47 protein-coding genes (2 of these 47 only partly in view) are annotated in these 57671 nt (G+C 69.9%); 34 read left to right on the top strand and 13 right to left on the bottom strand.

The features are described 5' to 3' along the window. A protein-coding gene (locus QU603_RS11030; RefSeq protein WP_370655300.1) for a lysophospholipid acyltransferase family protein crosses the window boundary here: on the bottom strand, positions 1-604 show its 5' portion. It extends 146 nt beyond the left edge of the window; the window shows 604 of its 750 coding nt (coding positions 1-604); it begins with the start codon at positions 602-604; its stop codon lies beyond the left edge, outside the window. Between the two features lie 148 nt (positions 605-752). Here QU603_RS11030 and QU603_RS11025 point away from each other — a divergent pair, with 148 nt between their 5' ends. Beyond that, positions 753-1697 (top strand): FKBP-type peptidyl-prolyl cis-trans isomerase, encoded by a 945-nt coding sequence (locus QU603_RS11025; protein ID WP_308491438.1) that lies wholly within the window; start codon positions 753-755, stop codon positions 1695-1697. Positions 1698-1774: 77 nt separating this feature from the next. On the opposite strand, the gene QU603_RS11020 is transcribed toward QU603_RS11025, so the two are convergent. Next, positions 1775-3433, bottom strand: coding sequence for a glycosyltransferase family 2 protein (locus QU603_RS11020; RefSeq protein ID WP_308491437.1), 1659 nt, complete (start codon positions 3431-3433; stop codon positions 1775-1777). A gap of 75 nt (positions 3434-3508) precedes the next feature. Between QU603_RS11020 and dxr the strand changes: the two genes are divergently transcribed. The 3 genes from dxr (at position 3509) to QU603_RS11005 (ending at position 7413) form a co-directional block, all read left to right on the top strand. Further along, positions 3509-4591: a 1-deoxy-D-xylulose-5-phosphate reductoisomerase gene (dxr, locus tag QU603_RS11015; protein ID WP_308491436.1), complete on the top strand. Its 1083-nt coding sequence runs from the start codon at positions 3509-3511 to the stop codon at positions 4589-4591. 90 nt (positions 4592-4681) lie between these two features. Further along, on the top strand, positions 4682-6130 hold the full coding sequence (locus tag QU603_RS11010) for a basic amino acid/polyamine antiporter (protein ID WP_308491435.1): 1449 nt from the start codon (positions 4682-4684) through the stop codon (positions 6128-6130). A gap of 35 nt (positions 6131-6165) precedes the next feature. Continuing rightward, the gene (locus tag QU603_RS11005; protein ID WP_308491434.1) at positions 6166-7413 is read left to right on the top strand and encodes an arginine deiminase; all 1248 of its coding nucleotides are present in this window, start codon (positions 6166-6168) and stop codon (positions 7411-7413) included. Positions 7414-7417: 4 nt separating this feature from the next. Here QU603_RS11005 and QU603_RS11000 read toward each other — a convergent pair whose 3' ends face one another. The 3 genes from QU603_RS11000 to QU603_RS10990 form a co-directional block, all read right to left on the bottom strand. After that, a complete protein-coding gene (locus QU603_RS11000; protein ID WP_308491433.1) occupies positions 7418-9070 on the bottom strand; it encodes a Mur ligase family protein in 1653 nt (550 codons plus the stop codon). Between the two features lie 121 nt (positions 9071-9191). Continuing rightward, the gene (locus QU603_RS10995) at positions 9192-9905 is read right to left on the bottom strand and encodes a DUF1775 domain-containing protein (RefSeq protein ID WP_308491432.1); all 714 of its coding nucleotides are present in this window, start codon (positions 9903-9905) and stop codon (positions 9192-9194) included. A gap of 108 nt (positions 9906-10013) precedes the next feature. Continuing rightward, complete coding sequence (locus QU603_RS10990; RefSeq protein ID WP_308491431.1) at positions 10014-10598, bottom strand: hypothetical protein; 585 nt, start codon at positions 10596-10598, stop codon at positions 10014-10016. Positions 10599-10664: 66 nt separating this feature from the next. Here QU603_RS10990 and QU603_RS10985 point away from each other — a divergent pair, with 66 nt between their 5' ends. Next, positions 10665-11942: a M50 family metallopeptidase gene (locus QU603_RS10985; RefSeq protein WP_308491430.1), complete on the top strand. Its 1278-nt coding sequence runs from the start codon at positions 10665-10667 to the stop codon at positions 11940-11942. Between the two features lie 17 nt (positions 11943-11959). Here QU603_RS10985 and QU603_RS10980 read toward each other — a convergent pair whose 3' ends face one another. Further along, positions 11960-13909 carry an anthranilate synthase family protein gene (locus QU603_RS10980; protein ID WP_308491429.1) on the bottom strand — a complete coding sequence of 650 codons (1950 nt, stop codon included), beginning with the start codon at positions 13907-13909 and terminating at the stop codon, positions 11960-11962. A gap of 250 nt (positions 13910-14159) precedes the next feature. Here QU603_RS10980 and ispG point away from each other — a divergent pair, with 250 nt between their 5' ends. Next, positions 14160-15290: a flavodoxin-dependent (E)-4-hydroxy-3-methylbut-2-enyl-diphosphate synthase gene (gene ispG, locus QU603_RS10975; RefSeq protein WP_308494001.1), complete on the top strand. Its 1131-nt coding sequence runs from the start codon at positions 14160-14162 to the stop codon at positions 15288-15290. A gap of 12 nt (positions 15291-15302) precedes the next feature. On the opposite strand, the gene QU603_RS10970 is transcribed toward ispG, so the two are convergent. Further along, a complete protein-coding gene (locus QU603_RS10970) occupies positions 15303-15731 on the bottom strand; it encodes a VOC family protein (protein ID WP_308491428.1) in 429 nt (142 codons plus the stop codon). 102 nt (positions 15732-15833) lie between these two features. Between QU603_RS10970 and QU603_RS10965 the strand changes: the two genes are divergently transcribed. Continuing rightward, a complete protein-coding gene (locus tag QU603_RS10965) occupies positions 15834-16703 on the top strand; it encodes an alanyl-tRNA editing protein (RefSeq protein WP_308491427.1) in 870 nt (289 codons plus the stop codon). A gap of 270 nt (positions 16704-16973) precedes the next feature. On the opposite strand, the gene QU603_RS10960 is transcribed toward QU603_RS10965, so the two are convergent. Then, positions 16974-17867 carry an aminoglycoside phosphotransferase family protein gene (locus tag QU603_RS10960; RefSeq protein ID WP_308491426.1) on the bottom strand — a complete coding sequence of 298 codons (894 nt, stop codon included), beginning with the start codon at positions 17865-17867 and terminating at the stop codon, positions 16974-16976. Between the two features lie 90 nt (positions 17868-17957). Next, positions 17958-19406, bottom strand: a complete 1449-nt coding sequence (locus QU603_RS10955; protein ID WP_308491425.1) for an RNB domain-containing ribonuclease — start codon at positions 19404-19406, stop codon at positions 17958-17960. 69 nt (positions 19407-19475) lie between these two features. Between QU603_RS10955 and QU603_RS10950 the strand changes: the two genes are divergently transcribed. From QU603_RS10950 to QU603_RS10915, 8 genes are all read left to right on the top strand, one after another. Next, positions 19476-21236, top strand: coding sequence for a proline--tRNA ligase (locus tag QU603_RS10950; protein WP_308491424.1), 1761 nt, complete (start codon positions 19476-19478; stop codon positions 21234-21236). A gap of 58 nt (positions 21237-21294) precedes the next feature. Continuing rightward, positions 21295-22311: an LOG family protein gene (locus QU603_RS10945; protein WP_308491423.1), complete on the top strand. Its 1017-nt coding sequence runs from the start codon at positions 21295-21297 to the stop codon at positions 22309-22311. Positions 22312-22369: 58 nt separating this feature from the next. Beyond that, positions 22370-24208 (top strand): lipase family protein, encoded by a 1839-nt coding sequence (locus tag QU603_RS10940; protein WP_308491422.1) that lies wholly within the window; start codon positions 22370-22372, stop codon positions 24206-24208. Between the two features lie 127 nt (positions 24209-24335). Then, entirely contained in the window at positions 24336-25331 is a 996-nt protein-coding gene (gene nusA / locus QU603_RS10935; RefSeq protein WP_308491421.1) for a transcription termination factor NusA, read from the top strand. Between the two features lie 35 nt (positions 25332-25366). Then, positions 25367-25621 carry a YlxR family protein gene (locus tag QU603_RS10930; protein WP_308491420.1) on the top strand — a complete coding sequence of 85 codons (255 nt, stop codon included), beginning with the start codon at positions 25367-25369 and terminating at the stop codon, positions 25619-25621. Positions 25622-25712: 91 nt separating this feature from the next. Continuing rightward, positions 25713-28508, top strand: a complete 2796-nt coding sequence (gene infB, locus QU603_RS10925; protein WP_308491419.1) for a translation initiation factor IF-2 — start codon at positions 25713-25715, stop codon at positions 28506-28508. 58 nt (positions 28509-28566) lie between these two features. Beyond that, a complete protein-coding gene (gene rbfA, locus QU603_RS10920; protein ID WP_308491418.1) occupies positions 28567-29001 on the top strand; it encodes a 30S ribosome-binding factor RbfA in 435 nt (144 codons plus the stop codon). 157 nt (positions 29002-29158) lie between these two features. Beyond that, a complete protein-coding gene (locus QU603_RS10915) occupies positions 29159-32506 on the top strand; it encodes a S8 family peptidase (RefSeq protein ID WP_308491417.1) in 3348 nt (1115 codons plus the stop codon). Positions 32507-32558: 52 nt separating this feature from the next. Here the strand turns inward: QU603_RS10915 and QU603_RS10910 are convergent, their stop codons facing one another. Next, positions 32559-33449, bottom strand: a complete 891-nt coding sequence (locus QU603_RS10910) for an iron-sulfur binding domain-containing protein (protein WP_308491416.1) — start codon at positions 33447-33449, stop codon at positions 32559-32561. A 184-nt stretch (positions 33450-33633) separates the two neighbouring features. On the opposite strand from QU603_RS10910, the gene QU603_RS10905 reads away from it, so the two are divergent. From QU603_RS10905 to QU603_RS10895, 3 genes are read left to right on the top strand one after another with little or no spacing between them, the layout of a single operon-like run. Then, entirely contained in the window at positions 33634-34269 is a 636-nt protein-coding gene (locus tag QU603_RS10905; protein WP_308491415.1) for a nucleoside/nucleotide kinase family protein, read from the top strand. Continuing rightward, on the top strand, positions 34269-35198 hold the full coding sequence (truB, locus tag QU603_RS10900) for a tRNA pseudouridine(55) synthase TruB (protein ID WP_308491414.1): 930 nt from the start codon (positions 34269-34271) through the stop codon (positions 35196-35198). Before QU603_RS10905 ends, truB begins: the two co-directional genes overlap by 1 nt. Next, positions 35195-35563, top strand: coding sequence for a hypothetical protein (locus QU603_RS10895; RefSeq protein WP_308491413.1), 369 nt, complete (start codon positions 35195-35197; stop codon positions 35561-35563). The genes truB and QU603_RS10895 overlap by 4 nt, the downstream gene beginning before the upstream one ends. Before the next feature lie 24 nt (positions 35564-35587). Here the strand turns inward: QU603_RS10895 and QU603_RS10890 are convergent, their stop codons facing one another. Continuing rightward, complete coding sequence (locus QU603_RS10890) at positions 35588-36730, bottom strand: peptidoglycan DD-metalloendopeptidase family protein (RefSeq protein WP_308491412.1); 1143 nt, start codon at positions 36728-36730, stop codon at positions 35588-35590. Between the two features lie 167 nt (positions 36731-36897). Between QU603_RS10890 and QU603_RS10885 the strand changes: the two genes are divergently transcribed. The 8 genes from QU603_RS10885 to QU603_RS10850 all read left to right on the top strand — a co-directional run bounded on the left by QU603_RS10885 (position 36898) and on the right by QU603_RS10850 (position 44592). Continuing rightward, positions 36898-37335 (top strand): hypothetical protein, encoded by a 438-nt coding sequence (locus QU603_RS10885; RefSeq protein ID WP_308491411.1) that lies wholly within the window; start codon positions 36898-36900, stop codon positions 37333-37335. After that, entirely contained in the window at positions 37332-38321 is a 990-nt protein-coding gene (locus tag QU603_RS10880) for a bifunctional riboflavin kinase/FAD synthetase (protein WP_308491410.1), read from the top strand. The genes QU603_RS10885 and QU603_RS10880 overlap by 4 nt, the downstream gene beginning before the upstream one ends. Before the next feature lie 82 nt (positions 38322-38403). Beyond that, the gene (locus tag QU603_RS10875; protein ID WP_308491409.1) at positions 38404-39354 is read left to right on the top strand and encodes a sugar-binding transcriptional regulator; all 951 of its coding nucleotides are present in this window, start codon (positions 38404-38406) and stop codon (positions 39352-39354) included. Continuing rightward, on the top strand, positions 39351-40130 hold the full coding sequence (locus QU603_RS10870) for a hypothetical protein (RefSeq protein WP_308491408.1): 780 nt from the start codon (positions 39351-39353) through the stop codon (positions 40128-40130). Before QU603_RS10875 ends, QU603_RS10870 begins: the two co-directional genes overlap by 4 nt. Then, a complete protein-coding gene (deoC, locus tag QU603_RS10865; protein WP_308491407.1) occupies positions 40127-41128 on the top strand; it encodes a deoxyribose-phosphate aldolase in 1002 nt (333 codons plus the stop codon). Before QU603_RS10870 ends, deoC begins: the two co-directional genes overlap by 4 nt. A 13-nt stretch (positions 41129-41141) precedes the next feature. Then, complete coding sequence (locus QU603_RS10860) at positions 41142-42704, top strand: aldehyde dehydrogenase family protein (RefSeq protein ID WP_308491406.1); 1563 nt, start codon at positions 41142-41144, stop codon at positions 42702-42704. After that, positions 42701-43552, top strand: a complete 852-nt coding sequence (locus tag QU603_RS10855) for an aldehyde dehydrogenase family protein (protein ID WP_308491405.1) — start codon at positions 42701-42703, stop codon at positions 43550-43552. The genes QU603_RS10860 and QU603_RS10855 overlap by 4 nt, the downstream gene beginning before the upstream one ends. 53 nt (positions 43553-43605) lie before the next feature. After that, positions 43606-44592 (top strand): SLAC1 family transporter, encoded by a 987-nt coding sequence (locus tag QU603_RS10850; RefSeq protein WP_308491404.1) that lies wholly within the window; start codon positions 43606-43608, stop codon positions 44590-44592. Here QU603_RS10850 and QU603_RS10845 read toward each other — a convergent pair. Continuing rightward, positions 44578-45996 carry an MFS transporter gene (locus QU603_RS10845; protein ID WP_308491403.1) on the bottom strand — a complete coding sequence of 473 codons (1419 nt, stop codon included), beginning with the start codon at positions 45994-45996 and terminating at the stop codon, positions 44578-44580. The genes QU603_RS10850 and QU603_RS10845 overlap by 15 nt on opposite strands. Before the next feature lie 229 nt (positions 45997-46225). Here QU603_RS10845 and QU603_RS10840 point away from each other — a divergent pair, with 229 nt between their 5' ends. Both QU603_RS10840 and QU603_RS10835 read left to right on the top strand, forming a co-directional pair. Next, positions 46226-48376, top strand: coding sequence for a DEAD/DEAH box helicase (locus QU603_RS10840; RefSeq protein WP_308491402.1), 2151 nt, complete (start codon positions 46226-46228; stop codon positions 48374-48376). Between the two features lie 115 nt (positions 48377-48491). Further along, complete coding sequence (locus QU603_RS10835) at positions 48492-49520, top strand: 6-phosphofructokinase (RefSeq protein WP_308491401.1); 1029 nt, start codon at positions 48492-48494, stop codon at positions 49518-49520. A gap of 15 nt (positions 49521-49535) precedes the next feature. Here the strand turns inward: QU603_RS10835 and QU603_RS10830 are convergent, their stop codons facing one another. Beyond that, positions 49536-51668 carry a S9 family peptidase gene (locus tag QU603_RS10830; RefSeq protein ID WP_308491400.1) on the bottom strand — a complete coding sequence of 711 codons (2133 nt, stop codon included), beginning with the start codon at positions 51666-51668 and terminating at the stop codon, positions 49536-49538. A gap of 154 nt (positions 51669-51822) precedes the next feature. Between QU603_RS10830 and QU603_RS10825 the strand changes: the two genes are divergently transcribed. The 6 genes from QU603_RS10825 to QU603_RS10800 form a co-directional block, all read left to right on the top strand. Continuing rightward, positions 51823-53289: an inorganic phosphate transporter gene (locus QU603_RS10825; protein ID WP_308491399.1), complete on the top strand. Its 1467-nt coding sequence runs from the start codon at positions 51823-51825 to the stop codon at positions 53287-53289. Then, positions 53286-53621 (top strand): peptidase, encoded by a 336-nt coding sequence (locus tag QU603_RS10820; protein WP_308491398.1) that lies wholly within the window; start codon positions 53286-53288, stop codon positions 53619-53621. The genes QU603_RS10825 and QU603_RS10820 overlap by 4 nt, the downstream gene beginning before the upstream one ends. A gap of 41 nt (positions 53622-53662) precedes the next feature. Next, positions 53663-54583, top strand: a complete 921-nt coding sequence (locus QU603_RS10815) for a phosphodiesterase (protein WP_308491397.1) — start codon at positions 53663-53665, stop codon at positions 54581-54583. Between the two features lie 120 nt (positions 54584-54703). Beyond that, positions 54704-56173: an aspartate ammonia-lyase gene (locus tag QU603_RS10810; RefSeq protein WP_308491396.1), complete on the top strand. Its 1470-nt coding sequence runs from the start codon at positions 54704-54706 to the stop codon at positions 56171-56173. Between the two features lie 90 nt (positions 56174-56263). Continuing rightward, positions 56264-56845 carry a DUF4190 domain-containing protein gene (locus tag QU603_RS10805; protein WP_308491395.1) on the top strand — a complete coding sequence of 194 codons (582 nt, stop codon included), beginning with the start codon at positions 56264-56266 and terminating at the stop codon, positions 56843-56845. 84 nt (positions 56846-56929) lie between these two features. Continuing rightward, positions 56930-57671, top strand: the 5' portion of a protein-coding gene (locus QU603_RS10800; RefSeq protein ID WP_308491394.1) for a PrsW family intramembrane metalloprotease. 425 nt of this gene lie beyond the right edge of the window; 742 of the gene's 1167 nt are visible here — the first part of the coding sequence; the start codon lies at positions 56930-56932; its stop codon lies beyond the right edge, outside the window.

Raw genomic sequence — 57671 nt, 5'->3', positions numbered from 1 at the left:
CCGAGGTGGCCGGTCCGTGGGGGCTCACATCGATGGGCTTGCCGAAGGTCACCGTCGCGCGTGGGCGCAGTCGCGGAAACTTCGCTCCGACCGGCATGATGACATCCGTGCCGATCAGGCCCACCGGGATGACGGGTGCGCCGGTCTGCAGGGCGAGGAAGGCGACGCCCGTCCGACCCTTGTAGAGACGTCCGTCCAAGGATCTCGTGCCCTCGGGGTACAGGGCGATCGCCTCGCCTGCCTCGAGCAGATGCTTCTGCTGGTCGAGCGCGTCCAAGGCCGCCTGCCCCGCTCCTCGGCGGACGGGGCTTGCCCCGACGGCGGTGAACAGGGTCTTCGACAGCCAGGAGTCGAAGTAGGTGGCCTTTGCGAGAAAGCGGACAGTGCGCGGCGCAGAGATCGGGATGGCGATCGAGTCGATGAAGGACAGATGATTGCTCGCGAAGATCACCGGGCCGGTGCGCGGCACGTTCTCACGGCCGAGGATGCGCGGCCGGTACAGGACACGCGCCAGGGGCACCAGCAGAAAACGGGCGGCTCGGTAGGCGAACCCCACCGATGTGTTGTGCGCCTCGTCAGCGGCTGCCGGTTCCGAATCTGTCACCCAACGAGAGTACTGCCGCAACCATGCCGTCGGCGGAATGCCGTTCTCAGGCGCTGTGCCCGACTCTTTCAGGTAGGACATGAGAATGTGCGCAAAGATGGGAAGTCCGCGCCTTCGCGGCATCCGACTTCACACACTGAGGAACTCTGTGCGTACCCGCCCCGTCATTGCCCTGTCCATCGCTGCCTTCGCGGCGCTGTCGCTCGCCGGCTGCGCGGCGTCCACGCCCACCGCCTCGCCGTCGCCGTCCACATCGGCCGCCGCCGACCTGTGCACCGCCCAGGTCTCCTCCGGCACCGCCTCCGATGCGGTGAAGGTGTCGGGCGCGGTCGGAAAAGAGGCGAAGGTCGAGTTCACCAAGCCGCTCGCGGTGACCGCCCTGCAGAGCAGCGTGGTCACCGAGGGCAAAGGCGAGAAGCTGAAGACCGGCGATCTGGTGCAGTTCGCCCTGACCGAGTTCAACGCCAAGACCGGCGCCAAGAACGGTTCGGTCGGCCAGGACGAGGGCGGCCTGCTGCCGCAGGCGGTCTCAGCCGACAGCATCCTCGGGAAGGTGCTCGGCTGCGCCCCGGTGGGCACCCGCGTCGTGGCCACGATCCCCGGTGACGAGACGAGCCCGGCCAGCGTCGACGTCGTGGATGTGCTCAAGATCATCCCCGACGCCGCGTGGGGCGCCGCTCAGACCCCGAAGGACGGCTTCCCGACCGTGAAGCTCGCCTCGGACGGCGCGCCCACCGTCACGATCCCCAAGACCGACGCCCCGACCGCGTTCGAGAAGGAGACGCTGAAGAAGGGCGACGGGACGAAGATCGCCAAGGGCGATGCCGTGCTCGTGCAGTACTCGGGCGTCTCCTGGACCACCGGCAAGAACTTCGACAAGAGCTGGGGCCGCCAGCCGTTCCCGTTCCAGGTCGGCCAGGGCGTCGTGCAGGGATTCAGCGATGCGGTGATCGGTGAGACCGTGGGCTCGCAGGTCCTCGCCGTGCTGCCGCCGTCGGCCGCCTACGGTGCGGGCAAGGTCAACGACAAGGACCTCAAGGGCCAGACCCTGGTCTTCGTCATCGACATCCTCGGCGTGCAGCACGGGCAGTGACACCGGGGCGGCGCGCCCAGCCCGCTGACGGCTGACGCGGCCGACGCGCTCAGTGCGACGTGCTCAGTGCGACGTGCTCAGTGCGCGAGGGTCGCGAACACCGCGGCGGTGACGCACGCGGCGGTCACCACGGTCGCGGTGACCGCGATGGCACCCGGGCGGCGCCACGCTCGCGCGCCCGCGTGAGCGCGCGGGCAGCGCCGGCGCAGGATGCCGTCGGCGACATACCCGGCGCCGGCGAGCACGGCACCGGTGGCGAGCACGGCCCCGGCAGCCGGAACCGACGCGCCCGCGGTCGCAGCACCCGGGACGCACGCGGCCAGCAGCAGCAGCTGACGCACCGCCGTGCCCGTCCCGCCCGTGGAGCGCACGGCGAGCGCGGTCGTGATGACCGCCGCGACGATGACCAGGGCGATCGTCGCCGGAGCCGCTGCGACCAGCGAGCACAGGAACGCCAGAGCCGCGATCACCGGCACCGCGGCGGCGCCGGCCTGCCGCCAGAACCGCATCGGAGTGCGGCCCCAGGACACCAGTTGCGCGTGAGTGCGTCCTGTGCCGGATGAGGCATGCGCGACCGCCGCCTGTCGCAGCCGGCGCAGCAGCGCGGCGTGAGGTGACGATGCCGCGCGCCCCGTCGGCAGCGGCTCGTCGGTGCCCACAAGCGCCACGGCACGGCGCAGTGTGTCCGGCGACACGTCATCGGCGAGGGCGATCGAGCCGGGCACGTCCTTCAGCACTGCCACCCGTGACAGGGTCATGCGGTCTTCGGCGTGCAGGAACTCGTCCGGCATGGCCACCAGGGCCAGTGCCGTCGGCCAGCGCCACGCCGCCGGGATGCGCTGGATCATGTCGGACGGCATCGCGTTCTGGATCGTCGCGCGAACGGCGGTGAAGAACGCGTCGCGGCGGGGCTGCGGCATCCATCGCACCGCCTCCGAGCGCAGGCGGCCGACGAGCTCGATCCGCATCCACCGGTTGAGGTACGCGTCGCGCTCGGCCCCCGCCGGAAGGGCCTCGGTGACGATCGCGATCGCACGCGAGAGGTCCCGGTAGTACGCACCGGGGTCGTACGCCGTGAAGCCGGCCCCTGCACCGTCGCTGCGTGCGACGTGCACATAGACCGGCGCATCGGCGAACACCGAGACGTGCCGCGCACGGGTGTAGGCGACGGAGAGGAACAGGTGATCCTCGAGCCGACGTGCGGTCTCGTCGAAGCGCAGCCCGTTGGCGTTCAAGAACTCGCGACGGAACATCGCGTGCGCAGACATGCTGGAAGGCAGTGGCACCTCGGGCGCGCGCGCGTCGCGGACGGTGCGGGCGAACAGGGCGACGGGCACCTTGCGTCCCTCGCCGCGCATGCGGCCGATCACGACATCCGAGTCGGCCGCCCGCGCGAAGTCCACCAGCGTGGACAGGGCGTGCGGGGTAAGGCGGTCGTCCTGGTCGACGAACTGCACGAACTCGGCGTCGGATGCCGCGATGCCGACATTGCGCGGACTGCTCGGCCAGCCCGAGTTCGGCTGATGGATCACCCGGGCCCAGGGGCGGCGTGCACACCACCGCTCCAGGGCCTGTTCGGTGCCGTCGGAGCTTCCGTCGTCGACGAAGATCGCATCGAACCCACCGTCGACAGGTGCCTGGTCGTCGAGGGCATCCAGCAGCGGCCGCAGGAAAGGCCCGGGGTTGAAGACGGGAACGATCACGCTCACCGCCAGGGGTTGCCCGCGCAAGGTCATTTCGCCGAGTGTAGACGCCGTCGGCGACCCCGAGGCAACGGACGCGGTCACACGGGCGGTGACTAGGCTGACGGCATGCGGCGCGTCGTGATCCTCGGGTCCACAGGTTCGATCGGCACTCAGGCGCTGGACGTGATCCGCGCCAACCCCGGGCGCTTCGAGGTCGTGGGCCTGGCCGCCGGGCGCGATCGGGATGCGGTGGCAGCTCAGGCTGCGGAGTTCGGCGTGGAGCACACCGCCCTGGGTGCGACCGAGGCCGAGCAGCTGGTGCGCGATGTCGAGGCCGATGTCGTGCTCAACGGCATCACCGGCTCGGTGGGACTGGGCCCGACGCTGGCCGCGCTCGAAGCGGGCCGGACGCTGGCCCTGGCCAATAAGGAGTCCCTGATCGTCGGCGGCGAGCTCGTCTCGCGGGCGGCTGCGCCGGGGCAGATCGTCCCGGTGGACTCCGAGCACTCGGCCATAGCGCAGGCGCTGCGGGCCGGGGAGCGGGGGGAGGTGCGCAGGATCGTCCTGACGGCTTCGGGCGGGCCGTTCCGCGGCAGAGACGCCGGATCTTTGCACGATGTCACGCCGGAGGATGCGCTGGCGCACCCCACATGGAAGATGGGACGCGTGGTCACGACGAATTCGGCCACGCTCGTGAACAAGGGACTCGAGGTGATCGAGGCGCACCTGCTCTTCGACGTGCCGTACGACCGGATCGACGTCGTCGTTCACCCGCAGTCGATCGTGCACTCGATGGTCGAGTTCGTCGACGGGTCCACGATCGCCCAGGCTTCGCCCCCCGACATGCGCCTGCCGATCTCGCTGGGGCTGGAGTGGCCGCGCCGGGTGGCCGGCGTCGGGCGACCCCTGGACTGGACCACCGCGACGGCGTGGACCTTCGAGCCGCTCGACGGCGACGCCTTTCCCGCCGTGGCGCTGGCCAAGCGGGTGGGGCAGGCCGGGGGCACCTACCCGGCGGTGTACAACGCGGCCAATGAGCAGGCCGTCGACGCGTTCCACGACTCTCGCCTGCCGTTCCCCGGCATCGTCGAGACGATCCGCAGCGTGGTCGATGCGCACGAGGCTCCCCACGGGCTGACGCTGCCGGCTCTGGCAGAGGCCGAACGCTGGGCCCGTGCCGAAGCAGACCGCGTGATCGCAGCACGGTGACGCCGCGATCCGCCGCCCTTGTGCGCGGATGGACGCGACGATAGCCTCGAGCATCGGTTGTCGCGAGCGCGGCACGGGAAGGGTCAGTCGATGACTCAGACGACGTCCGACACGACCGCAGCGCACAAGCTCAGCCTCCCGGCGCTGATCGCCATGGTGATCGGCTCGATGGTCGGCGCCGGCGTGTTCACGCTGCCGCAGCGCTTCGCGGTGCAGACCGGCGTCTGGGGCGCGGTGATCGCGTGGGCCATCGCCGGTACCGGCATGCTGATGCTGGCCTTCGTGTTCCAGAGCCTGGCGGTGCGCAAGCCGCAGCTGGACAACGGGGTCTACGTCTACGCGAAGACCGGGTTCGGCGTCTATCCCGGGTTTCTGTCGGCGATCGGATTCTGGGCCAGCGCCTGCGCCGGCAACACGTTCTACTGGGTGCTGATCACCTCCACGCTCGGACCGGTGGTCCCCGCATTCGGAGACGGCGACACGATCTGGGCGATCCTCGTCTCGTCGGCGGGCATCTGGGCGTTCTATCTGCTGATCATGCGCGGAGTGAAAGAGGCGGCGGCGATCAACACGATCGTCACGATCGCCAAGCTCGTGCCGCTGCTGCTGTTCCTGGTCGTGGTGATCGTGGTGTTCAAGCCCGACGTCTTCGTGGCGAACCTCACCGGCGGCTACGACACGGGTGGCGACAGCCTCTTCTCACAGGTCAGCGGCACGATGCTGGTCACGGTGTTCGTCTTCCTCGGCATCGAGGGGGCGAGCGTGTACTCCCGCTACGCGAAGAAGCGCACCGACGTCGGCCGGGCCACCGTCCTCGGATTCGTATCGGTGCTGGCGCTGTTCGCCCTGATCACGATCATCTCGTACGGCATCCTCCCCAAGGACGAGATCGCGAAGCTCCGTCAGCCGTCGGTCGGCAGCGTCTTGGAGGCGGCCGTCGGCCCCTGGGGTGCCTGGTTCATCAGCGCGGGTCTGATCATCTCGGTGCTCGGGGCGTACCTGGCCTGGTCGCTGATGGCCGCGGAAGTGCTGTTCGCCGCGGCGTCCGACAAGGACCTGCCGCGGTTCCTGGCGAAGACGACGGCCAAGAAGGTGCCGGGCAACGCGCTGCTGCTGACCACGCTGATGATCCAGGCGCTGCTGGTGATCGTCTACTTCGCCAGCGGTGCACTGGACTTCATGCTGGACCTCACGGCAGCCCTGGCCCTCGCGCCGTTCGCACTGGTGGGCATGTATGCCCTGAAGATCGCGACCACCCGCGACGGCTACGACGGTGTCAGCGAGGAGGTCCGGCGTCGTGAGATCGTCGTGGCGGTCCTGACCGTGGTCTACACGCTCTTCCTCGTCTACGCCGCCGGCCTCGGATTCTCGCTGCTGGCCTGCATCCTGCTGGCCCCGGCGACGATCCTGTATGGCGTGGCCCGCCGCGAGCAGAGGGGCCGCCTGTTCACGGTGCCCGGGTGGATCGTGTTCGCGCTCCTCATCATCGGCGCGATCGCCGGCATCGTCGGCCTCGCCGACGGCTGGATCTCGATCTGAGGCCGGCCCCCGCCGACCACAACGAAGGGAACAACATGACCAGCGTCGCCGATTACGGTGTGCACTCTGAGGTCGGACAGCTGCGCAAAGTGCTCGTGTGCCGTCCGGGACTCGCACACCACCGGCTGACCCCGACGAACGCCGATTCGCTGCTGTTCGACGATGTGCTGTGGGTCGAGAACGCCCAGCGCGACCACGACGCATTCGTGGCGAGCCTGCGCGGCAACGGCGTCGAGGTCGTCGAACTGCACGAGCTGCTGGCCGAGACGATGGCACTCGCCGAGGCGCGCGCCTGGCTGCTGGACCGCAAGATCACCTCGAACGAGGTGGGTCTGGGGCTGGTCGACACCACACGGGCGTTCCTCGAGCAGCTGGCACCCGCCGATCTCGCCCGGTATCTGGTCGGCGGGCTGTCCACCGCCGATCTGCCCGACCCCGACCGCAGCGGCTACCTGGCTCTGGCGCGCGAGTCCACAGGTGCGCGGGAGTACCTCATGCCGCCGCTGCCGAACACGCTGTACACCCGGGACACGACCTGCTGGCTGTACGGGGGCGTCACGCTCAACCCGCTGTACTGGCCGGCACGGCACGATGAGACGCTGCTGATGAAGGCGATCTACCTGTTCCACCCCGACTTCGCCGGGTCCACCGTGTGGTGGGGCGATCCCGAGAAGGACTGGGGCCAGTCGACGTTCGAGGGCGGCGATATCATGCCCGTCGGCAACGGCGCCGTGCTCATGGGCATGAGCGAGCGCACCTCGCGCCAGGCCATCACGCAGGTTGCGGCATCCCTGTTCGAGAAGGGAGCGGCTGACAGCGTCATCGTCGCCGGCATGCCCAAGCTGCGCTCGGCCATGCACCTGGATACCGTGTTCACCTTCGTCGATCGCGACATGGTGACGCTGTACCCGCACATCATGGGCGAGGTGCACGCATTCACGCTGCGTCCGGGCGCGGGCTCCGCGTCGGTGCACGTCACCGATGAAGGTGACGCGAAGTTCACCGACGTCGTCGCGAAAGCGCTGAAGCTGCCGTCGCTGAGGGTGCTGGAGACGGCGGGCGATGTGTACGAGTCCGAGCGCCAGCAGTGGGACAGCGGCAACAACGCCGTCGCTCTGCGCCCGGGCGTGGTCTACACGTACGACCGCAACACCAAGACGAACGATCTGCTGAGCAGGGCCGGTGTCGAGGTGCTGCCGATCGTGGGGGCCGAACTCGGCCGCGGGCGCGGCGGCGGCCACTGCATGACGTGCCCGATCATCCGCGACGCCGTCGACTACTGAGCGGTCAGGCGGGGCGCTCCGGGTCGGATGCCGGGGTGCTGTCGGTCGGGTAGGGCACGGGCCACACCGGCTCGGGCACGGGCCAGCCCGCGTCGCGCAGCGCACGGCGGGCGAGCTCGCGCGCCGAGTAGGGGGCGCGGCGTCCGCGGATGTCGCGGTAGTCCTGGTGTCCGGGCCCCGCCCACAGGATCGCGTCGCCGTCGCCGACCAGGGCCACCGCCTCGCGGATCGCGCGCTCGGGCGGCGTGAACTCGAGGATCGTGGCATCCGGCCGCGTAAGCCGCGCGCCCTCGACCAGTGTCGCGCGGATCGCGTCGGGGTCTTCGAACCGCGGGTGGTGGTCGGTGACGACCAGGATGTCGCTGCCCTCCACCGCGGTGCGGCTCATGTCGAACCGCTTGGTGGCGTCGCGGTCGCCGTCCGCGCCGAAGAGCATGACGACCTTGCCGTCGGTGACGTGACGCACCGCGGCCAGCGTCTTCTCGAACGCGTCGGGTGAGTGGCCGAAGTCGACGTAGACCGCAGGCCCCGTCGGCCCCGAGACCAGCTGGGTGCGTCCGGGCAGGTACGCCTGGATGCGTGCGCCGTCCAAGGCCTGCACCAGGGCCTCCCACGCGTAGCCGCTCTCGAGGATCATGACGATGGCCAGTCCCGCGTTCGCTGCCATGTGGCGCCCGATCGTGGGCACCACCGTGGTCAGCGTGCGCCCGTCGCGATGGCGCAGCGTGAACGTGGTGCCGTCCTGGCGCTCCTGGAGGATCTCGACGGTCCAGTCCGCTTCCGCGTCGGGGTCGGCGGCGATCGCGGGGGTGATCACCGTCGTGACGGGAACTTCGCTGCGCGCGACCACGTCGGCGCCCGAGGGCGAGTCCAGGCAGACCACCGCGCGGCGGGAGCGGTCGGCGCGGAACAGCGGCACCTTCGCCTCGAAGTACTCATGCATGTCGGCGTAGTCGTCGAGGTGGTCGTGCGACAGGTTCGTGAATCCTGCCACGTCGAACATCAGGCCGTCCACCCGGTGGCGGCTCAGCGCCTGTGCGCTGACTTCGACGGCGACGGCCTGCACTCCCCGTTCGCGCATCAGCGCGAGCAGCGCGTGGAACTCGGATGCCTCCGGCGTCGTCAGCCGCGAGACGATCACTTCGCCGGCGATGTGCCGCTCGGCCGTCGATGACAGGCCGGTGACCACTCCGAGCTGCCCGAGGATCCCTTCGAGCAGATGCGACACGCTCGTCTTGCCGTTCGTGCCGGTCGTGCCGAACAGCAGCGGCAGGTCATCGTGCGCGCCCGTGCCGTAGACCCACGCCGACAATTCGCCCAGCACCGCGCGGGGGTCGTCGACCACGACGAGGGGAAGAGCGCAGGATGCCGCCAGCTCGGCGCCGCGCGCATCGGTGACGACCGCGACTGCTCCCTGGTCTGCCGCGGTTGCGGCGAACTCTGCGCCGTGGCGGTTCACGCCCTGGATCGCGACGAAGGCCTCGCCGGCGCGCAGGTCGGCGGTGGCCAGCGTGATGCCGGTGAGGGTCACCCCGTCGGCGTCACCGCGCACCCGGCCGTCGAAACGGGCGGCGAGGTCGGAGAGGGAGCGGATGGGCGGGTGCTCCGGCCGCAGAACGGGGGGCAGGTTGGCGGGAGCGGAATCAACGCTGGTCATGGCGCATCCATCATCTCATTCGCGGGAGCACGTCCACGCCGTACCGCGGCCTTCGCGCAAGGCAGGGGCGGTACGGCATGGGGTGCGTTCTGCTCGGCGTCTGCGACCCGGCGACGGCGTTTCAGTGCGTGCGACGACGGGTGGTGCCCGCGATCGCCACGATCAGAGCCGCGACGCCGGCGGCCAGGCCTCCGGCGCCGAGCCAGCGCGCGAGGGTGTCGGACGACGCCTGGGCCTGGTCGGACGATGCCTCGGGCTGGGCCGGCGATGCCTGAGCATCAGCCGGTGCGTCGGCAGCGGCATCCGAGTCCCCGGCGTCCGCGGCTGGTGCCGCAGGCCCCACCGTCACCTCCGGGGCAGGGGTGTCGAGGTCTTCGGCGCTCTGCCCTTGCCGGGGGATCTGGGTCCACGACGTGGAGCCCTTCACACAGGTCTGCTCGACCGGGAATGCGATGGTCTTGCCCTCGGCCGACGAGTCGATCAGCGCGTCCAGGCCCACCGATGCCGACACACCCGACTCGATGGGCGTGTCGGCGGTGAAGGTCACCGCCGCCAGGGTCTTGTCGGCGCGCAGCGTGCGCTGGATGCTCCAGCCGCCGGAGTACACGGGCGTCGCGTTGCCGACGCTGTCGGGGATCGTGATCTTCAGTGCCGTGGTGGGCGAGTCGTCACAGCCGTGGTGGAACGTGAAGGTCAGGGGTGTCGTGCCGCCGGCGGCGGCGGTGTCGGGGCCGACTTCGACGTGCGCCGAAGCGGCCAGCGGAACGGCGAGGGCCAGCAGGATGCCGGCGGAGGCGCCGGCGAGGATTCGGGTGCGGCGGGAGATACGGGTCATGAACAGTTCTTTCGTGTCTTTCGTGTCGATGGGGCGCGGGTGCGCCGAAGGCGTGCGCGGGCGCACGAGAGGCGCCCGGCGCTGCGCCGGGTGACGATGAGGGCGGGATCAGGCGATGACCGGTGGGCCCCGCCGTGACACGACCACGGCCAGGCGATGCGCGATCGGTGCGATGTGGGCGAACACCCCGCGTGCGGGGCGGCCGACGTGCAGGCGTGGCAGTTCGCCGCCCACGGCGGGCAGCAGACGCCGGATGCCGCGGCCCAGGGCTCGCAGCATCCTCTCTCCGCGCAGCAGCAGCACCAGGGTGACCAGCGCCGCCAGCGCGTGGGTGGCGATCATCGGCCACGACATCGCATGATCGGCGGCGTGGGCCACCATCATCGTCGGTGCCGCGTGCATCGCGTGGTGCCCGCTCAGCGGTGCATAGACGACGGCGGAGGGATCGGCGAACAAGACGAACGTCGTGTGGAACACGAGCTGCGCGGCTGTCACCGCGGCCGCGGTCCGCACGCGGGAGAGGCGTCGGCCGATGAGAAGCACGGCCGGCGGCGCGCTGAGGATCGCCGCGATCGCGACCAGCCCGACGGAGGGGGCGCCGGCGCCGGCGAGAGTGTGGGCGGTGGCCGCCAGCAGCGTCGTGATGCCGGATGCCGCGACCCCGCGCAGAGCGCGCAGCTGTCGTGCGGTCATCTGATCCACACCTTCAGCCTAGGCGGTGTCGGCGGTTTCAAAGGCCGTGGCCGGTACCGTTGAGGAGTGACCATCCTTGCCTTCGTCATCGGCATCGCCCTCATGGTGGTGGGCCTTGCCGTCTCGATCGCGCTGCACGAGATCGGCCACCTCCTGCCGGCCAAGAAGTTCGGCGTGCGCGTCGGTCAGTACATGGTCGGTTTCGGTCCCACGCTGTGGTCCCGGCGCAAGGGCGAGACCGAGTACGGCGTCAAGGCCTTCCCGCTCGGCGGCTACATCTCGATGGCCGGGATGTACCCTCCCTCGCCGAAAGAGGCCGCTCGAGGCGGTCGTGCCGGCGGCGGTTTCTTCGCCACGATGGTGCAGGACGCGCGGGCCGCCAACGACGAGACGCTGCAGGGCGACGAAGACTCCCGCGTCTTCTACCGGCTGCCGGTCTACAAGCGCGTCATCGTCATGCTCGGCGGCCCCGTCATGAACCTGCTGCTGGCGGTCGTGCTGTTCACCATCGCGCTCAGCGGCATCGGCGTGCAGACGGCGACCACGACCATCGCGCAGGTCAGCGCCTGCGTCCCGGCCTCCGCGACGTCGACCGCGTGCACCTCGTCTGACCCGGCATCCCCCGCCGGCACCGCCGGATTCGAGCCCGGCGACACCATCGAGTCGGTCGGCGGCACTCCCGTGTCGACGTTCGCCGAGGCATCGCAGATCATCCAGCGCTCGCCGGGAACGTCGCTGCAGGTCGTGGTGCAGCGCGATGGACAGGACGTCACGCTCACCCTGACGCCGGTCGCGCGCGAGGTCGACGGCAAGCAGATCGGATTCGCCGGCGTCACCTCGCAGCTGGACTACGTGCATCAGCCGATCTGGACCGGCGTGCAGACCACGCTCCAGAACGTGGGCGCGGTCGCCGAGATCATCGTGCAGCTGCCGCAGAAGCTCTACGGCGTCGTGCACTCGATGGTCACCGGCCAGCAGCGCGACCCGAACAGCCCCCTGTCACCGGTCGGCGTCGGAGTGCTCGCGGGCGAGGCCGCCTCCTCGTCGGCGCCGATTCTGGACCGCGTCTCGTTCTTCCTGATCCTGCTGGCCTCGCTGAACGTCTCGCTGTTCGTGTTCAACCTGGTGCCGCTGCTGCCGCTGGACGGCGGACATGTGGCCGTGGCGCTGTGGGACGGGATCAAGCGCGCCTGGTCGAAGCTGTTCCGCAGGCCGCCGCCCAAGCCGGTGGATGCCACCAGGCTCGTGCCCGTCACGTTCGTGGTGGTCGTACTGCTGGGCGTGATGGGCGTGATCCTCGTGCTGGCCGACCTGATCAATCCGATCACGCTGACAGGCGGGTAGCAGGCCTCCGGCCGCACTCAGCTCCGGCCGCGCCCGTTCAGCGCGTGTGCGCACAGGCGCTCGAGCGTGTGCAGTCCGTCGCGCGAGAGGATCGATTCGAGGTGGCCCTGCACCGAGGCGAACGCGGGACCGCGCAGCGCGTAGACGGCGCCTGCGGCGTCGGCGGCGACCTCGGCCTCGCCGACCTGCGTGGTGCCCGGCGCGACACGCGCGGTGAACGTGTTGTAGAAGCCGATCGACGCGTCCTGCCCGAAGATGTCGACGGTCTTCTGCAGACCCTGATACGGCTGCGGGAGCGGCTCGAGCGGGATTCCCAGCCCTTCGGCGAGGATCTGATGGCTCAGGCACACCGCCAGAAGCGGCATCCCCCTCGTGCGGCGCCGGGCGACCACCTCGTGCATGCGGCGGATGCGTGCGCTGGATGCGTCCCGTGGGTCACCCGGTCCGGGACCGGCGACGACCAGGTCCACCGCCATCGTGTCGGCGTCGGTGACGCCGTCCCAGGCGGCGATGCGCACCTCGAGCCCGAGATGGCGCAGCTGGTGCGCGAGCATCGCCGTGAACCTGTCTTCGGCGTCGACGACAAGGGCCGTGCGCCCGGTGAACGGCGCATCGTCGCCGGGGCCCTGCGGATTCAGCCAGAACGGGGCCAGTCGTGCGTTGCGCGAGGCCAGCAGCGCCGCGATGGCGGGGTCGTCGGCCAGCGGCAGAGGCTCGGCCGGCGCGTCGGAATCGGCGGCTTCGGCCCGACGGTCGCGCTCCACGGCGCCGATCGCTCCGAGCACACCGGCCGCCTTGCCGTGCGTCTCGCTGACTTCGCCGTAGGGGTCGGAATGGCGCACCAGCGTGGCGCCCACCGGCACCCGCAGCCGCCCGTCTTCGAGGTAGGCCGTGCGGATGAGGATCGGCGCGTCCAGATCATGGGTGGGATCGTCGGCGGCGAGGGTCTCGCGCGGCGTGAACAGCGCCACCACGCCCGAGTAGTAGCCGCGCGGGGCGCGCTCGTGCCGCGTGATGACGGTGCACGCGTTCTGCATGGGCGAGCCGGTCACGGTGGGCGCGAACATGGTCTCGCGCAGGATGTCGCGAGGATCCAGGCGGCTGCGCCCGCGCAGCACGTACTCGGTGTGGGTCAGCCGCGACATCTCCTTCAGGTGCGGCCCGGTGATCCGTCCGCCGTCGGAGCAGACGGCACTCATCATCTTGAGCTCCTCGTCGACCACCATGAACAGCTCTTCGGTCTCCTTCGTCGAGCCGAGGAACGTGCTCAGGGTCTGGACCGTGGCGCCGCCGTCGGGGTGGCGGAACGTGCCCGAGATCGGGTTCATGGTCACCACGCCGTCACGGGCCACCACGTGGGCTTCGGGGCTGGCGCCGACGGCGATGTGACCCGGCGTGGCCACCAGGAACGTCCAGTACGCGCCGCGCTCGTGTTCGAGCAGGGCCCGGAACCACGTGAGGCCGGCGGTGAGGGGATCGCCCTCCACGCCGGCGGTGAAGTCGCGGCGGATAACGAAGTTCGCGCCCTCGCCACGGCCGATCTCATCGGCGATGACGGTGCGCACGATGTCGGCGTAGTCCTCATCGGAGATGTCGAAGCCCGCGTCGTGCAATGAGACCGTCGCCGCAGGCAGCGCGGCGACGACGGCGACACGGGGCAGGACCGTGTGTTCGTCGATGACGAGGCAGCGCAGCGGCGCACCGTCGTCGTGGCATGCGAAGCCGCGTTCGCGCACTTGTCGGAACGGGACCAGCGCGAGCACCTCGCGCGAGCTGCCCGCGGCATCCTGCAACGGGATCTCGGCCAGCAGGTCGACGTCGACGATCTCGCCGGTGAGCACCTCGACGGTGCCGGCATCGCGGGCCAGCAGCGCGAACGGGCGGTCCTGCGTGCGCAGAGCCTCCAGGAGGGGCGCCGGATCGGGAGAGTGGGAAGCTGCCGAGCCGGACGCAGAACGCAGAGCCATTGCAGGCCTTTCGGGTATGTGCGGGCGGGCCTCAGACACGAAGACCGCCTCGAAGGGCGGTCTGTGGGAACGTACGCGAACACACCGCCTCAGCGGGTGGGCCACCAGGAGGAGTTCGTGAACATGGGGCGAAACTACCACACCGGGCGAGAGCCGTCGCACCGTGTGACTGGTCCGTGTGCGCCGTGATCGCACCGGGCGACCAGCGTCGAGTCGTAGGCTGATCGGCATGCCAGCAGTCAATCTCGGGATGCCGCGGGTGCCCACCGTGCTCTCTCCACGCCGCAAGAGCCGGCAGATCCGCGTGGGCACGGCGCTGGTCGGCGGCGATGCGCCCATCACCGTGCAGTCGATGACGACCACCCCGACCACCGACATCAACGCGACGCTGCAGCAGATCGCCGAGCTCACGGCCACCGGCTGTGACATCGTGCGGGTCGCCGTACCCAGCCAGGACGATGCCGACGCGCTGCCGATCATCGCGCGAAAGAGCCAGATCCCGGTGATCGCCGACATCCACTTCCAGCCGCGGTACGTGTTCGCCGCGATCGACGCCGGCTGCGGGGCGGTGCGGGTCAACCCCGGCAACATCCGTCAGTTCGACGACAAAGTCGGCGAGATCGCGAAGGCCGCCTCGGCGGCCGGGGTGTCGCTGCGCATCGGCGTGAACGCCGGATCGCTCGACAAGCGGCTGATGGAGAAGTACGGCAGCGCGACCCCCGAGGCGCTCGTGGACAGCGCCGTCTGGGAGGCATCCCTGTTCGAGGAGCACGACTTCCACGACTTCAAGATCTCGGTCAAGCACCACGACCCGGTCACGATGGTCAAGGCCTACCGGCTGCTGGCCGAGCGCGGCGACTGGCCGCTGCACCTCGGGGTGACCGAAGCGGGCCCCGCGCTGCAGGGAACGGTGAAGTCGGCAACGGCCTTCGGCATCCTGCTGAGCGAGGGCATCGGCGACACCATCCGGGTGTCGCTGTCGGCCCCGCCGGTCGAAGAGGTCAAGGTGGGGCTGCAGATCTTGCAGTCGCTGGGACTGCGCGAGCGCACGTTGGAGATCGTGTCGTGCCCGTCGTGCGGGCGGGCGCAGGTCGACGTGTATTCGCTGGCCGAGTCGGTCACCGAAGGCCTCAAGGACCTCACGGTGCCGCTGCGCGTCGCGGTGATGGGCTGCGTCGTGAACGGACCGGGCGAGGCGCGCGAGGCCGACCTGGGCGTGGCATCCGGCAACGGCAAGGGTCAGATCTTCGTCAAGGGTCAGGTCATCAAGACGGTGCCCGAGTCCGAGATCGTGGCGACACTGATCGCCGAGGCCGAGCGGATCGCCGCCGAGGCGGGACCGGATGCCGCGATCGGAACTGCACAGGTGATCACCCGCTGAGACGTGGAGTGATCACTGCAGGCAGAACTCGTTGCCCTCCGGATCCTGCATCTGGAAGTAGTACTCGGGCCACGGCCCCCACTGCTGGTCGATGACCCGCACGACCTTCGCGCCCAGCGCGACCAGGCGGTCTCTCTCGGCCTCCAGCTGCTCGCGGTCGTCACCGTCGCCGGTGCGCGGAGCGTTGATGTCCAGATGCAGCCGATTGCGGCCGGCCTTCCGTTCGTCGGCGTGGTGGAAGAACAGACGCGGCCCCTTGTGCTCGGGGTCTTCGGCGAGCCCTCGTGCATTGAGGTCGGCCTCGGTGAGGCCGGAGGCGAGCAGCTGCGAACGCAGCGGCTCGTCCCACTCCGTGTGCGGATAGCCGAACACGTCGGACCAGAAATGGGACAGGGCCCGGGGGTCGTCGGCGTAGAACGTGATGTTTCCCAAGGTGGCCATGCGTCCTCCTGTGTGACTTGCCTGCCTGCACGATAGGGGCGGGCTCCGACATCCCCTCTTCTCGCCGTTGATAGCCTGTGATGCGGCAGTCGAAGGAGGCCCATGTCGGCGACGGTGGTGACGTTCCCGCGCGGAGCGGTGACGGGTGAAAGTGCTGTGGTGCGCGTGGGAGAGGATGCCGGGGGCGCGGTCGTGATCCTCGATGCGACCCCGTTCCACCCGGTCGACCACACCTGGCCCGACCAGCCGGGCGACGCGGGCGTGCTGCGCTCGCCCAGCGGCGGCGGTGCCGAGGTGCGCGTGGTGGAGGCCGTGATGGCGGCAACCGATGCCGAGGGTGCTCTGTTCGTGGGCACCGACATCCCCGTCAAGCGCGGCACCGAGGGCTGGACCTGGCTGGTCGCGCACCGGCTTGACACCGACGCGCCGGCGTGGCTGGTTCCGGGGACGGCGGTCACCGCCGAAGTGGATGCCGCACGCCGCGCGGCGCTGAGCCGCGGGCACACCGCGTGCCACCTGGCATCCCTCGCCCTCGACCTGTCGCTCGCCGACCTGTGGCGCAAGGATCCCGGCGCCGATGCCCTGGGCACCCCGGATTTCGAAGGCCGGGCGAACCAGAGCAGTCGAATCCACGAAGACGGCGCCGTCGACGACTATCGGCTGGGCAAGAGCCTGCGCAAGGCGGGGTTCGACTCAGCGGCTTTCGCGGAGTCGGTCGCTGCGCGCGAGGCGCGCATCAACGAGCTGCTGGCGGCATGGATCGCCACCGGCGGTGCGGTCGAGGTCGCCGTCGACGGCCCGACGATCATCGACCGTCGACGGTGGGAGTGCGAACTGCCCGAAGGGCACGCGTCGATCCCGTGCGGCGGTACGCATGCGGCGTCGCTGGCCGACTTCGCCTCGATCTCAGTCGCGTTGGATGTCTCGGACCCGCAACTGCTCGTGATGACCACGACCGCCACCCCGCGGTGAGGGAACTTCCGTCGTAGCTCGCGTCGTCGCGCGCCAGTCTCCCGCTGATGCGCCAGGTTTTTCCTGTCGCATCAGCGGGAACCTGTAGCCCTCGAGTGAAACCCTGGCGCACGAGCAGGATGCTGCAGCATGCGGCCGGGCGCGGCCCGCGGTCACGGGGGCACCGCGCGGGTGCGGAAGGGCAGCTCGCGGGTGCGGAGGGCATCTCGCGGGTGCGGAGGGGCATCTCGCGGGTGCGGAGGGGCACCTCGCGGGTGCGTGGGAGGGGGGTCAGGGCGCGTCGAGCACCTGCGCGAGGGTGTGCCGGCCGATCGCGGCCAGCGCTGCGTGGTCGTCGCTGGCCGACAGCATGGATGAGGCCATCCCCGCCGCCCAGGCCCGTGCTCGCAGCCAGGTGGCGGCATCCGCCCCGTCACCGGTGCGAGCCATCGTCGTGTACCGATCGATGAAGGCTGCGCGGCCGCGTGCGGTGAAGGTCATCCACGCCGCCGCCAGATCGGTGGCGGGGTCGCCCGCGGTGACGTCCCCGAAATCGATCAGCGCGGTCAGCGCACCGTCGCGGCACAGCATGTTCAGCGGGTGCGGGTCGCCGTGTATCCACAGCGGCGTGCCGGTGTATGCCGGGGCTGCGGCATCCCGGTCGAAGGCGGCGCGCAGCTCGCCGGCCCGCGCGAATCCGGTCATCCGTGCCCGGATCGCGTCGACCCGCCCGGCAAGCGGCACCCCGCGCACGGGATTCGCGGGTGCGTCGGCGTCCGCCGGCACGTGCAGCGCGGCCAGGGCATCGGCCAGCTGCTCGGCCCACGCGTCGCGCTCGTGCGCAGGCGAGTAGGCCGCCGCCGCACCGTCCCGCCACGGCACCACCGACCACGCCCAGGGATAGAACGGCGTCGGCCGGCCGACCCGCACCGGAACCGGCACGTCGAGCGGCAGCCGCGATGCGAGCCGGGGCAGCACCTGCTGCTCGTGTTCGACCAGTCGTGCGGCCACTGCGCGCCGCGGGATGCGCACGGCGAGGTCGTCGCCCAGGCGGACCATGACGTTGTCCCACCCGTTGGCGGCGATGGTCATCGGCAGCGCCGCCAGATCCGGATGCTGACGTTCGAGCAGGCGCCTCACCAGATCCAGGTCGACGTCGATCTCAGCCTCGGGTATGCGCGCCACCGCATCAGCGTAGTGGGGCGAACACATGCGCGCAGGGGCAGGCGCCGGCCGTCAGCGACAGCGCGCCATCACACAGCAGCACCGCGGCCATCAGGCATGGCTTCCGGCGGGAACCATCACTATCTCGCCGGTCGCGATGTCGGCCCGCTGCAGCTGCACCTCGACCGTCGAGCCGGACCCGGCGTCCAGCCCCGCCACGACGACCGTCACCAGCGGGCCCGACAGCTGCACGCGCATGCCGCCGTTGCGTCGCCCCAGCACCACGCCCGCAAAGCGCTCTCCCTCACGCCCGTGCAGCACGGCGGCCTCGACCCGGTCGATCGACGCGGATTCCAACCGGCCGGCCAGCCCGTTGCTGCGGCCCATGATCTTCGGCAGCTGCGACAGGCTCTCGCGCGCCCACTGCGGGACCTCGTGTCCGTTGGCGGCAGCTTCGCACACGACCAGCGACCACCTGTCCACGAGCCGGCGCAAGGGTGCGGTCGTGTGCGCGTAGGGCGCGGCGATCGCCGACTGGAGCGTGTCGGCGGGCGGGGCGCCGTCGAATGCCGTGTACCCGGCGCCGCGGAACAGCCGGGTCGCGGCATCCCGGATCGCGAGCGTCTTCGCATCCTCTCCGCGCAGGCCGCGCAGGTATTCGCCGTAGCCGACGCCCTCGGGCCACAGGTTTCCCAGCGCCGCCGTCTGCGCCCGGAACGTGGCGACGTCATCGGCGTCGGCGGCGGGCATCGTGCGCAGGATGCCGACCCCGGCATCCAGCATGATCTTGGCCGCCGCCATCCCGGTCAGAAGCGACACCTGCGCGTTCCAGTCCTCGATCGGCAGCGTCGCACGCCGGGTCAGTTCATAATGGCCGTCTGCGACCTCCACCTCGATCTCGGGGGAGTTCAGGCTCGCGCCGCCGCGTTCCTGCTCGCGTTTCGCGCGCTCGTCGCCGAGCCAGGGCAGAGCCGTCAGCGACTCGGGGCCGGACTTCTCATCGACAGCCTTCTGCGCCTCGGCGTAGGTCCACTGTCGTCGCGAACGCACCACTGCGCGGGTCAGCGTCACCTCCACCGGCTCGGCCCGCTCGTCCAGCTCGAAGCGCCAGACGAAGGCGCGTCGGTCCTGATCGGGGAGCAGCGACGCCGCTGCTTCGCTGAGCTCCCGCGGATGCAGGGGGATCGTCCCGTCCACGGCGTACAGGGTCTCGCCGCGCTCGCGGGCCGCGGCATCCACCCGCCCTCCCGGCGAGACGAAGGCCGGCACGTCCGCGATGGCGTAGTGCAGGATGCCGCCGCCCGACGTGCGCTGCAGATGCAGCGCCTGGTCGAGGTCGCGCGCGCCTTCGGGATCGATCGTGAGGAATTCGATGTCGCGCAGATCTGCCAGGTCGTCGGACGGCGCGACCGGGACGTCGCCGGCAGCGGCCTGGGCCTCGTCGGTGACGGCCGGATCGAACTCACCGGGCAGATCGAGCTCGTCGTGCAGGGCGGACAGCGCGGCGGCGAGGGCGTCCCCCGCAGCCGCTGAAACGAGGCGAGGGCGGCGACCGGTCACGACAGTCAGTGTACGGGGGGCGCCGTCACCGGAACGGGGACCGGTTCGGCCCGCCCCTACACTGGTCAGGTGGTCACCCGTCTGTCGAAGTACTTCGTCCGCACGCTCCGTGAAGATCCCGCCGATGCCGAGGTCACGAGCCACAAGCTGCTCGTGCGCGCCGGCTACATCCGCCGTCAGGCGGCCGGCGTCTTCGCGTGGCTGCCGCTGGGCCTGCGCGTGAAGGCGAAGATCGAGCGCGTCATCCGCGAAGAGATGGATGCCGCGGGTGCGCAGGAGGTGCACTTCCCGGCGCTCATGCCCCGCGAGCCCTACCAGGCGACGGGCCGCTGGGACGAGTACGGCGACCTGCTGTTCCGCCTGCAGGACCGCAAGGGCGGCGACTACCTGCTGGCGCCGACCCATGAAGAGGCCTTCACCCTGCTGGTGAAGGACCTGTACTCGTCGTACAAGGACCTGCCGCTGTCGATCTATCAGATCCAGGACAAGTACCGCGACGAGGCGCGCCCGCGCGCCGGCCTGCTGCGCGGACGCGAGTTCACGATGAAGGACGCCTACTCGTTCGACTACACCGACGAGGGGCTGGATGCCTCGTACTTCACGCAGCGCGACGCCTATCAGCGGATCTTCCAACGCCTGGGCCTGGAGTATGTCATCGTCAAGGCCGACGCGGGCGCCATGGGCGGTTCGCGCAGCGAGGAGTTCCTGCACCCGACCGCCGTCGGCGAAGACACTTTCGTGCGCTCGGACGGCGGGTACGCCGCCAACGTCGAGGCGTTCAGCACCGCAGTCCCCGAGCCCGTCGCCTTCGACGCTCTGCCGGCACCGGTGATCTTCGATTCGCCGAACACCCCCACGATCGACACGCTCGTGGCGCACTCCAACGCCGTGCTGGACGGCGAGTACACCGCCGCCGACACCCTGAAGAACGTCGTGCTGGCCCTGACGCACCTGGACGGCACGCGCGAGCTCGTGATCGTCGGCATCCCCGGAGACCGCGACGTGGACGACAAGCGCGCCGAGGTCGCCTTCGCCCCCGCCGCGGTCGAGGCGGCCACTCCCGCGGACTTCGCGAAGCACCCCGACCTGGTCAAGGGCTACATCGGACCCTGGTCGCCGGAGGGCGCCGTGCTCGGCGAGCACGCGACGACCGGAATCCGCTACCTCGTCGACCCGCGCGTGTCAGACGGCACGAGCTGGATCACCGGTGCGAACCTGCACGAGAAGCACGTGCACTCGCTCGTGGCCGGGCGCGACTTCACGCCGGACGGCGTGGTGCAGGTCGCCACGGTGCGCGACGGCGACCCGGCCCCGGACGGATCGGGTCCCGTGCACTTGGCGCGCGGCATGGAGATCGGCCACGTCTTCCAGCTCGGGCGCAAGTACGCCGAGGCGCTGGGGCTGAAGGTGCTCGACGAGAACGGCAAGCTCGTGACCGTCACGATGGGCTCGTACGGCATCGGCGTGACCCGCATCCTCGCGATCATCGCCGAGCTGAACAACGACGCGCGGGGCCTCATCTGGCCCGAGTCGGTCGCACCGTTCGACGTGCACGTGGTGGCCACGGGCAAGGATTCGGTGGCCTTCGAACTGGCCGAGCGGCTGTCGCTGCAGCTCGAGGCGGCAGGACTGGACGTGCTGTACGACGACCGCCCGAAGGTGTCGCCCGGCGTCAAGTTCGGCGACGCCGAGCTGATCGGCGTGCCGTGGGTGCTCGTGGCCGGTCGCGGCGCCGCCGACGGCCAGGTCGAGGTGTGGAACCGCCGTTCCGGCGAGCGCGAGACGGTCGTCGCAGTCGACGCGGTGGCGCACCTGCTCGCCCAGCGCTGATCGCCCGCACACCCCGCGGCGGGCGGGCCGCAGACTCCGTCCGTGCCAGAGTGGAGCCATGGACGATGTTCGCGCGCGGATCGATGCACTTCTGAAGGACGCCGGCGTGACGGCGAACCGTGCGCTGATCGCGCGGATCCTGCACACCGGGGAGCTGCTGGGCGAGGACGGCGCGGACCGGTTGGATCTGAAGATCACCGCGGCCGCCCTCGAGGAGATGCGCAGCGCTTTCCGCCTGTTCGCACCCTACGCCGGCGTCGAGAAGGTGACGGTGTTCGGATCGGCACGCACGAAGGAGCACGACCCGCTCTACGCGCAGGCCGAGAACGTCGCGGCTGCTCTGGCCGCACAGGGTTGGATGGTGGTCACCGGTGCCGGCCCCGGCATCATGCAGGCCGCGGCCGAAGGCGCCGGTCCCGACCTGTCGATCGGCGTGTCCATCCGGCTGCCGTTCGAAGAGAAGCCCGATGCGATGGTGGAAGCCGAACCCAACCAGGTCACGATGAAGTACTTCTTCACGCGCAAGCTCATGCTGGTCAAGGAGTCGAGCGGATTCGTCTGCCTGCCCGGCGGGTTCGGCACGATGGACGAGATGTTCGAGCTGCTGACGCTGCAGCAGACCGGCAAGGCCGAACCGACGCCGATCGTGCTGCTGGACGAGGTGGGGGGCTCGTACTGGAGCGGCCTGCGCGATTTCGTGCAGCAGCATCTGGCCGGCGGCGGCTACATCGCCGCCGATGACTTCGACCGCGTCCTGATCACCGATTCGGTGGATGCCGCAGCCGCCGAGATCGCCGGGTTCTGGCGCAATTACGACTCGCTGAGGTGGGTCGGCGAACGTCTGGTGCTGCGAGTGCACCACGAGCCCACCGACGCCGAAGTCGATGATCTGAACGCTCGCTTCGGCTCGCTGGTGCGCACCGGACGCATCCAGCGCTCCGAGCCGCTCGCACCCGAGCGCGCCGACGGCGACCGGCTCGAGCTTGCGCGTCTGGTACTCGAGCTGGACCCCCACCGCGTCGGCGAACTGCACCAGCTCATCCGCGCGATCAACACCCTGCCTTCGGCCGGCTGAGTCACCCGGGCCGGTGACTCGAGGGTCGTGCTCGTCCGGCCGCCCTATCATGGGCCCGATGGCGGCAAGCGAGCAGAGCAGGCGGTGGAGCGTGCTCCCGCGCCTTCTCGCGCAGGCGCCTCCTCGCGTGCTCATCGTGGTCGGGGCGGCGCTGGGAGTGCTCGGCCTGCTGATCGTGTCCAAGCCGCTCACCTCGCTCGTGCTGCTGGGGGTGTACGTCGGCATCAGCGCCATCGCCTCGGGCATCATCGAGCTGGTCGCGCGACACCGCTCTCCGACGTGGTGGTCGCGTCCGTTCGCGCTGGCGTGGATCGCGCTGGGGCTGCTGGTTCTGTTCTGGCTCGGGCGCAGCCTGAACCTCCTGCCCACCGTGCTGGCGATCCTGCTGCTGCTGGGCGGATTCGCCTCGCTGGGCGATGCGGTCACCCGCAAGCGCGCGCGCGAGCGGGTGCGGGTGAGCTGGCGCCTGCTGACGGCGGTCTGGGGCGTCGCGCAGCTGGTCTTCGGCTTCCTGTCGCTGACCTGGCCGGATGTCACCGTCCTGGTCGTCGCCGTCGTCTTCGGTCTGCGCACCGTCGTGTTCGGCGGGTCGATGTTCCTGCGCGGCCTGCGCCTGCTCATGCGTCGTGCGGACCGTGGGGGAGTCGGGGTCGGGCGCCCCGCGCGCCCGACGCGGCGGTGGATCGGCGACCTCGGCCGCTACGCCCTGGTCGCGCTGCTGGTGTCGACCATGGCGGTGGGCGGTTTCCTCAACTCGTGGCTGCAGGCCGGTGCGCCGGTCGTGGACGCCTTCTACGACCCACCCGCGACACTGCCGGTGGGGCATGGGCAGCTCATCCGCGTCGGCGACTACGGCGGTCGGATCCCGTCCGGCGCGACGGTGTCGCGCATTCTGTACACGACCACCGACACGTACGGTGCGCCCCTTGCCGCCAGTGCGCTGGTGATCGTTCCCGAGACGTCTGTGGCCCACCCGCTGCCCATCGTGCTGTGGAACCACGGCACGACCGGTGTGGCCCGCGGCTGCGCACCGAGCCTGCGCGAGGACGCCGCGACGCGCTGGTCGATCCCCGCGCTCGATCAGGCGATCGCCCACGACTGGATCGTCGTGGCGCCCGACTACGCCGGGCAGGGCGCGCCGGGGGTCTTCCCCTACCTGATCGGGGAGGGTGAGGCGCGCTCGGCACTGGACGCGGTGCTGGCCGCACAGCGGATGCCGGGGGTGTGGGCCTCGGACGACGTGGTGGTCTGGGGGCATTCGCAGGGCGGGCACGCAGCGCTGTGGTCCAGCATGATCGCGAAGCGCTACGCGCCGGGCCTGAACGACCTGGGCACGGCGGCGCTCGCGCCCGCCGGTGACCCGCTGGCACTTGCCCGCGACCTGACCGCCGGGTATGCGAGTGTGCAGCTGACGCTGCTGACGGCCTGGGTGCTCGTGCCGTATTCCGAGACCTACCCGGATGTGAACATCGTCAGCTACGTCTCTCCGGGTGCGCGGGACATCGTCCGCGAGATGGCGCAGCGGTGCCCGACCGAGCCGGGCGTGCTGGTCTCGGTGGCGGCGGCTCTGGGCGTGTCGGAGGACACGCCGCTGTACATCGGCGACCTCACCGCGGGGGCGATGGGCCAGCGGCTGGCGCAGAATGCGGCGATCGCGAAGTTGCCGTCACCGACGCTGATCGCGTGGGGCGGGCGGGACGAAGTCATCCCGCGCAGCCAGCAGGTCGCCTATGTCAAGCGCCTGTGCGCGCGCGGCAACGACCTGCAGTGGAGCGAGATCCCTGCGCTGGGGCATCAGGAGATCCTGCAGCCGCCCTCGCCGTTCCTGCCCAAGCTCGTGGACTGGACGGCGGGGCGCTTCGCTCACCGTGCGGCACCCGTGTCCGACTGCCGGTGAGGCAACCGGCGGTCCGATCGCGGCGGTGCGCGGCCGGGCGTCTTCCCAGGTGGCCGGGATGCGGCATCCGGTAACGTTGTAGGGATGTCGGCGGGGACGCCGACGAAAGCTGAAAAGGGAGGTCGCGATGGACATCGATCTGAGTCTGCTGCGCACAGTCGAGCGAGAGAAGGAGATCCCCTTCGATGAGCTCGTGCACATCATCGAGCAGGCGATCCTGACCGCATACGCCAAGCACACATCGGCGACCGGAACCCTTCCCGAAGGCGCTCGTGCCGAGCTGGACCGCAAGAGCGGCCATGTCGCGGTGTTCATTCCGCTGCTCGACGACGAGGGCGCCGTCATCGGCGAAGAGGAGAGCACCCCCGAGGACTTCGGCCGGATCGCGGCCTTCGCCGCCAAGCAGGTCATCAGCCAGCGTCTGCGTGACATCGCCGATGACGCGGTGCTGGGGGAGTTCCGCGGCAAAGAGGGCGACATCGTCGCCGGTGTCGTGCAGCAGGGTCCGAACCCGCGCATGGTGCACGTCGACCTGGGCACGGTCGAGGCGATCCTGCCGCCCGAAGAACAGGTGCCCGGTGAGGACTATGCCCACGGGTCGCGCCTGCGCGTGTATGTGACCAGCGTCGCCAAGGGCACCAAGGGCCCGGCGATCACGGTCTCGCGCACGCACCCGGGCCTGGTGCGCAAGCTCTTCGCCCTCGAGGTGCCCGAGATCGCCAGCGGGCTCGTCGAGATCGTGTCGCTCGCCCGCGAGGCGGGGCATCGCACCAAGATCGCGGTGAAGGCCAACGACCCGGCCATCAATGCCAAGGGCGCATGCATCGGTGAGCTGGGGCGGCGCGTGCGGGCCGTCACCGACGAGCTGAACGGCGAGAAGATCGACATCGTCGACTACCACGCCGAGCTGGCGCGGTTCGTGGCCAATGCGCTGTCACCGGCGAAGGTCACCTCCAGCTTCGTGCTGGATGCCTCGACCAAGGCGGTGCGTGCTCTTGTGCCCGACTACCAGCTGTCGCTGGCCATCGGCAAAGAGGGTCAGAACGCGCGTCTGGCCGCCAAGTTGACCGGAGCCAAGATCGACATCCAGCCGGACTCGGTCATGGACGAGTCCGGGCACTGAGCGCGCGCTTCGTCGCCCTCACCCCGCAGTGTAAGATGGAACCCGTACGAACGTGCGTCGGATGCCGCCGACGTTCCCCCCGGTCCACGCTCCTGCGAGTCGTGGCGGTCGATTCCCGGCTCGTCCTCGATGAGCGTGCGTCGATGCCCGGGCGGGGCGCTTGGGTGCATGACACGCCCGCGTGCCTGGATGTCGCGCTGCGACGCCGCGCCTTCGTACGAGCATTGCGTGTGTCAGGCCCGCTTGACACGCAGACCATCGAACAGCACCAACAGCAGAACAAAGGCTGAACGGCTATGGAAACAAAGTGAACGGCTCGAAATGAGACCCGTCCGCAAATAACGGTCTGCCCTGCCTGGGGAGACCTCAGACAGGAGAATTGTGGCAAAACCACGCGTGCACGAGATCGCTTCCGAGCTCGGCGTCGACAGCAAGGTCGCGCTCGCGAAGCTGAAGGAGCTCGGCGAATTCGTCAAGAGCCCTTCGTCGACCATCGAACCTCCGGTGGCCCGCAAGCTTCGCGCTGCGCTGCAGTCGGATGGCACCGCGGCCAAGGCGGCGTCCGGCAACGGCGCCAAGCCCGCTGCCGGCGGCACGAAGCCGGGTGCGGCATCGGGCGGTCGCCCCGGTCCATCGCGCCCGACGCCCGGCCCGAAGCCGGCCGCGCGCAAGCCCGCCGCTGAGAAGCCTGCCGCCGAGGCGCCCGCCGCTCCGGCTCCGGCAGCCGAGTCCGTCGCCGAGAAGCCGGCCCAGACTCCCGCGTCCGACACATCGGCAGCCCCGAAGGGTGCCGCATCGAAGTCGGGCGGCGGACCCACCCCTGGGCCGCGCACCGGCGCTCCCCGCCCCGGCAACAACCCCTTCGCCCCGTCGCAGGGCATGGGCCAGCGTCCCGCAGGCCCCCGCCCCGGCAACAACCCCTTCGCCCCGTCGCAGGGCATGGGCCAGCGTCCCAACCCGGGCAACATTCCTCGCCCGCAGGCGCCGCGGCCGCAGCCGCCGCGCCCGGGTTCGCCGCGTCCTGGCGCCCCGCGCCCGGGTCGTCCGGCCGGTGGCGGCGCCGGTCGCCCGGGTCGTCCCGGCGGCGGCGCGCCGTTCCAGCAGCGCCCCGGTCGTCCCGGCACCGGTGGCCCCGGTGGTGGCGCCGGTGGTGGCTTCGCCGGTCGTCCCGGTGGCGGCTTCGCCGGCCGTCCCGGTGGCGGCGGTCGCGGCCGCGGCCCGGGCGGCGGCACCGCAGGCGCCTTCGGCAAGGGCGGCGGCAAGTCGAAGCAGCGCAAGTCGAGACGTGCGAAGCGGCAAGAATTCGAGATGAGGTCGGCACCGGTCGTCGGTGGCGTCAACGTCCAGAAGGGCAACGGCGAGATCATCCGCCTGCGCCGCGGCGCGTCGATCTCGGACTTCGCCGACAAGCTCGAAGCTCTGCGCGGCTACACCGTGCAGCCGGGCACGCTGGTGACGATCCTGTTCAACCTCGGCGAGATGGCCACTGCGACCGAGTCGCTGGACGAGGCCACGTTCGAGGTGCTGGGCGCCGAGCTCGGCTACAAGATCCAGATGGTCTCGCCTGAGGACGAAGACAAAGAGCTCCTCGAGGGCTTCGGTCTGGACCTCGAGCAGGAGCTGGCCGATGAGGACGAGGCGGATCTCGAGATCCGTCCGCCGGTGGTCACCGTCATGGGCCACGTCGACCACGGCAAGACGCGTCTGCTGGATGCCATCCGGCAGACCAACGTCGTGGCGGGCGAGGCCGGCGGCATCACCCAGCACATCGGCGCCTACCAGATCTGGACCGAGCACGATGGCAATGAGCGCGCCATCACGTTCATCGACACACCCGGTCACGAGGCGTTCACAGCCATGCGTGCCCGTGGCGCCCAGGTCACCGACATCGCGATCCTCGTGGTCGCCGCCGATGACGGCATCATGCCGCAGACGGTGGAGGCGCTGAACCACGCCCAGGCGGCCAACGTGCCGATCGTGGTCGCGGTCAACAAGATCGACAAGCCCGACGCCAACCCGGCCAAGGTGCGCCAGCAGCTCACCGAGTACGGGCTGGTCGCCGAGGAGTACGGCGGAGAGGTCATGTTCGTGGACGTCTCGGCGCGCGAGAACATCGGCATCCAGGACCTGCTGGATGCGGTGCTGCTCACCGCCGACGCGGGTCTGGACCTGCAGGCGAACCCGAACAAGGACGCCCGCGGTGTGGCCATCGAGGCCAAGCTCGACCGGGGTCGCGGATCGGTGGCCACGGTGCTCATCCAGTCCGGAACGCTGCGTGTGGGCGACGCGATCGTGGCAGGGACCGCCTACGGGCGTGTGCGGGCCATGGTCGACGAGAACGGCGACGCGGTCGACGAGGCCGCGCCCTCGCGCCCGGTGCAGGTGCAGGGTCTGAACTCGGTCCCGCGTGCCGGCGACACGTTCATCGTCACCGAAGAGGACCGCATGGCGCGCCAGATCGCTGAGAAGCGCGAGGCCGCCGAGCGCAACGCACAGCTGGCCAAGGCGCGCAAGCGCATCACGCTGGAGGACTTCACCAAGGCGCTGGAAGAGGGCAAGGTCGAGTCGCTCAACCTCATCATCAAGGGTGACGTCTCCGGTGCCGTCGAGGCGCTGGAAGAGTCGCTGCTGAAGATCGAGGTCGACGACTCGGTGCAGCTGCGCATCCTGCACCGCGGTGTGGGTGCGATCACCGAGTCCGACGTGGACCTGGCCACGATCGACAACGCGATCATCGTGGGCTTCAACGTCCGGCCCGACCAGAAGGCGCGTGAGCGTGCTCAGCGCGAGGGCGTGGACATCCGGTTCTACTCGGTCATCTACTCCGCGCTCGAAGACATCGAGAACTCGCTCAAGGGCATGCTCAAGCCCGAGTTCGAAGAGGTGCAGTCGGGTGTCGCCGAGATCCGCGAGGTGTTCCGGTCGTCGAAGTTCGGCAACATCGCCGGTGTCATCGTCCGTTCGGGCACGATCACACGCAACGCGAAGGCCCGCGTCATCCGCGATGGCGTCGTCGTCGCCGATGGCCTGGCCATCGAGTCGCTGCGCCGGTTCAAGGATGACGTCACCGAGGTCCGCACGGACTTCGAGGCCGGCATCGGCCTGGGCAAGTTCAACGACATCCAGATCGGCGACGAGATCGAAACCACCGAGATGGTGGAGAAGCCCCGCGGCTGAGGTCGCACCCAACGTGGGGGGAGGCCGTCGGCCTCCCCCCACATTCGAAGGAGGAATCATGGCTGCAGAGCGACAGGCACGCATGGCCGACCGCATCCGCGTTCTGATCGCGCAGCGGCTCGAGAAGGGTCTGCGTGACCCGCGGCTCGGGTTCGTCACGATCACGGACGTCCGCGTGACGGGTGACCTTCAGCACGCGTCGGTGTTCTACACCGTGCTGGGGGATGAGAAGGCGCGGCAGGACACGGCAGACGCGCTGCGCGCGGCGACCGGGTTGCTGCGCAGCGAGGTGGGCCGTCAGCTCAGCGTGCGGCTGACCCCGACGCTGGAGTTCATCCACGATGCGATCCCCGAGAACGCGGGCCACATCGAAGACCTGCTGCGCGAAGCGGCAGAGCGTGATGCGGCGGTGGCCGGTCTCGCCGCCGGAGCGACGCATGCGGGCGACGAGGATCCGTACGTCAAGCCGCGCGAGTTCGACGACGCCGAGTGAGGTCTGATCGGCGATTCGCAGTGGCGGCATCCCGTTTCGGACCGATAGCGTAGGGACCTCGGTGTCTCGGCAGCGACCACACCCGTGGACGCTGGTGGGCGGTGGGAAAAGGCCTGCTGTCCGACCGAGCGATCCGGCACGAAGGAGTGTCATCACCATGACCAGTCACGCCCGAATCAGAGGACGGTCTCTGGCCGTCGCATCCATCGCCGCCGTCGCGTGCGCGATGATGTGGCCCGGCGCAGCGAGCGCCGCCGGGACGTCTGGCGATCCGACGCCCGCACCTGCTGTGAGCCCCGCCGCACACGGTACACTGTCGGCGGGCAAGCTCGCCGGCGGGCTCGAGCGGATGACGGGACGCCACGCGGTGTTCGTCCAGCTCAGCGGGTCCGGCGCGGCCGATGCCGCCGACGAGGCGAAGGCGAAGGGCCAGAGCAAGAGCGCGCAGAAGGCCCACGCCAATGCCGCCAAGAAGGCAGCTCGGACCAAGTCCGCCGCCGTGGTGGACGAGGCCAAGAAGAAGGACCGCTCGGCGACGGAGCTCTGGCAGGTGGGCAACGCGCTTCCGGGCGTCGCCATCAACGCCGATGCCGCGGCCATCCGTGCGATCGCCGACCGCGGCGACGTGGTCAAGATCACCCCGCTGGTGCCCAAGCACACCGACAACGCGAACGCGACCGACCTCACCGATGCGGTGGCCACGTGGCAGCAGACGCACAACACCGGCAAGGGCGTGAAGATCGCCGTCATCGACACCGGACTGGACTACACGCACGCCGACTTCGGCGGCGCGGGCACCAAGGCCGCGTGGGATGCTGCGCGCGCCGACAGCACGAACGAGGACTGGTACAGCACGCTGACCGACCTGGCCAAGGTCAAGGTGGGCGGCGGCTACGACTTCTCCGGCGATGACTACGACGCCGACCCGCGCTCCGCCGACTACCAGCCGGTCGCGCACCCCGACGCGGACCCCATCGGGTGCGGCCCGCACGGCACGCACGTGGCGGGCATCTCGGCCGGCTTCGGCGAGAACGCCGACGGCACGACCTTCACCGGCGACTACTCGACACTGACGGCGGACGACATCGCGAAGATGAAGGCGGTTCCCGGCACGGCGCCGGAGGCGACGGTGTACCCGTTCAAGGTCTTCGGATGCGAGGGATCCACCGACGTCGTGATCCCGGCACTGGACCGCTCTCTCGACCTCGACGGCGACGGATCGATGGTCAAGGCCGACATCGTCAACCTGTCGCTGGGTTCTGACTACGCCGTGGTGGACGACCCTGAGAACGATGTCGTCGACAAGCTCGCCGAGGAAGGCGTGCTGCCCGTGATCGCCATGGGCAACAACGGCGATCTCACCGACACCGGCGGGTCGCCGGGCAATGCGGTGCGGGCTCTGGCGGTGGCCAGCTCGGTCGACTCGTTCCAGCAGCTGGATGGACTGCGGGTCAACGCGCCCTCGGAGCTGGCCGGCACGGTGGCCGGTCAGTTCTCGATCGCCTATCCATGGGCGGACAGCGCTCCGGTCACCGGCGACGTGGTCGCCGTCTCCGCGGCGAACGCCGACGGCTGCAGCGCCTTCTCCGACGCGGATGCCGCCGCCGTGGCGGGCAAGATCGCCTGGCTCACCTGGGACTCGGACGATGCGACGCGCCGCTGCGGCTCGGCAGGGCGCAGTGCCAACGCACGGGCGGCCGGCGCCATCGGCGCGATCTTCACCGGTGACGTGAATCCGTTCACCGCCGGCATCACCGGAGACGCACAGATCCCCGTGTTCCAGCTCACCCAGCCCGCCACCGCAAAGCTTCAGCCCGCGTTGGCTGCAGGCACGCTGAACGTGACGTTCGACGGTTCGCTGGCGCTGAGCGTCAGCGCCGAGGACTCGGGAATCAACGACCTGATCAGCTCGTTCTCATCGCGCGGCACGCACGGCAGCCTCGGCGTGGTCAAGCCCGACGTCTCGGCCCCCGGCGACACGATCCTGTCGGCGGGTCTGGGCACCGGCGACGGCGTGATCAACATGTCAGGCACCTCGATGGCAACGCCCCACACGGCGGGCATCGCGGCGCTGGTCATGGCCGCACACCCGACGTGGACCACCGAACAGGTCAAGGCCGACATCATGAACACGGCCGGCCACGACACCTACGCGGGTGTGGGTGGCACCGGCGACATCTACAGCCCGGCCCGCGACGGCGCGGGTCGCGTGGACGCACTGGCAGCGGTGGAGAACACGCTGCTGGTGTATTCGGCAGACGTGGCCGGCGGCGTCTCGGCGTCGTTCGGTCCGGTCGAGGCCCCGGCCACGCAGCCGACCGTCACCAAGACCCGCACCCTCACCGTGCAGAACACGGGAGACGCGGCGGTCTCGGCGACGCTGTCGTACAGTGCGAGCAACACGCAGCCGGGTGTCGCCTACACGGTCAGCCCGAGCACCGTGAAGGTCGCGGCCGGCGCATCGACCACGGTGAAGGTGACGATGACGATCACGACCGCCAAGCTGCGCAACACGATCGACCCGACGATGGATGTGCTGCAGTCCGGCGTGCCCCGTCAGTTCGTGGCCGATGCGTCGGGTCGGCTGATGATCGCCGTCGATGGCTCGTCCGCGGCCCCGTTGCGGGTCCCCGTGTACGGTGCCGCCAAGCCGATCTCGCAGACGACCACCACCGACGCGCACATGGGCGACCAGCGCGCCCTGGTGACCCGCGGCACCGGCGTCAGCCAGGGCAGCGGGTCCACCGCCTACCAGTCGCTGCTGAGCGTTGCCACGCTCGGCGCCACGAGCCCGCAGCTGCCGGCGTGCACGGCGACGATGACGGCGAACTGCACGGTCAACCAGACCGCCACCGCCGGTGATCTGCAGTACGTCGGCGCCGGGTCCGCACCCGCTCCGGGCGGCGGCTACGCCGACGGCTGGCTGTGGTTCTCGATCGCCACCTACGGCGACTGGGCGACGGTCGGCAACTCCACAGTGCCCTACGTCGACATCGACACCACCGGTGATGGCAAGCCCGACTTCGAGGTGTTCGTGCAGAACCTCGACGGCACGGACCTGCTGCTTGCACAGCTCGTCGATCTGAAATCGAACAAGATCATCGACCTCGAGCCGGTGAACTTCCAGTTCGGCGACGTCAACACCAACGTGTTCGACACCAACGTGTTGAACATTCCGGTCTGGCCGGCGCTGCTCGGGGTCACCGAGAAGACGAAGTCGTTCCCGATCACCTACACGGTGGGAATGAACAGCTACTACGCGGTCAACGCCAACGGTGACATCGACGGTGTCGGACCCATCTCGTACGACGTGGTCAAGCCGGCGATCGCCGTCGACTCGGCGCTGTACGCGGACGAGGGCGGCACCGGGATCCCGTACACCCGTGGCACGCTCGGCAACGGCAACGGCAAGGGCAACGCGAAGGGACACGATGTCCAGGCACTCGTGCTGCACCTGCACGGTGCCGCCGGCCATCGCGCCGAGGTCGTGAAGATCGGAGGCTGACCCGTCTGACACGGATGGCCCGGGGCGCTCGCGCACCGGGCCATCCGTGTCGTCACTGCGGCAGGCGCAGCATCCCGTCCCCGGCCTCGATCAGGCCGTCGGCAATGAGGGAATCGATCGCCCGATCACGCTGGCCGGCGTCAGCCCAGTCCGCGATCACCCGGTCGTGTGCGACGGCGTGGGATGCGGCATCCCGCAGCGTTCGCAGCACCGCACCGCGCGCCTGCCGGTCGCTGCCCTCATACCGTGCCTGCTTGCGTCGACCGTCTCCCGTGTCGGGGTACCCCGACCCGCGCCACACGCATACATGCGCGATCGGGCATATGTCGCATCGCGGGGAGCGCGCCGTGCAGGCGACGGCTCCGAGCTCCATCGTCGCAGCGTTCATGACGGCCGCTTCGGCGCGGCCTTCGGGCAGCACGGCGCTCATCCGGTCGAGATCGCGCGGCGAGGGCGGGGCGGGCTGCGATCTGCCGTCCAGCGCGCGTGCGAGAACGCGTCGGGTGTTGGTGTCGACGACGGGATGCCGGTCGCCGTAGGCGAAGACGGCAACCGCGCGCGCCGTGTAGTCGCCGATGCCCTGCAGCTGCAGCAGGGAGGCCACGTCCCGTGGCACGAGGCCGCCGTGCTCGTCGCGAATCTGGCGCGCGGCTCGGTGCAGCCACAGCGCCCGGCGTGGATATCCGAGGTTCGCCCACTGCCGCACGGCCGCGGCGGGCGGCTCCGCGGCCAGAGCGGCCGGCGTCGGCCAGCGGGTCAGCCATGCATCCAGGTGCGGGACGACTCGTGCGGTCGGTGTCTGCTGGAGCATGAACTCGCTCACCAGCACGCCCCACGCGCCGTAGCGTTCGTGGAAGCCGTCGCGCCGCCACGGCAGGTCGCGCGCGTTCCGGCGGTACCACGCAACGAGCGGCGTCGCGATGTCGGGGGAGGAGGCGGACACCGGCCCAGCCTATGTGCGATGTGCTTGCCTGCCGGCATCCCGGCGAACACACGAGCGGGGCTTTTCGCGACACGCCGTCCATCCGACGGCCCGACCTCGGAGTGTCGGCAAGATCCCCGCAGCTGTGCACGGGGCAGACGCGCACAGCGCGGCCGCGAGAAGCCAGCCGCAATAGGCTGAGGGTATGCGCCTGCCCATCACCCCCGTCAACACCCTGCTGCGCGATCTGCGCACGCAATTGCGGCAGAACTATCCCGCCGGCCGCATCCTGATGGCGGTGGACGCCCTGCCCGACGTCGCCACCGCGGCCTTCGCCGACGACTTCGCTGCGATCGTGGGCGAGGACGGGACCGCTGTCTTCCGTGCGCACGCCGGCGACTTCCTGCTGCCGCGAACCGAGCGCCAGGGCACCGAGCGCGCCGCGCAGTGGTTCGACGAAGAGACGTTCCGCCGCGTGCTCGTCGACCCGTTCCGCAACGGTCGGCAGACAGCGGCCACCACCGGATTCCAGCTGCGGGCGTGGGACGCCCAGCGCAATCAGCCGGTCGAAGCGCGCTGGGTGACAGCCCCCGAGGACGCCGTGCTGGTGGTGGACGGCCCGTTCCTGAACACACCGCGCCTGCGCGGAATGTGGCATTACTCGGTATGGCTCGAGGTTCCCGACGAGCAGCATGCGGCAGCCTCGGGCCGTTCGATGGATGCTCCGTACACATCGGCCGAGTACGCCTACCTGCGCGAGCAGCCGGTGCAGTACGCCTCGGCGCTCGTGGACGTCGCCGACCCGGCCCGGCCCGTGCAGATCTTCCGGGATTCGTGCTGATGGCCGAACCGACCGGCATCCTGCTCGTGGACAAACCCGGCGGGATCACCAGTCACGACGTCGTCGCCCGCGCACGCCGGGCACTGAACACCCGCAAGATCGGCCACGCCGGCACCCTCGATCCGATGGCCACCGGCCTGCTGGTGCTCGGAATCGGCGCCGCCACGCGGCTGCTGACCTTCCTGGTCGGCCTCGACAAGGACTATCTCGCCACGATCCGGCTGGGGGTGACGACCGACTCCGACGATGCCGACGGGCAGGTCACCGCCCGAGCCGCGGTATCCGAAGTCGCCGCCGTCACGCGCGAGCGCATCGCCGGAGGCATGACGGGGCTGACGGGGCGGATCTCGCAGGTGCCCAGCCGCGTGTCGGCGATCAAGGTGGGCGGGCGCCGCGCGTACGATCTGGCGCGCGCGGGCGTCGAGGTCGAGCTGAAGGCCCGCGAGGTCGTGATCTCGTCGCTCGTGCTGCAGGACGTGCGCGAGGGCGAGGGACACCTCGATCTCGACGTGGCGGTGTCGTGCTCCAGCGGCACGTACGTGCGCGCCCTGGCACGCGACCTGGGGGCGGATCTGGGTGTGGGCGGTCATCTGACCGCCCTGCGGCGCACGCGTATCGGCCCGTTCGACGTGCGCGACGCGGCGGCAGTGCCGCCCGGGGCGGTCCCCGCCGTCGACGCGCTCGTCGACGCGCTTGCGGCGGCCCCGCTGCGATCGGCGGCAGAGGTCGCCTCCGCCGTCATGCCCGCACTGCACGTCGATGCCGCGCAGGCGCGCGACCTGCGCCACGGCAAGCGCGTGGCGGGATTGACCATCGACGGGCCGCGCGCTGCCGCGATCGACCCGACAGGCCGGTTGATCGGCGTCGTGGAGCGACGCGGGCCCGAGATCAAGAGCGTCATGAACATGCCCGAGGAGCAGCATCCATGATTCTGTGGTTCACCCTCGTCACCGTTGCGGTGGCGACCGTCGGCGGCGTGCTGTGCGTCATCCTGGGCCTGGTCGGGCGTCGCCCGAGCGATCTCACCGTCGGCGCTCTGGCGCTGGTCGAAGTGCTGCTGATCGCCCAGGTGGTCATCGCCATCGTCGCCCCCTTCGTCGGCAACCCGCCCAGCGGCAGCCTGCTGGAGTTCTGGGTGTACCTGGTCTCTGCCGTGCTGCTGCCCCCGGCCGGCGTGGCATGGGCCCTGATCGAGCGCAGCCGCTGGAGCACGGTGATCATGGGCATCGCCTCGCTGGCCGTGGCGATCATGACGTGGCGCATGCTCGTGATCTGGACGCAGCAGGCCGCCTGACCGCCGCCTACGGCGGCTGCACGGTCAGCGCTTGGCGAGGTAGGCCGAGTGCACCCAGCCGGTCTTGCCCTTGTAGGTGATCTGGCGCCAAACGCCCTTCGACGCGCGGATGCTGCCGACGGTTGAGCCCTTGGGGATCACGAGGATCTTCGCCCCCGACATCGACGGGGTCCTGCGGAAGTTCAGCGCCGCCGCCGTGCGGTAGGTCGCCGGCGCGGCGGGCTTGGCGGCAGGCTTGGGCTTCACCGCCGCCGGTGCAGGCTTGGCCGGTGCAGGCTTGGCCGGTGCAGGCTTGGCCGGTGCAGGCTTGGCCGCGGGCACCGGCGTGGCGACGGGTGCCGGCCTGGGCACCGCGGGCCTGGTCGGCGACACATACGCTGAAGAGATCCAGCCGGGTCTGCCGGCGACGGTCACCGGCAGATAGCCGTTCGTCGACCGCCCGGGAACCTGAACGGTCGCGGTGCCGATGGGCAGGACGCGGATGATGCCGGCCGACGTCGACGGACCGGTGCGGAAGTTCACGCCGGTCGTCGTGTAGTACGTGCAGGTGGCCGGCGGCCTGGTCGCCGTCACCGATCGCGCCCCGGAGAGCAGGTCGACGCCGCGGGACGTGAAGAACGGGGCGGGGTCGAGCGAGGTCGCAGAACCCGGTGTGCCCTTCCAGATCTCCAGGTGCAGATGGCTGCCGCTGGAGACGCCGCTCGAGCCGACTTCGCTGATGCGCTGGCCGGCGGCGACGAGCTGGCCGACCTTGACCCGGGTCGTCGACTTCCAGATGTGGTAGTAGATCGAGGTGTAGGTCACGCCGTCGATCGAGTGCCGCAGTTTCACATAACCGGCACGTGCGCTGGTCCCGTCGACGGTCGCGACCACGATGCCCGCGGCAACCGCCGCGATCGGCGCGCCGGTGGGGGCCGCCATGTCGAGTCCTTCGTGGAAGGTGGACGCGCCGGGCAGCGGCATGCAGCGCGCGCCGTAGAACGACGACACCGTGTAGGTCTTGGTCGCGAGCGGCGTCGCGAACCTGGTCGCGACGGGCGGCGTGGGCTCGGCGACGACCGCGGTCGGCGGCGCGGCGGCGCTCGCGGCGGGGACGGCGCCGACGAAGGACGCGATGAGGAAGGCAGTGGTGAGGGCGGCAGGCAGGGCAGCGCGGATCGATCGCATGAGAGGCACTTCGCGGAGAGGAGGCGGACAGAGATGCGGTCGGGGGGTTTACCGTGCGTAAATCTTGTCACCCAACGGGGTGTCTGTCTACTCCTGATGGCAATGAGGTGTATGAGGCATGTGGTGTGCGAGCGGTGTACCCCGTGGAAGTTAGGATCGACGGTGACATGTCATCGCCAGCACACTCCCGCCGCCGGATGACCGGCATCGGCCGCGTCCTCGTCGTCGTCTACGGCATCCTCGCCCTCGGAGCCACGGGCCGCTCGCTCGTGCAGATCATCGAGCGGTTCGATCACGCACCGCTCGCGTTCACGCTGTCCGCGGCATCCGCCCTCGTCTACATCGTCGCGACCCTCGCCCTGATCTTCTCGGCGCGACGCGCGTGGTATCGCGTCGCCTGGATCGCGATCCTCTTCGAAATGGTCGGTGTGCTCTCGATCGGCACACTCAGCCTCGTGCGCCCCGACCTGTTCCCCGAAGCCACGGTGTGGTCGTTCTACGGCATGGGCTATCTGTTCATCCCGCTGGTGCTGCCGTTCTTCGGGCTGTGGTGGCTGATCACCCACCGCCCCGTGAGCGCACCCGAACCGGTGGTGGCCGCGTGATCGTCTTCCACGACCCGGCGGAGGTCCCCGCGTCGTTCGGGCCGTCGGTGGTGGCGATCGGCAAGTTCGACGGCGTGCACGCAGGGCACCGGGCCATCCTCGAGCGCGCGAAGAAGGATGCCGCGTCCACAGGCGCCGCGGTCGTCGCCGTCACATTCGACCGCAATCCGCTCGCCACCCTTCGTCCCGAGGTGTGCCCCGAAGACGTGATCGGGCTGCACCAGAAACTCGAGCTGCTGGCCGAGTCCGGCATCGACGGCGTGCTGGTGCTGCGCTTCGACGCGCAGATGGCGGCCCAGCCGGCGGAGGAGTTCATCCAGGGCGTGCTGGCCGACGCGCTGAACGTGCAGACGGTGCTGGTCGGGCGCGACTTCCGGTTCGGCAGGGGCGGGGCAGGCAGCCCCGAGATGCTGCAGCGCTTCGGCGAACAGCTCGGCTTCCGCGTCGACATCATCGACGACGTGCGTGCCGATGACGCCGCGCGGCGCGTCTCCTCGACCTGGGTGCGCGAGCTGCTGGCCGCAGGAGATGTGGCGGGAGCCGCTCAGCTGCTGGGGCGCGCGCACGCGGTGTGGGGCGAAGTCGTGCACGGACTCAAGCGCGGACGCGAGCTGGGCTTTCCCACCGCGAACCTGTCGCCGCAGATGGAGGGCTTCGTCCCCGCCGACGGCGTCTATGCCGGCTGGCTCATCGACGAGGGGCCGGCGGATGCGGGATCGGCCGATGCGGACGGCGGCACCGTGCTGCCGCACGGCATCCGGCACCCGGCGGCCATCAGTGTGGGGACCAATCCCACGTTCGACGACGTGCCCGTCCGCGTGGTCGAAGCGTACGTGCTCGACCACACCGAGCTGGACCTGTACGACCACTTCGTCGAGGTGCAGTTCGTCCAGCGGGTGCGCGGCATGGTCGCCTTCGACGGCGTCGAGGCGCTGAAGGCACAGATGGCCGACGACGTGGAGCGCGTGCGAGCGCTGCTGGCCTGACGGATGAGCAGACGCCGCGACGGATTCTGCTCATATGCGCACGCCGGTGCGCGAATGCGGGATGCCGCGTAGTCTCGAAGGTGTGGAGACCGCCGTGGACGAAGAGCTGCTCTCGGTCCGCGTCGCCGAGCTGTACTACGACGCCGGCAAGACGCAGGACGAGGTCGGCGCGCTTCTGGGCATCTCGCGCTGGAAGGTCGGACGGCTGCTGACCCAGGCCCGCGAATCGGGCATCGTCCGCATCGAGATCATCCACCCCGGCGCACGCCGGCTCGGCGTGGAAAGGGCGCTCGTCGAGCGCTTCGCGCGGCTGCGTGAGGCCGTCGTGGTCCCGGCGACCGACGACGCCTCCGCGCTTACCGATCGCGTCGGACAGGCCGCCGCCGACCACCTGCGCGCCCTGCGGCCGGTCCCGCGCACCCTCGGCGTCAGCTGGGGGCGCACGCTGAATGCCGTCGCCGAGCATCTGCCGCAGGACTGGGCGCACGGCGTGACGGTCGTGCAGGTGAACGGCGGCGTCAGCGTCAACCGCAGGCCCGGCGGTGCGGCACATCTGGCCGCCACGATCGCCGAGCGCGCAGGCGGCGAAGCGGTGCTGCTGCCGAGCCCCGCGATCCTCGAGCAGGAAGAGACCGCGCAGGCCATCCAGTGGGATCGCACCGTCGCTGGGGTGCTCGCACGAGCAGCGGCCGCCGACGCGTATGTCTTCTCGGCCGGCGTGTGCGACGCGTCGTCCGCGCACGTCGAGAACGGCTACCTCGACCTCGCCGAGATCCGCCGGCTGCAGCAGCGCGGCGCGGTCGGCGATGTGCTCGGCCGTTACCTCGACCCCGACGGCAACATCGTCGACCCGGCGCTGGACGCGCGAACCGTCGGCATGCCGCTCGCGCGTCTGCGCGAGGCGCAGGTCGCGGTGTTCGTCACCGCGGGCGCCGCCAAGCACGACCTGGCCCGCACGGTGGTCGGCAGCGGCCTGTGCACCGTCGTCGTCACCGACGAGAACACGGCTCGATCCCTGCTGGAGGACGCATGACCACGCTCGCCACTCCGGGTCCACGACCGACGGTGACACGGCTGCGCCGCATCATCGTCGGCGTGATCATCGTGGCCTTCTCGCTCGCAGCCCTCGGCGGCATCGTCGTGCTGCTCGGCGGCGACCTCGGCCAGGCGGCATGGCGCGTCATCGGGACGACCGCCATCGTCGGCGCCTTCAGCGTCGCCGTGCTGTGCTGTGCCGCACTGCTCGGCCGGCCGCTGCAGCCGGTGGGCATGGTCGGGGTGGCGGTCTCGGTGCTGGCGGCCGCGCTCGTGATCTGGACGGTGTGGTACGACGGCGACGGCGGCACGGCCTGGGAGATCGTCGCCAAGGTGACCGGGACCTGCGTCACCGCCTCGATCGCTCTGGCGCTGGGCAGCCTGCTTCTGCTTCTCGCCGATCGTCGCCGCGCCCCCGTGCGCATCGGACTCATCATCACGTTGGCGCTGTTCGCCGTCGTGGTGCTCTTGATCGTGTATCTCATCTGGGGATCCGAGACCGTCGACGATCAGGTGTATCCGCGTGCGCTCGGCATCGGCGGCATTCTGGCCGCGCTCGGCGCGGTCGTGGTGCCGGTGATGTCGCTGCTGTTGCCGGACGCGCGATCCGGTGCCGTCGCACCCTCGGCCGGCGCACTGTCGCCCGTCGCACTCTCGCCGGGGGCGGTGACCCGTCTCGAACAAGAGGCCCGCCGTCGCGGCATCCCGCCCGACGCGCTCGTGGAGACACTGCTCGCGCAGCATACAGACCTGCCACCACTGGAGGAACGATGACCATTCAAGAACTCACTCGGCGCACCGCCATCGACGTTCTCGGCGGCGCGCCCGACGACCACACGCTCAAGCGCTTCGTGCACGGGCTGCCGGGGGTGGATGCCGTGGGCCTCGAGCAGCGCGCGGCAGCCCTGGGCACCCGTTCGATCAAGACGACCTCGAAGGCCTGGGCGCTGGAGCGCATCGTCGGACTCATCGACCTGACGACCCTCGAGGGCGCCGACACACCGGGCAAGGTGCGCTCGCTCGCCGCGAAGGCGCAGCATCCGGATGCCGCCGACCCGACGTGTCCGCCGGTGGCGGCGATCTGCGTGTACGGCGACATGGTGCCGTACGCGATCGAGGCGCTCGGCGACCGGCACGGCGACCCCGACGATGGCAGGATCGGCGTGGCGGCGGTGGCAACGGCCTTCCCCAGCGGTCGCGCGTCGCTGGAGGTCAAGCTCGCCGACACCCGCGATGCGGTGGCCGCCGGTGCCGACGAGATCGACATGGTCATCGACCGCGGTGCGTTCCTGTCCGGCCGCTATTCGCTGGTGTTCGACCAGATCGTGCAGGTCAAAGAGGCCTGCCGGCGCTCGGATGGGTCCTCGGCAGCGCTGAAGGTGATCTTGGAGACCGGCGAGCTGAACACCTACGACAACGTCAAGCGCGCCTCATGGCTCGCGATCCTCGCCGGTGGGGATTTCATCAAGACCTCGACCGGCAAGGTCTCACCGGCGGCCACGCTGCCGGTGACACTGCTGATGCTCGAGGTCGTCCGCGATTGGCATCGGCTGACCGGTGAATACATCGGGGTCAAGCCCGCGGGCGGCATCCGCACGTCGAAGGATGCCGTGAAGTACCTCGTGACGGTCGCCGAGACCGCCGGCGAGCATTGGCTGCAGCCGCACCTGTTCCGCTTCGGCGCGTCGAGCCTGCTCAACGACGTGCTGCTGCAGCGCCAGAAGATGTCCACCGGCCGGTACTCCGGCCCCGACTATGTCACCCTGGATTGACGAGGGATCGAACATGAGCTTTCTCGAGTACGCGCCGGCCCCCGAGTCGCGCAGCATCCTGAACCTGAAAGACCGGTACGGCCTGTTCATCGACGGTGACTTCGTCGACGGCACGGGCGGCTCGTTCACGACGATCTCACCGGCCGACGAGTCGCGCATCGCCGAGATCGCGCTCGCCTCAGATGAGGATGTCGATCGCGCGGTGGCCGCCGCGCGCCGCGCGCACACGGCGGTGTGGGCGAAGATGAGCGGGCGCGACCGCGGCAAGTATCTGTTCCGCATCGCACGGCTCGTGCAAGAGCGGGCGCGCGAGCTGGCCGTGGCCGAGAGCCTGGACAACGGCAAGCCGATCAAGGAGAGCCGTGACGTGGACGTGCCGCTGGTGGCAGCGTGGTTCTTCTACTACGCGGGGTGGGCCGACAAGCTCGACTACGCGGGCCTGGGCGCCGATCCGCGGTCGCTGGGGGTTGCCGGGCAGGTGATCCCGTGGAACTTCCCGCTGCTGATGCTCGCGTGGAAGATCGCGCCGGCGCTGGCGGCGGGCAACACCGTCGTGCTCAAACCCGCCGAGACGACGCCCCTGTCGGCGCTCATCTTCGCCGAGATCCTGCAGCAGGCCGACCTCCCCGCCGGTGTCGTGAACATCGTCACCGGCGCCGGCGCCACCGGAGCGGCCCTGGTGCGGCATCCCGATGTCGACAAGGTCGCCTTCACCGGCTCCACCGGGGTGGGGCGTCAGATCGCGCGCACCGTCGCCGGCACCGGAAAATCGCTGACACTGGAACTGGGCGGCAAGGCCGCGAACATCGTCTTCGACGATGCACCGATCGACCAGGCGATCGAGGGGATCGTCAACGGCATCTTCTTCAACCAGGGGCACGTGTGCTGCGCGGGCAGCCGTCTGCTGGTGCAGGAGTCGATCCACGACGAGGTCATCGATCGGTTGAAGACGCGGCTGTCGACGCTGCGGCTGGACGACCCGCTCGACAAGAACACCGACATCGGTGCGATCAACTCCGCCGCCCAGCTCGAGCGCATCCGCACGCTCAGCGACGCCGGGGAGCTGGAGGGCGCCGAGCGGTGGACCGCAGATTGCGTCATTCCCGACAAGGGGTTCTGGTTCGCGCCGACGATCTTCACCGGCGTCGAGGCATCCCACCGCATCGCGCGCGAAGAGGTCTTCGGGCCCGTGCTGTCGGTGCTCACCTTCCGCACGCCCGCCGAGGCCATCGCCAAAGCCAACAACACGCCGTACGGCCTGTCGGCGGGGATCTGGAGCGACAAGGGGTCGCGCATCCTGGCCGTCGCCGACCGGCTGCGCGCCGGCGTGGTGTGGGCCAACACCTTCAACCGGTTCGATCCGGCGTCGCCCTTCGGTGGATACAAGGAGTCCGGCTACGGCCGCGAGGGCGGACGCCACGGCTTGTCCGCGTACCTGAAGCCCGCCGCGCCGGTCGCTGAACGCGCCAAGCGCGACACTCCGGTCGTTGAGCGAGGCCGCGCGAGGCGCGACCGAGACGAAACGCACGCTGCCGACAGACCTGCCCGCAAGTCCCGCAAGGAGGCCTCGCGATGAGCGCCCGACTGACCGTGCCCAAGACGTACAAGCTGGCGATCGGCGGGGCGTTCCCGCGCAGCGAGTCCGGGCGCACCTACGAGGTCGTCTCGGCTGCCGGCACATTCCTCGCCAACGCCGCGAAGGCTTCGCGCAAAGACGCCCGCGATGCCGTGCGCGCGGCGCGCGGCGCGCAGTCCGGCTGGGCGGGGGCGACCGCTTACAACCGCGGACAGGTGCTGTATCGGGTCGCCGAGATCCTCGAGGGCCGCCGTGCGCAGTTCGTCGACGAGATCGTCGCGCAAGAGGGTGTGACCGCCACGGTCGCCGGCGCCCAGGTCGACGCCGCGATCGACCTGTGGGTCTGGTACGCCGGCTGGTGCGACAAGTACGCCCAGGTCGCCGGCGGACTGAACCCGGTCGCCGGAGCGTACTTCAACATCTCGGCTCCCGAGCCGACCGGCGTGGTCGCCGTGATCGCACCGCAGGACTCCGCGTTGCTGGGGCTGGTGGCAGTTCTCGCGCCGGCTCTGGTGGCGGGCAACACCGTCGTCGTGGTCGCCAGCGAACGCAGTCCGCTGTCGGCCATCAGCCTTGCCGAGGTGCTGGCCACCAGCGACATTCCCGGGGGAGTGGTCAACGTGCTCACCGGGTCGCCGGCAGAGCTCGGCCCGTGGCTGGCCGATCACGCCGATGTGAACGCGCTGGATCTGGCCGGTGCCGCCGAGCTCGACTGGATCGACCTGCAGGTGCGCGCCGCCGAGACCCTCAAGCGCGTTCTCGTGCCGGGCGACCCGGTGCCCTCGCCGCAGCGCATCGCCGCGTTCACCGAGATCAAGACGGTCTGGCACCCCAAGAGCATGCTCTAGTCCCGGGCACCCGGCCGCCAAGGCTGGGCGCGCGTGCCACACTCGACAGTGAGATGAGCACCCGGCCGACTGCGCGAAGCGGCACCGGTCTGCCGTTCGGGGCGGTGATGGCCACGGGCGCCGCCGCACAGCTGTGCGACCTCGTGGGGGTCGCCGCGTGGGCTCCGCTGTTCGTGGTGCTGACGATCGTGATCGCGGCCGCCGTGACGGTCACAGGCGTGCTCGGCCTGCGCCGGCCGGGTGCGCTGCGCGTCGGGTTCGGGCATTTCACGATCCCGGTCGGTCTCGGTGTGATCGCGGTGACGCTGGCCGGCGCCGATGCCCCCGCGCCGGCGGTCCTGCGCACCGGGTGCGCGGTGGCGGCGTGGGCCTCCACGGCCGTTCTGCTGGTGGCGGTGGTCGGGCATCTGCCGTGGTCGCGTCCGGGCCTTGCCGCGGTGAACGGCGTCTGGTTCATCGCGCCGGCCGCGCTGCTGGCCGATGCCGCAGCCGCCGTGGTGCTTGTGCCGGCGGCGGCACCGGCGGCGGCCGATGCGGCGGTGGCGGTCGCGGTGTGGTGCGTGTGGTGCGGGGTCGCAGGCTACGCGGTACTGCTGGTGGTGGCAGCGGTGCGGGTCGTACGCCATCGCTTCGCCGGTGCACCGGGGGTGGCCTGGTGGATCGTGACCGGGTGCGGGGGCCTTGCCGCCGATGCGCTCGGGCATGTCGCCGTGGTCGATCCGGGCGCCCGCTCCGCGTTCACCGTGGCCGCCGTGGCGTGCTGGACGGTCGCCACGATCGTGTTCGTGCCGATCGGCGTGGGCAGCGTGCTCTCGCTGTGGCGGCGGCGACGCGTGGGCGGCGCGTGGCCGCCGGCCTTCTCCAGCGGCGTGTACGCGCTGGGCACTGCCCAGGTGGCGCTTCTTCTGCCGGCACCTGGCATGCAGCCGGTGGCGGTGATCGTCGCCGTCGAGACGCTCGTGGTGTGGGTGGCGATCGCCGCAGTGCACGTCAGTGGAGGCGTACGGACTCGGCAGACCGTGCGATCACATCGAGGGTGAGACATCCGCCACCGCGCGCGGGTTGCGGATGCCCGCGAACGAGATCACCCCGCCGAGTGCGAACATCGCCGCCGTGACGATCGCGACCCTCCAGAAGCCCTGCAGGTCGAGCACCCCACCCACCATCATGCCCAGCAGCGCGACGGTGACCAGTCCCGCGATGCGGGCGACGGCATTGTTGACCGCCGAGGCGATGCCGCTGCGCTCCGGCTCGATCGAGCCCAGGATCGCCGCGGTCAGCGGGGCGACCGTGATCGTCAGTCCGATGCCGTACACGATCACCGAGGGCAGTACCTGCAGCCAGTAGTCGAAGTCTTCGCGCACCGTCAGCAGCAGGAGCATTCCGACCGCCATCGTCAGGGGCCCGAGCGTCATGAACATCCGTGGACCGAGCTTTCCCGCCCAGGTGCCCACGCGCGAGCTGAACAGGATCATGATGACCGTCGAGGGCAGGCTCGCAAGGCCCGCGAGCGTGGCGGGCAGACCGGCACCCTGCTGCAGATAGACGGCCAGCACCAACCCGTTCAATGAGAGCGCGCCGTACACGAACGCGGTCGCGAGATTGCCCGCCGAGAAGTTGCGGATGCGGAACAGCCCCAGCGGCATCATCGGCTCGCGGGCGAACCTCTGTCGCACGAGGAAGCCGGCGATGCACAGGATGCCGATGACCATGGTGCCCCAGATCGCCGGCGACGACCAGCCCAGCCGCTCCTGCTCGATCAGCGCGAAGACCGCGCCCCCCAGGCCCACCGTGCACAGCATCGCGCCGAGCCAGTCCACCGTCGCGCCCGCGCGCCGCTTGTCGCGCTGATGCAGGATCGCCAGCAGCCAGAGCGTCGCGCCGATGGGCAGCACATTGATGAGGAACACCAGCCGCCACGACACGAGGTCGACGAACGCACCGCCCAACACCGGCCCCACGAGCATGGCCGCCGTCGTCGCCCCCGTCCACGTGCCGATCGCGCGGGACTGCGCAGGACCGCGGAACGTCGAGGTGATCAGAGCCAGGGAGCTCGGCACCAGGAGGGCCCCTGCGATGCCCTGAAGACCGCGTGCGACGATCAGGAACATGGGGTCGATCGCAGCGGCGGCGGCGATAGAGGTGATGCCGAATCCGATCAGCCCCACCCGGAGAACGACGATCCGCCCGAACACGTCGCTGAGGGAGCCTGCCACCAGGATGAGGGAGCCGAGCGTGATCAGGTAGGCGTCGACGACCCATTGCTGGGTGGCAAGGCCTCCGCCCAGATCGCGCTGGATCGCCGGCAGGGCGACGGTGACGACGGTGCCGTCCAGGAACGAGACGAACGAGGCCAGGATCGCGATCAGCAGGACCAGCCGCTGCGCGCGCGCGGATGCCGCTCCCGCACCGGTCGTCTCGCCATCATTCGCACCGTCGTCCACGGCATCACCATAGGGCACACCTGCGACGCGCGGGACACGACGATGTGTTGACGGCGCGGATGCCGTAGAATGGCGGCGGGGATCATCTGCGGCACGACGCCGAAGCGACGGTTGCCGGCCGATGCCTCCCGCCTCGTCAGCGCCCCGTTCGTGCGCCTTCGGGGCATCACAGCCCGAACCGGTCGCGCCGGCAGCACAGTCCGGCGCAGATCTCACGCTCAGGAGGAGCATGCCGACCACGGCACCCGCCCAGACTTCCGTCCGCCGCCGGAAGTCGTCGTCACGACACGACGACGACGCGCCCATCATCCCGATTCTCGCCCGCAAGGTGCGCGAGGTCGAGGCCAAGGCGCAGCGCGGCAAGCTCGGACCCACCAACCGCGTCAAGTTCCAGGTCATCGCGTTCCTGGTGCGCGAAGAGCGCGCCCGCGTGAAGGCCGACACCGCACAGACAGACTCCGTGCGCGCCGAGCTGCTCAAGCGCCTGGACGGCGTGGCGACGATCCTCGCCAAGACGGCCGCGCGCGACACCTCGCTGATCCAGCTGCTGGAGGCCGACCAGGCGACGTCGCCGGTGGCCAAGCGCATGCGGCGCGATTGGCTTCTCGAATCGGGCGCCGAGCTGGCTCCCGACGAGCTCATCATCACCGACGTCGTCCCGATGCAGGCCACCGTGGTGCCTGCGGGGCTCGCCGAGCGCCAGGTCATCCCGCCGCAGATCGAGGCGCGTCGCGACGCGAATCCGTTCCTCGCTCCCGATCTGGGCCTGAGGCCTGCGTCGGGCACTCCGCGACGGCGGCTTGACGGCTGGGAGCTGATGGGCCCGCTCTACAAGTCGTTCGCCACCGGCGCCGGCGGGGGAGCGGCCACCATGGACCTGCCCCCGGTTCCGGAGTTCGATCGGCTGTCGCCGAAGGGCCTGGAGGTCATGGCGCACCAATCCCGGTTCCTCGAGGCCGTGCGTGCCGGGCATCGCTCGTTCCTGCTGGCCGACGAGCCGGGTCTGGGCAAGACGGCCGAGTCGGTGCTCGCCGCCTCGGTCGCCGAGGCGTATCCGCTGCTGGCGGTCGTTCCGAACGTCGTGAAGATGAACTGGGCGCGCGAGGTCGAGCGGTGGACGCCGCAGCGGCGCGCAACCGTCATCTCCGGCGACGGCGAAGACGTGGACGCCTTCGCCGACGTGTTCATCATCAACTACGAGATCCTCGATCGGCACCTGTCGTGGCTGAGCGGGCTCGGACTGAAGGGGCTGGTCGTCGACGAGGCCCACTTCATCAAGAATCTCTCGTCGCAGCGCTCCCAGAATGTGCTGGCACTGGCCGGGCGCATCCGCGAGCAGGTCAGCAACCCGCTCATGCTGGCGCTGACCGGAACGCCGCTGATCAACGATGTCGAGGACTTCGATGCGATCTGGCGCTTCCTGGGGTGGACCAACGGCGAGAAGCCGGGTGCGCAGCTCATGCAGAAGCTCGACGCGACGGGGCTGACCCCCGCCGACAAGGCCTTCTACCCCGCGGCGCGCGACGCCGTGATCTCGATGGGCATCGTCCGGCGCAAGAAGAAGGATGTCGCCGCCGACCTGCCCGACAAGCTCGTCGCCGACCTGCCGGTCGAGCTCGACGACGAGTACGGCCGGTCGATCCGTCAGGCCGAGCACGAGCTCGGCGAGCGGCTGGCGGCCCGCTATCGCCGCATCGTCGCGGCGCGCGGAGACCGCGGGCTCGCCCCCGGTGAGGTCGACGATGACATCGTGCGCCTGGTCGCCCAGAACGAGCTCGACGAGTCGAAGGCGGCAGGCACGGGCGGTGACAACGTCTTCACGATGGTCCGCAAGATCGGTCAGGCCAAGGCGCTGCTGGCCGCCGACTATGCCGTGCAGCTGCAGCGGTCGGTGGGCAAGGTCGTGTTCTTCGCGAAGCACATCGACGTGATGGATGCCGCAGAAGCCCACTTCGCGGCATCCGGCCTCACCTCTGTGTCGGTGCGCGGCGACCAGTCCACGCCCGCGCGGCAGCAGGCCATCGACGCGTTCAACAACGATCCGGCCGTCGGGGTCGCGGTCTGTTCGCTGACCGCCGCGGGGGTCGGACTGAACATGCAGGCAGCGTCCAACGTCGTGCTCGCCGAGCTGAGCTGGACCGCCGCCGAGCAGACGCAGGCGATCGACCGTGTGCACCGCATCGGGCAGGACGAGCCGGTCACGGCGTGGCGGATCATCGCCGCACACACGATCGACACGAAGATCGCCGAGCTCATCGATTCGAAGCAGGGTCTGGCTGCCCGCGCCCTCGACGGTGAAGCGGTGGATCCGACCTCGAGCGACTCGGTGCAGCTGTCGGCGCTCATGCACCTGACCCGTCAGGCGCTCGGCGCGGAGTGACCCGCTCGCGTGCGCGCAGGCGCTGCACACGTGTCAACGGTCGGTCATCGGGGGCGCTAATGTCGATCGTGGCAGCGTCGCCGGTACCCCCCAACCCGACCTGAGGACGATAAGCATGAAGATCGGCATCCTGACCAGTGGTGGCGACTGCCCCGGACTGAATGCGGTGATCCGCGGCGTCGTGCTGAAGGGGACCACGACGTACGACCTCGAGTTCGTCGGCATCCGCGACGGGTGGCGCGGCGTCGTCGAGGGCGATTTCTTCCCGCTTACCCGCCACGAGGTCAAGGGCCTGTCCAAGGTGGGCGGCACGATCCTCGGCACGAGCCGCACCAACCCCTACGAGGGACCGCGCGGCGGCGCCGAGAACATCGCCAAGACGCTGTACGGCCACCGCATCGACGGGATCATCGCGATCGGCGGCGAGGGCACTCTCGCGGCAGCCGACCGACTGGCCGGAGACGGTCTGAACGTCCTGGGTGTGCCCAAGACGATCGACAACGATCTGCGGGCCACCGACTATTCGTTCGGGTTCGACACCGCGGTGAACATCGCGACCGATGCGATGGACCGGCTGCGCACCACTGGCGACTCCCACCAGCGCTGCATGGTGGCCGAGGTGATGGGCCGGCACGTCGGGTGGATCGCGCTGCACGCCGGCATGGCCGCCGGCGCCCACGTGATCTGCATCCCCGAGGTGCCGATGTCGATCGACGACGTGTGCGACCTGGTCACCAGCGCTCATGACCGGGGGCGTGCGCCGCTGGTCGTCGTCTCGGAGGGGTTCACCCTGACCGGCATGGACGAGGCCTACAGCGACAAGGGCATGGACGCGTTCAACCGTCCGCGCCTGGGCGGCATCGGCGATGTGATGGCGCCCGAGATCGAACGCATCACCGGCATCGAGACCCGTGCGACGGTGCTCGGCCACATCCAGCGCGGGGGATCGCCGTCGGGTTTCGACCGGGTGCTGGCCACCCGGCTCGGGCTGCATGCGGCCGACGCCGTGGTCGAGGGCGCGTGGGGCCAGATGGTGGCCATGCGCGGCACCGACATCGTGCGGGTGCCGTTCGCCGAGGCGCTGGGGGAGCTGAACACGGTTCCGCAGTACCGCTACGACGAGGCCGCCGTCCTGTTCGGCTGATGTGCCCGCGGCCGCTCACGCCTCGGCGACGCCCAGCACGTCCAGCAGCCAGGCCAGCTCGAACGCCCGCTCCCGCCACGCGTTGTAACGCCCGCTGACGCCGCCGTGCCCGGCCACCATCTCGCACTTCAGCAGCGCGTCGGCTCCCGCCTCGCGCAGCCGTGCCACCCATTTGGCCGGCTCCACGTACAGCACGCGGGTGTCGTTCAGCGAGGTCACCGCGAGGATGTGCGGGTACGCGGCATCCTCTCGGACATTCTCATACGGGGTGTACGACTTCATGTACGCGTACACATCGGCGTCGTGCAGCGGGTCGCCCCACTCGTCCCATTCGATGACGGTCAGCGGCAGCGACGGGTCGAGGATGCTGGTGAGCGCATCGACGAACGGCACGTTGGCCAGCACGCCCGCGAACAGCTCGGGGGCGAGGTTGGCGATCGCGCCCATGAGCAGACCGCCCGCCGACCCGCCCTCGGCCACCAGACGGTCGGGAGAGGTGATACCGGCGTCGATCAGGTGGCGGGCGCAGTCGACGAAGTCGGTGAACGTGTTGCGCTTGTGCAGCAGCTTGCCGTCTTCGTACCACTGCCGGCCCATCTCGCCGCCGCCGCGCACATGGGCCACGGCGAACACGACGCCGCGGTCCAGCTCGCTCAGCCGCGCCACCGAGAAGCCCGGCTCGATCGAGTGCTCGTACGATCCGTACCCGTACAGGTGCAGCGGGCGCGGCGCGTCACCGAGCTCGTCGCCGAACGAGCGCTTCCACACGAGCGAGACGGGCACCTGCGTGCCGTCCGCAGCCGTCGCCCACATGCGCTGCTGCGCGTAGTCGGCCGGCTCATAGCCGCCCAGCACCGGTTCGCGCTTGCGCAGCAGCTTCTCGCCGGTGGCCACGACGTAGTCGTAGACGGTGCCGGGGGTGACGAACGACGCGTAGCCCAAGCGGATCACCGGCGGCGCCCACTCCGGATTGCCGGCGGCGCCGGCGGCATAGAGAGGCTCGTCGAATGTGAGCTCGTCGATGCCGCTGGTGGCGTAGTCGAACATGCCCATGCGCGCGAGGCCTTCGCGCCGGTACCCGATCACGGCGAAGTCGCGGAAGGTCGACAGCCCCAGCAGTCGCCTGCCGGGTGCGTGCGGCACGACCACCTCGGGCGTTCCTTGAGGGTCGGATGCCGCGACCCGCACCAGCTCGAAGTCCAGCGCGTTCTTGTTGTGCAGGATGTACAGCACGTCCTGGCCGTCCACGACGGCGTGGTCGCTGTCGTACTCCACGCCCTCTTCGCGCGGCCAGACCACGCGCGCCTGCCCGCGCAGGTCGTCGGCGTCCAGGATCCACTCCTCGCTGGTGATCGAGGAGCCCAGCCCGATCATGAGGTACTTGTCGCTGCGGGTGAAGCCGGCACCCACCCAGAACTTCTCGTCGGGCTCGTGGAAGAGCTTCGCGTCGTCGGCCACCGGCGTGCCCAGCTCGTGCAGCCACACGGTGTCGGGGCGCCAGGCGTCATCGACCGTGGAGTACACGACGAAGCGGCTGTCGGGTGAGAGCGAGGCCCCCGAGAACGTGTCGGGGATCTCGTCGGGCAGGTCCTGGCCGGTGCGCAGGTCCCGCACGCGCAGCAGGTAGCGCTCGTCGCCGGCGACATCCACTCCGTAGAGCATGAGGTTGCCGTCGGTGGAGACCTCGAAGCTGCCCAGCGAGAAGAACTCGTGGCCCTCCGCTTCGACGTTGGCGTCCAGCAGCACCTCCTCGCCGGGCACCTCCACGTCGGCCGACAGCTCGGGGGGCGTCCAGTCGTCGGGCGAGGCCAGGGGTGCCCGGCACTGGATGCCGTACTGCTTGCCCTCAACGGTGCGTCCGTAGTACCACCAGTCGCCGCGCCGAGTGGGCACCGACAGGTCGCTCTCCTGCGTGCGGCTCTTGATCTCACCGAACACCCGCTCGCGCAGCGACTCCAGGTGCGCCGTGCGGGCCTGCGTATAGGCGTTCTCCGCCTCCAGGTGCTCGATCACCTGCGGGTCGTCCTTCGCGCGCAGCCACTCGTACGGGTCTTGGACGGTGTCGCCGTGATGCGTGCGGGCGGTCGGGCGGCGGTCGGCGACGGGGGCGGAGACGGATGCCGCAGCGGCGGCGCGCGATTCGGTCACGGTAGTCCACCGTAGTCGCCGGTTCACGGTTCTCAGCCGCACGTGAGAGTATTTCTGTGTCCCGGGAAGCCGGGGCCGCGAGATCTGTGAACTCTTCGTTCGCATCGCCGACACCATCGGCCCATCCACGCCCACAAATCCCGGAAAGCGAACGGTGGAAACCGCAGCTCTGATCGTCGTGCTGGTCATCGCTCTGGCACTCTTCTTCGACTTCACGAATGGCTTCCACGACACCGCGAATGCGATGGCGACGCCCATCGCGACCGGCGCTCTCAAGCCCAAGGTCGCCGTGGGACTGGCCGCAGGGCTGAACCTGGTGGGGGCGTTCCTGTCCACCGAGGTGTCGCAGACCATCTCGCACGGCATCATCCGTGAAGATCAGATCACGAATTCGACGCAGTTCCTCGCCCTCATCTTCGCCGGGCTGATCGGCGCCGTGGCCTGGAACATGCTGACCTGGCTGCTGGGCCTTCCCTCCAGCTCGTCGCATGCTCTGTTCGGCGGCCTGATCGGCGCGACCCTCGTGGGTGTGGGAGTGATCGGGGTCAACTTCGGCGAAGTGTTCGGCAAGGTCATCCTGCCGGCGCTGCTCTCGCCGCTGACGGCCGGGATCGTCGCGTTCCTGGCCACCCGGCTCGCCTACGCGCTGACCCGCCGGTACGACAACAAGCCCGACGGACGCAGCGGCTTCCGCTGGGGCCAGATCTTCACCTCGTCGATGGTCGCTCTGGCGCACGGCACGAACGACGCGCAGAAGACGATGGGCATCATCACCCTCGCCCTGATCATGGCCGGCTGGCAGAACAAGGACCAGGCCGAGCCCCACATCTGGGTGATCCTGGCCTGTGCGTTCACGATCGCGCTGGGCACCTACCTCGGCGGCTGGCGCATCATCCGCACCCTCGGCAGGGGGCTGACCGACGTCAAGCCCGCCCAGGGGTTCGCCGCCGAGACCGCGACGGCCGCCACGATCCTCGCCTCCAGCGCGGTGGGCTTCGCGCTGTCCACGACGCAGGTCGCGTCGGGATCGGTCATCGGCTCGGGCCTCGGCCGCCGCGGATCGAAAGTGCGCTGGGGCACCGCTGGAAAGATCGCCGTCGGATGGCTGCTGACACTGCCGGCGGCCGGTGCGGTCGGGGCGGTGGCGGCGCTGATCGTCGGATGGCTGGGCAACTGGGGCATCCTCGTCGATGGCGTGCTGGCACTGGCACTGATCGTCGGACTGTTCCTGCGGTCGCGGCGCAACGCCGTCACCGCGGCGAATGCGATGAGCGACGTGGCCGAGTCGGGCCGTGCGGTCAAGGTCAAGAAGAACCCGCCGCCCACGCGTCGCCAGCGGGCGATCATCCGCGAAGAAGAACGTCGCAAGGCCGAAGAGAAGGCGCGCCGCAAAGCCGAAGAGCGCGAGCGCGAGCGCCGCCGGCTCGAAGAAGAAGCACGTGCGAAGGCCGAGAAGAAGGCGAAGGCGAAGGCCGACGCCAAGAAGAGCGACGGCGAGAAGAAGCGCACGGACAAGAAGAAGAAGGCGGACGGCAAGAAGACCGGCGGCAAGAAGAAGGTCGCTGAAGCCGAACGAGGCGCCGCAGCGAGGAACGCCGCGGGCGGGAAGGGCGCGAAATGACGGTCGACATCAACTGGCTCGCATTCGTGCAGGTCTTCGTCGTGGCCCTGGGCGGTGCGATCATCGTCGTCGGGTTCTATGCGATCGGGGTGCGCATGCTCGTGCGTGCGGGCCGGGTGCCGGTCGTCGCCCCGGCTGAATTCACCGATGCGATCACGGTGATCACGCCGAAAGAGGCGGCACGTGCCGAGAAGGCGGCGGCGAAGGCCGCCAAGAAGAGCCCGCTGACCACGGCGCAGAAGGACCTGGCGTTCGTCGCCGCCTGCGCGTCGTTCACGCTGTGCGGGGCGGCGGTGCTCAGCGGCATCCTGCTGATCGTCTTCAACCACTGAAGCTGTGCGGGTCCGGGGGGCTGCGCCCCTAGGCTGAGGGGATGGATGCCGCGTTCCCTCGCTTCGGGTCCCACTCGCCAGCACTTCGCACCATCGTCCACGTCAGCGACACGCACCTGATGGGTGGCAACCGTCCGCTGAACGGGCGTTACGACACCTCGGCGAACCTGCAGCGGACGCTCGCGGCGATAGAGCGATTGTCGCTGCGCCCCGACGCCCTGGTGTTCACCGGCGATCTGACCGATCTCGGTGAGCCTGCTGCCTACGTGGCGTTGAAGCAGGCCGTCGAACCGGTCGCGCAGCGCCTGGGCGCGCCCGTGATCTGGGTGGCCGGCAATCACGACGAACGACCCGAGCTGCGGCGCTCCCTGCTGGGGCGCGAACCCAGTCAGCAGCCCGTCACCGGCGTCTGGGACCTCAGCGGGCTGCGGCTGATCGCACTCGACTCCTCGGTGCCCGGCTGGCACCACGGCGATCTGGATGCCGCTCAGCTGGAGTGGCTGGGCGGCGTGCTGGCAGAGCCCGCGCCGCTGGGCACGCTGCTGGCGATGCACCATCCGCCGCTGCCCGGCCACATCCCGTTCTTCGACCTGCTCGAGCTGCGGCATCAGGACGCGTTGGCGGCGGTGATCGCGGGCACCGATGTCCGCGGCATCCTCGCCGGTCATCTGCACTACTCGACGCATGGAATGTTCGCGGGAGTGCCGGTGAGCGTGTCGGCCGCGTCGTGCTACACGATGAACCTCGCGCGTCCGGCGGTGGAGGTCAACGGGATGGATGCCGGCCAGTCCTTCCATCTCGTCCACGTGTACGACGACACGATCACGCACGCCGTGGTGCCCGTGGTCGACGCACCCACGGCGGATGTCTTCAATGAAGAGTGGCTTGCGGCCATGGCTGCGCTGAGTCCCGAGGAGCGGCTCGAGCGATTCGCACGCAAACCCCCGCGCAACGCGGACTGACGTCAGGTACAGCCGGCGGCTTGCGGTTGTACCCGATGTACACCGGATCGTGGTGTGCGGGCAGGTAAGCTCGAAGCGATCACTTCCGATCCGCCGTGACCCACAAGGACGCTGACACACATGGCTATGGACGCAACGATGCGCACACGCACCGAGACCGATTCACTGGGCTCGATGGAGATCCCCGCCGATGCCTATTGGGGCATCCATACGGCGCGGGCTCTGGCGAACTTCCCGATCGCGAAGCGGCCGATCTCGGTGTACGACGACTTCGTGAAGGCCCTCGCGATGGTCAAGCAGGCATCGGCGCGCGCGAACCGCGAGATCGGCGTGCTCTCGCACGAGAAGGCAGATCTCATCGATCGCGCCGCGCAGCTCGTGATCGACGGCAAGTTCCACGACCAATTCGTGGTCGGCGTCATCCAGGGCGGCGCGGGCACGTCGACCAACATGAACGCGAACGAGGTCATCACCAACGTCGCCCTGGAGCTGGCCGGCCGCGAGAAGGGCGACTATGCCTTCCTCGCGCCGATCGATGACACCAACCGCAGCCAATCCACCAACGACGTGTACCCGACCGCGGTCAAGGTGGGTCTGTCGCTGCTGCTGCAGAGCCTGCTCGAAGAGATGAGCCTGCTGCGCGCGTCGTTCCTGGCCAAGGCCGTCGAGTTCCACGACATCCTGAAGGTCGGTCGCACGCAGCTGCAGGATGCCGTGCCCATGACGCTGGGGCAGGAGTTCCACGGGTTCGCCTCCACACTCGGCTACGACCACCAGCGGCTGACGGAGAACGCCAGCCTCATGTTCGAGATCAACATGGGCGCCACCGCCATCGGCACCGGCATCACCACCCACCCCGGCTACGCGCCGGCGGTCCTGCGGCATCTGCGCGAGATCACGGGTCTGGATCTGGCCACCGCATCCGACCTTGTCGAGGCCACCAGCGACACCGGCTCGTTCATGTCGTTCTCCTCGTCGCTCAAGCGCAGCGCGATCAAGCTGTCGAAGATCTGCAACGACCTGCGCCTGCTCTCGAGCGGCCCGCAGGCGGGTCTGGGCGAGATCAACCTGCCCGCGAAGGCGGCAGGCTCCTCGATCATGCCGGGCAAGGTCAACCCGATCATCCCCGAGGTCGTCAACCAGGTCGCCTTCTCGGTCGCCGGCGCCGACGTCACCGTCACGATGGCCGCCGAGGCCGGGCAGCTCCAGTTGAACGCCTTCGAGCCGGTCATCGCGCATTCGATCTTCCAGTCGATCACCTGGATGCGCCAGGCGATGTGGACCCTGCGCGTGAACTGCATCGACGGGATCACCGCCAACCGCGAGCGTCTGGGCGCCATGGTCGGCTCGTCGGTGGGCGTGGTCACGGCGCTGACTCCCTTCATCGGCTACGCGGCGTCGGCGGCTCTGGCCAAGACGGCGCTGCTGACCGGCCGCAACGTCAGCGACCTGGTCGTGGAAGCCGGGCTGATGGCCCGCGAAGAGGTCACCAAGCAGTTGTCGCCTGCCCGGCTGTCGGGGCTGGAGGCGGTCACGACCGAGATCCCGATCGTGCAGCCCGCCGAGAACGTCGTCGCCGAGGAGCACTGAGCCGCGTCTTCCGCGTGAGCGGGCGGACTGCGCTGTAGCGTGGGAAGCCGAAAACGTGTCCGCACAGCATCCCCACCGGAAGGCAAAGCAATGACCAACGTTCCCGACTCCGGCACTCCGCAGCCTGCGCAGGACCCGCAGCAGCCGGTGCCCCCCGAGCAGCCGCAGGCGCCCGAGCAGCCGCCGGCCGCCGTGCCGCCGGCCCCGCCCGCCTACGGGCAGCAGCCCGCATATGAGCAGGCGCCGCCGTACGGGCAGGCCCCTGCCTATGGTCAGGCCGCCCCGTACGGACAGGTGCCGGCCTACCCGCAGGCGCCGCCGGTCTACGGCCAGCAGCCGGCGACGATCCCGGGCCGCACGATGGGCATCGTTGCGATGGTGCTGTCGCTGGTGGGACTGGTCACCGGCATCACGGCGCTTGTGGGGCTGGTGCTCGGCATCGTCGCGATGGTGCAGAGCAAGAAGGCGGGCCACAAGAACGGCTTCGCCCTGGCGGCCATCATCATCGGCGCCATCCTGGTCGTGCTGTCGATCATCGCGCTGATCGTGTTGATCGTCGCGCTGTCTTCTCTCACCAACGCGGTCAATGTGTGTGCGAACGACCCGTCGGCGTACGTGAACATCTGGGGCGTCTCGGTCAGCTGCACGGACTTCACCACCGGCTCTCGCTGAGCCGGCTGAGCTGCACAGAACGCGCGCCGCGTCGTCGCCGTCCACGGCGCAACGACGTGGCGTGCGGCTTCTATGCTGAACGACATGTCGTTCCCTTCACCGCTGGCTCGCGGCTACTCCGACGATGCCGCGCCGGTGCCCACCGGACCCGCCGTCCCACCGCTGCCTCAGCTCGCTTCGCGCGGGCGTCGAGTGGTGCCGTGGCTGGTGGCCGTCCTGGTCGTGGCGCTGCTGGGTCTGGTCGCGTATTTCCTCGAGGCGATAGGACCCGGTGCATCGATCGTCGGCATGGTCATCGCGCTGGTGCCGCTGACGGTGGTGCTGCTGGCCGTCCGCTTCGTCGATCGCTGGGAGCCCGAACCGCGCGGCCTCGTGCTGTTCGCCCTCGCATGGGGCGCCATCGCTGCTGTGGCCATTGCGCTGGGCGTGGACCTGCTGCTGACCCGCACGTTCGCCCTCCCCGACACTGAGCTGCATGATGCGCTTCGAGCGGTGCTGCAGGCCCCACTGGTGGAAGAGTTCGCGAAGGGCCTCGGTGTCTTCCTCATCTTCGCAACGGCCCGACGCGCGTTCGACGGCCCCGTGGACGGCATCGTCTACGGGGCCCTGGTCGCCGCCGGCTTCGCGTTCACCGAGAACATCCAGTACTTCGCCGTCAGCATGATCGAGGGCGGCACGACGCAGTTGACCGCGACGTTCATCCTGCGCGGACTCCTCTCGCCGTTCGCGCACGTCATGTTCACGTCGGTGACCGGCTTCATGCTCGGTCTTGCCGCGCGGCGCGGAGTGCGCACCTCGGCCGCGGTCGGCCCATGGCTGCTGGGGA

The organism is Microbacterium terrisoli (genome assembly GCF_030866805.1).
Taxonomy (GTDB): domain Bacteria; phylum Actinomycetota; class Actinomycetes; order Actinomycetales; family Microbacteriaceae; genus Microbacterium; species Microbacterium terrisoli.
This window is presented reverse-complemented; position numbering and strand designations above follow the sequence as displayed.

What these genes read in the sequence shown, in the direction of transcription:
- QU603_RS11000 (WP_308491433.1), bottom strand. Translation starts at nt 9,070, where the DNA reads ATGACCAGCGTTGATTCCGCTCCCGCCAACCTGCCCCCCGTTCTGCGG.
- QU603_RS10885 (WP_308491411.1), top strand. Translation starts at nt 36,898, where the DNA reads ATGTCATCGCCAGCACACTCCCGCCGCCGGATGACCGGCATCGGCCGC.
- QU603_RS10965 (WP_308491427.1), top strand. Translation starts at nt 15,834, where the DNA reads ATGTCGGCGACGGTGGTGACGTTCCCGCGCGGAGCGGTGACGGGTGAA.
- QU603_RS10915 (WP_308491417.1), top strand. Translation starts at nt 29,159, where the DNA reads ATGACCAGTCACGCCCGAATCAGAGGACGGTCTCTGGCCGTCGCATCC.
- QU603_RS10835 (WP_308491401.1), top strand. Translation starts at nt 48,492, where the DNA reads ATGAAGATCGGCATCCTGACCAGTGGTGGCGACTGCCCCGGACTGAAT.
- QU603_RS10930 (WP_308491420.1), top strand. Translation starts at nt 25,367, where the DNA reads ATGGAACCCGTACGAACGTGCGTCGGATGCCGCCGACGTTCCCCCCGG.
- QU603_RS10840 (WP_308491402.1), top strand. Translation starts at nt 46,226, where the DNA reads ATGCCGACCACGGCACCCGCCCAGACTTCCGTCCGCCGCCGGAAGTCG.
- QU603_RS10870 (WP_308491408.1), top strand. Translation starts at nt 39,351, where the DNA reads ATGACCACGCTCGCCACTCCGGGTCCACGACCGACGGTGACACGGCTG.
- QU603_RS10820 (WP_308491398.1), top strand. Translation starts at nt 53,286, where the DNA reads ATGACGGTCGACATCAACTGGCTCGCATTCGTGCAGGTCTTCGTCGTG.
- QU603_RS10890 (WP_308491412.1), bottom strand. Translation starts at nt 36,730, where the DNA reads ATGCGATCGATCCGCGCTGCCCTGCCTGCCGCCCTCACCACTGCCTTC.
- ispG (WP_308494001.1), top strand. Translation starts at nt 14,160, where the DNA reads ATGCCGCGGGTGCCCACCGTGCTCTCTCCACGCCGCAAGAGCCGGCAG.
- deoC (WP_308491407.1), top strand. Translation starts at nt 40,127, where the DNA reads ATGACCATTCAAGAACTCACTCGGCGCACCGCCATCGACGTTCTCGGC.
- QU603_RS10945 (WP_308491423.1), top strand. Translation starts at nt 21,295, where the DNA reads ATGGACGATGTTCGCGCGCGGATCGATGCACTTCTGAAGGACGCCGGC.
- QU603_RS10990 (WP_308491431.1), bottom strand. Translation starts at nt 10,598, where the DNA reads ATGACCGCACGACAGCTGCGCGCTCTGCGCGGGGTCGCGGCATCCGGC.
- nusA (WP_308491421.1), top strand. Translation starts at nt 24,336, where the DNA reads ATGGACATCGATCTGAGTCTGCTGCGCACAGTCGAGCGAGAGAAGGAG.
- QU603_RS10905 (WP_308491415.1), top strand. Translation starts at nt 33,634, where the DNA reads ATGCGCCTGCCCATCACCCCCGTCAACACCCTGCTGCGCGATCTGCGC.
- QU603_RS10850 (WP_308491404.1), top strand. Translation starts at nt 43,606, where the DNA reads ATGAGCACCCGGCCGACTGCGCGAAGCGGCACCGGTCTGCCGTTCGGG.
- QU603_RS10805 (WP_308491395.1), top strand. Translation starts at nt 56,264, where the DNA reads ATGACCAACGTTCCCGACTCCGGCACTCCGCAGCCTGCGCAGGACCCG.
- QU603_RS10815 (WP_308491397.1), top strand. Translation starts at nt 53,663, where the DNA reads ATGGATGCCGCGTTCCCTCGCTTCGGGTCCCACTCGCCAGCACTTCGC.
- QU603_RS10810 (WP_308491396.1), top strand. Translation starts at nt 54,704, where the DNA reads ATGGCTATGGACGCAACGATGCGCACACGCACCGAGACCGATTCACTG.
- QU603_RS10980 (WP_308491429.1), bottom strand. Translation starts at nt 13,909, where the DNA reads ATGGCTCTGCGTTCTGCGTCCGGCTCGGCAGCTTCCCACTCTCCCGAT.
- truB (WP_308491414.1), top strand. Translation starts at nt 34,269, where the DNA reads ATGGCCGAACCGACCGGCATCCTGCTCGTGGACAAACCCGGCGGGATC.
- QU603_RS10940 (WP_308491422.1), top strand. Translation starts at nt 22,370, where the DNA reads ATGGCGGCAAGCGAGCAGAGCAGGCGGTGGAGCGTGCTCCCGCGCCTT.
- QU603_RS10895 (WP_308491413.1), top strand. Translation starts at nt 35,195, where the DNA reads ATGATTCTGTGGTTCACCCTCGTCACCGTTGCGGTGGCGACCGTCGGC.
- dxr (WP_308491436.1), top strand. Translation starts at nt 3,509, where the DNA reads ATGCGGCGCGTCGTGATCCTCGGGTCCACAGGTTCGATCGGCACTCAG.
- QU603_RS11020 (WP_308491437.1), bottom strand. Translation starts at nt 3,433, where the DNA reads ATGACCTTGCGCGGGCAACCCCTGGCGGTGAGCGTGATCGTTCCCGTC.
- QU603_RS10855 (WP_308491405.1), top strand. Translation starts at nt 42,701, where the DNA reads ATGAGCGCCCGACTGACCGTGCCCAAGACGTACAAGCTGGCGATCGGC.
- QU603_RS11010 (WP_308491435.1), top strand. Translation starts at nt 4,682, where the DNA reads ATGACTCAGACGACGTCCGACACGACCGCAGCGCACAAGCTCAGCCTC.
- QU603_RS10995 (WP_308491432.1), bottom strand. Translation starts at nt 9,905, where the DNA reads ATGACCCGTATCTCCCGCCGCACCCGAATCCTCGCCGGCGCCTCCGCC.
- rbfA (WP_308491418.1), top strand. Translation starts at nt 28,567, where the DNA reads ATGGCTGCAGAGCGACAGGCACGCATGGCCGACCGCATCCGCGTTCTG.
- QU603_RS10860 (WP_308491406.1), top strand. Translation starts at nt 41,142, where the DNA reads ATGAGCTTTCTCGAGTACGCGCCGGCCCCCGAGTCGCGCAGCATCCTG.
- QU603_RS11005 (WP_308491434.1), top strand. Translation starts at nt 6,166, where the DNA reads ATGACCAGCGTCGCCGATTACGGTGTGCACTCTGAGGTCGGACAGCTG.
- QU603_RS10970 (WP_308491428.1), bottom strand. Translation starts at nt 15,731, where the DNA reads ATGGCCACCTTGGGAAACATCACGTTCTACGCCGACGACCCCCGGGCC.